This window comes from Bacillus sp. bc15 (assembly GCF_900142585.1).
Lineage (GTDB): Bacteria > Bacillota > Bacilli > Bacillales > Bacillaceae_G > Bacillus_A > Bacillus_A cereus.
Genome location: NZ_FRBJ01000015.1, coordinates 1 through 57,671, shown reverse-complemented (window position 1 = coordinate 57,671; position 57,671 = coordinate 1). Strand labels below are relative to the sequence as shown.

The following is a 57,671-nucleotide window of genomic DNA, read 5'->3' as shown; positions in this document are numbered from 1 at the left end:
GCATCACTAGCTAAGACTGCGAGAGCGGAAGTGTTAGTTTCAACAACGCAAAAACGACCAAAGTTTCATCCGGCAACTTACATAGGTAAAGGGAAATTAGAAGAGCTTACAATGCTAACTGAAGAATTAGAGCCGGATGTTATTATATTTAATAATGAATTAACGCCGAGTCAAATTCGGAATTTATCCTCAGTATTAGATGCGAGAGTAATTGATCGAACGCAACTAATACTAGATATTTTTGCGCAACGTGCGAAGTCGAGGGAAGGTAAGCTTCAAGTAGAATTAGCTCAGTTGCAATATACAATGCCACGTCTTATGGGGCAAGGGTTGTCCTTATCACGTCTTGGTGGTGGTATTGGAACGAGAGGACCGGGTGAGACGAAACTTGAGACGGATCGTCGTCATATTCGATCGCGTATTGATGAAATAAAGAAACAACTTGCAGTTGTTGTGGAACACCGAAAAAGATATCGTGAGAGAAGAAAAGACAATAAAGTATTTCAAATTTCATTAATAGGCTATACAAATGCAGGGAAATCGACACTGTTTAATAGATTAACGGAAGCTAATACGTTTGAAGAAAACCTTCTGTTTGCAACACTAGACCCAACGACGAGGAAGATGCCCTTACCTTCTGGTTATACAGTATTACTAACTGATACTGTTGGTTTTATACAAGATTTACCCACTTCATTAATTGCTGCTTTTCGTTCAACACTGGAAGAAGCGGGGGAAGCAGATATTATTTTACATGTAGTTGATTCTGCGGATCCTAACTACATAGGGCATGAAAAAACAGTAAAACGATTATTATCAGAACTTGAAATTAATCATATTCCTATTATTACGTTATATAATAAAAAAGATGAATTACATCAAAACTTTATTCCGTTTCCGAAAAGTGATTTCTTAATGACTAGTGCTTTTGAAGAAAGTGATTTATTGCGTATAAAAGAAGCGATAGAAATGAAAATGAAGAAAGAAATGGATCGTTATCGAGTAGAAATCCCTCCGAGTGAAGGTAAGTTATTAACGCTTTTAAAGACAGAAACGCTATTAGCAAAGATGGAGTTTCTGGAAGATAAATTTGTATATGATTGTGCAGGGTATATTTTTACTCATTCATCGCTTAATGTGCAATTAAAGAGATTTTTAGTGGAAGAAGGAGAAAATAAAAATGTTTGATCGTTTGAAAAATGGAGAAAAAATTGCTCCAATCGTAAAAGAAGTAGAGAATCAGATTACAGAAGTACATAAACGTGCGGATGAAGTAATTGAAAGTAATCAGTTTCGTGTATTAGAAAGTTTTCGTAAACATAAAATTAGTGACTCGCATTTTATCCCGACGACAGGTTATGGTTATGATGATATTGGCCGTGATACGTTAGAAAAAGTGTATGCTGATGTATTTGGGGCGGAAGCTGGACTTGTTCGTCCGCAAATTATTTCAGGTACTCACGCTATTTCTACAGCGTTATTCGGTATTTTACGTCCAGGAGATGAGTTATTGTACATTACTGGGAAACCGTATGATACGTTAGAGGAAATCGTTGGTGTGCGTGGGAAAGGTGTAGGTTCATTTAAAGAATATAATATTGGTTACAATGCAGTTCCGCTAACTGAAGGTGGGCTTGTTGATTTTGAAGCTGTTGCAGCAGCGATTCATAGTAATACGAAAATGATCGGTATTCAGCGCTCAAAAGGTTATGCTACTCGTCCATCGTTTACTATTTCTCAAATTAAAGAGATGATCGCGTTTGTTAAAGAAATTAAACCTGATGTTGTTGTGTTTGTAGATAATTGTTATGGGGAGTTTATTGAAGAGCAAGAGCCGTGTCATGTTGGTGCAGATTTAATGGCGGGTTCGCTTATTAAAAACCCAGGCGGGGGAATTGTAAAAACTGGTGGTTACATTGTCGGTAAAGAACAGTATGTTGAAGCGTGTGCATATCGTTTAACATCTCCGGGAATTGGTGCGGAAGCTGGAGCGTCTTTATACAGTCTGCAAGAAATGTATCAAGGGTTCTTCTTAGCGCCACATGTTGCAGGACAAGCGCTGAAAGGTGCAATTTTTACAGCTGCGTTTTTAGAAAAGTTAGGAATGAACACGTCACCAGCGTGGAATGCACCAAGAACAGACTTAATTCAATCTGTTCAATTTGATGATAAAGACCGTATGGTTGCCTTCTGCCAAGCGATTCAATATGCATCTCCAATTAATTCGCATTTTACTCCGTATGCAAACTATATGCCAGGTTATGAAGATGATGTAATTATGGCGGCGGGAACATTTATTCAAGGTGCAAGTATTGAATTGTCTGCTGATGGTCCGATTAGACCACCGTATGTTGCATATGTGCAAGGTGGATTAACGTATTCGCATGTTAAAATTGCGATTTGTTCTGCGATTGATGAATTGATTGAAAAGAATTTATTAACAATTTCTTAAAGGGGAGCTGTCGATATCGGCAGCTTTTTTCGTATAAAAGTAACGATTTCTGCGATTAGAAAAAAGAATGAAAAAATTCATAAAAAATCATGTAAGAAAAGCTAACATCTATTGACACTAAACATAACATGTTATAAAATGAGAAGCAGTTAAGGCGAAGGAGGAACTGAAAAATGAAAGAAGATAGACGTTCTGCCCCGCTGTTTCCAATTGGTATTGTTATGGATTTAACACAATTGTCTGCACGTCAAATTCGCTACTATGAAGAGCATAATCTTGTTTCTCCAACCCGTACAAAGGGGAATCGTAGATTATTTTCATTTAACGATGTAGATAAGTTGTTAGAGATTAAAGATTTGTTAGATCAAGGCTTGAATATGGCTGGTATTAAGCAAGTGTTACTAATGAAAGAAAATCAAACAGAAGCAGTGAAAGTAAAAGAAGAAACGAAAGAAATTTCAAAAACTGAGCTTCGCAAAATACTTCGAGATGAATTACAACATACAGGTAGATTCAATCGAACTTCATTGCGACAAGGTGACATTTCAAGATTTTTTCACTAAAGATAACTGATTCTGAAGGCGATTAGAGGGACTAAGGAGGAATTTATAATGTCTAGATACACAAAAGAAGATATTTTCCGTTTGGCGAAAGAAGAGAATGTAAAGTATATCCGTTTACAATTTACGGACCTTTTAGGGGTAATTAAAAACGTAGAGATTCCAGTGAGACAATTAACGAAAGCTCTTGATAACAAAATGATGTTTGATGGATCTTCGATTGAAGGTTTCGTACGTATTGAAGAATCTGATATGTATTTATATCCTGATTTAGACACTTGGGTAATTTTCCCTTGGACAGCTGAAAAAGGTAAAGTAGCTCGACTAATCTGTGATATTTACAATGCAGATGGCACTCCATTTGATGGAGACCCACGTAACAACTTAAAACGTGTGTTAAAAGAAATGGAAGCTTTAGGATTTTCAGACTTCAATCTTGGACCAGAGCCAGAATTCTTCCTATTTAAGGTTGATGAAAAAGGAAATCCAACATTAGAATTAAACGATAACGGTGGATACTTCGACCTTGCGCCGATGGATCTAGGGGAAAACTGTCGTCGTGATATCGTTCTTGAACTTGAAGAAATGGGATTTGAAATTGAAGCATCTCACCATGAGGTTGCTCCAGGGCAGCATGAAATTGACTTTAAATATGCAAATGCAATTCGCTCATGTGATGACATTCAAACATTCAAACTTGTTGTAAAAACAATTGCTCGTAAACATGGTTTACACGCAACATTTATGCCGAAACCACTATACGGTGTGAACGGTTCAGGTATGCACTGTAACTTATCATTATTTAAAAATGGTGAGAACGTATTCTTTGATGCAAACGGTGACTTACAACTAAGTGATGATGCTCGTCACTTCATCGCAGGTATTTTAAAACATGCACCAGCATTTACAGCGATAGCAAATCCAACTGTAAACTCATATAAACGTCTAGTACCTGGATATGAAGCGCCTTGTTACGTAGCATGGTCTGCACAAAACCGTAGCCCGTTAGTACGTATCCCTGCATCTCGTGGTATTAGTACACGCGTAGAAGTACGTAGTGTTGACCCAGCTGCAAACCCATATTTAGTAATGGCTACATTATTAGCTGCAGGTCTTGATGGAATTAAAAACAAATTAACTCCACCAGCTGCAGTAGACCGTAACATCTATGTAATGACAAAAGAAGAGCGCGAAGAAGCAGGTATCGTTGACTTACCAGCAACATTAGCGCAAGCGTTAGTTACATTACAATCTAATGAAGTAGTATGCGGTGCACTAGGAGAACACTTACTTGAGCACTTCATCGAAGCGAAAGAGATTGAGTGGGATATCTTTAGAACACAAGTTCACCAATGGGAACGCGATCAATATATGTCTCTTTACTAAGAGGCTTGAACCCTTGATACAACTCGTATCAAGGGTTTTTTAATTCCCTATTATTACAATTTTATATGGTTGCAAAATGAAAAACAGCCACATAAAAGCCAATAATTAATAACAAGTAGTGATATCATAGAAAAACATTATCAGATAAATGTAAGTTTTATATAATTTGTGAAATGAAAAAGCCTTGATACTACGGTATCAGGGCTTTTTTAGTGAAGTTATTGGATATGTTAACTACTAGATAATGGATTGTTTTTGGTTATTTTGAATCATGTTACTAAGAAAATCTTTTCAAAAGAATTGATCTTATCTTTTTTAATCACTTGTGCTAAAACTTAATAATTCTTTACTGCCTTGTACAACGCGAGCGATGATTTTTATGTCCTCATCTGCAAGGCTATAAGTTTGTGGCTTGTGAATCAGATTATTACTCAATGATATTAACGTAATGATGCTCAGTTATAACACAGTCTTATTCAGAATTTCGTTAGTTCATTTTCTAAATTTAAGGAATAAATATAGCTTAGTACCTTGCAATAAACAATACTAAGTGGTATATTATGGATAAATCAGGTACCGTGTATTGAACAGTACTAAGATAGGGAAGGAGGATGGCACTTGAACGTTCAGTTTAAAAAAGGTGTGCTTGAACTTTGTGTATTAGCACTTGTAAAACGTAAAGATAGTTACGGTTATGAACTTGTTCAGCAAATCTCTAATAAATTTTTAATATCGGAAGGATCAGTATACCCTTTATTACGTCGTTTGACGAAAGAAGGGTATTTTCAAACGTATTTAAAGGAATCTACGGAAGGGCCACCTCGTAAATATTATCAATTAACAGAGCGAGGGGAGACGCAATTTCATTTGTTAGTAACAGAATGGCGTGATTTTGCGAAAGGGGTACAAGAAATTATTGAAGGGGTGGAATGGGATGAGTAAAGAAGGGTTTCTTAAAGAATTATCAAGTTATCTTAGAAAGTTACCAGAGGAAGAGAGGCAAGATATTTTATTGGATTATGAAGAGCACTTTCAGTTTGGACTAGAAGAGGGGAAAACTGAATCAGAAATAATTCAGGGCCTTGGTTCTCCGAAAGTAATCGCAAAAGAGTTACTTGCGATGTATCGCTTCGATGAAATGAAAAAAAATCCATCGACTTCAAATGTGACAAGAGCTGTTATGGCAGCGATTGGACTTAGTTTGTTTAATTTTATTATTGTGTTAGGCCCGTTAGTCGCAATTGTTGCTTTTATATTTTCTTTTTGGATTGGTGGTATTGCTAGTGTAGTAACACCATTTTTCGTTATTGGAAAAGTATTTATGGGTACTTTTATATGGTTGGATCTTTTCGTTAGTATAACGTTTGTTGGAGTAGGTTTATTGTTATGTATTATCGCTTTTTATAGTACAAAGTGGTTTAAGAGATTGTGTGTACGATATGTAATATGGAACTTCAAAATGATAAAAGGAGAGTAAATGATGAAAAAACTATTTTTAATCGCTATCGCTTGTATCATTATTGGAGTAATAGGAATTTCCCAAACATATGAAAAAGCAGTACAAACTGCTGAAAAAGGCGATAAAGAAGATGTAATTAAAAACGAAACATTAAAAAATATAGAAGTTAAGTTAGATGCCGGAGATATTGTTATCCAAAAATCTCCTGATTCTTCTTTTTATGTAAAGCAATCAGGAGATGTACGTAAACAAGAGATTCGTATTGCAGAAGATGGTGACACATTAAAAATTATTGGGGAAAGAGAAAAAGGTGCTTCATTTGATTTTTCTTTTTATGATTTTAGGTTTCAAACGTCTAAATTGACTCTCCTTGTGCCCGAACGCTCTTATCAAGATGTAAAAGTAAATTCATCTGCTGGACAAATCGAAATGAGTGATGTGAAAAGTGATAGCGTAAGTGTTAGAACACTTGCTGGAGAAGTAGAGTTGAAACAAGTAACGGCTAAGAATGTGGAAGGATCGACAAAAGCTGGTGAGGTGGAACTTTAAGAAGGTATTAGGGAAAGTGACCGCAAAAACAAAAAGTGGGGAAATAAATATTCAAGATCATGATTCCAAGTATAATCTAGAAGCAAGTTCAACTGAGGGAGACATAGATATTACTTTATCGGAAAAACCACAAGATGCGGTAATTACTGGGCAAAGTGCTGCCGGAGATGTAACAATTTTTAATGAAGAAAATAATAACGTAACAATTGGCAATGGTAGTAAAAAGATTAGCGGTAAAACGGCTGCGGGAGATGTGACGATTGAAACTCGTTAATAAGAAATAGAATGTATGGAAATCTATCAAAATACAAAAAAGAAGATAATTACCGTATATAAATAAGGTAATTATCTTCTTTTTATTATTTTTAATGTAAATCACGATATACGCCAATTACTTTCCCGATAACTGACACTTGTTTTAAAATGATAGGTTCTAATGAAGAGTTTTCTGGTTGTAGACGGAAATGGTCTTTTTCTTTATAGAAACGTTTAACAGTTGCTTCGTTATCTTCTGTTAAAGCGACTACAATTTCACCATTATATGCAGACTGTTGTTGGCGAACAACAACTAAATCTCCATCGAAAATACCAGCTTCAATCATACTATCTCCAGAAATACGTAACATGAACACTTGGTCTGCTCCAGCAACAATACTAGCTGGAAGTGGGAAATGTTCCTCTACGCTTTCAACCGCTGTAATTGGTAAACCGGCAGTAACTTTTCCGACAATTGGAACTTGAATAACAGATTGTGTTTCCGTATCCATTCGGTCTTCACCTAAAATTTCAATGGCACGTGGTTTTGTTGGATCGCGTCGAATGTATCCTTTTTCTTCTAATCGTGATAAATGTCCGTGCACTGTAGAACTAGAAGCGAGGCCGACTGCTTGACCAATTTCACGTACGGAAGGTGGATATCCTTTTTCTTGTACTTTTAGCTTAATAAAGTCGAGAATGTCTTGCTGGCGTTTCGTTAACTTTTCCATGTTTTCTAACACCTCGTTTTCTTTCATTTTTCTTATTAATAAGTATAACATGTGAAAAAACATTCTACAAACATAAGTTCGAACAAATGGCGGATTTATGTTACACTATAGGGAAATAATAGGGAGAAAGAGGGGTTCAAAATGAATGCAATTATTTATGCACGTGTGAGTACAACGAAAGAAGCGCAAGAAACATCATTATTACGTCAAAAAGATGAATTATTGCATTTAGCTGAGCGCTATCAAATGAATGTTACTAAGGTGATTGAAGAGCAGGCTAGTGGATATACAATTGAACGTGACGGTATATTAGAGGTGCTGGATACAATTCGAGACGAACAAATTGATGTGTTACTTATACAAGATGAAACGCGCCTTGGTAGAGGAAATGCGAAGATCGCATTAATGCATTGTTTACATAAAGAAGGCATAAAAGTATATACGCATACACATAATGGTGAATTACAATTGTCGGATTCTGATTCGATGGTATTAGATATTATTGGTATTGTTGAAGAATATCAAAGAAAGATTCATAATTTGAAAATTAAACGAGGTATGCAACGTGCAGTAGAAAAAGGTTATCGTCCAGAAAATAATTTAAAAAATCGTCATTTAAGTGTAGGAAGAGAGAAAAAAGAAGTGCCAATTGAGGAAATTGTACGTTTGCGAAAAAGTGAACTCACGTTTGAAGAAATTGCAGCAACATTACGTGGATTTGGTCATAATGTTTCAAAGGCGACTGTACATCGTAGATATGTAGAGTATACGAAGCAATTGCTTGATAAAGAAGAGTAACTATTGTATGATAATAATCAGTTTTGATTAGAAGGGGGATTCGAGATGATTAATCACGAACTCGTTGAACGCATTAACTTCTTAGCGAAAAAAGCAAAAGCTGAAGGTTTAACTGAAGAAGAGCAACGTGAGCGTCAATCGCTACGTGAACAATATTTAAAAGGATTTCGTCAAAATATGTTAAACGAACTTAAAGGAATTAAAGTTGTTAACGAAGAAGGTACAGATGTTACACCGACGAAATTAAAAGCTTTAAAAAAGCAAGATAATGCAAAATTAAATTAAAAGATGGGCGAAGCCCATCTTTTTTTATTTGTAAAAATCGTTATTTAATAACTTTCCAGTTGTTATTAACGGTTGCTTCTATCGTTTTATGTTCCAATATATAATTAGCGATAAGTTCAGACATATCTGTGGGTATATCTTTTACTACCGGTTTGTTTTGAAACATAAAGAAATTTCCCCCGCCACTTGCACGATAATTATTCATTACAACTTCATATTCTTCATTCATATTAAGAGGAGCACTGTTATGCTGTAAAGATTCTACTCTTTCACCAATTGGTTTTGAAATGTTTAATACATATGAAATCCCTTCCCACATATCATAATTATAATGTTGTGGTTTTGGTTCTATGTAGGTAGGACTTACGATGATGGATCCATCTGTTTTTAATGTGAAATAAGAAGCAGAGAGTTCAAGAGCGGCTTTTATATCAGCTCCAGTTATTCTAATTACTTTTAATGTGTTTGGATAAATATAATTAGAAACGATGTCACGCATTGTTACATGTTCCGGGAAACCTGGAGATGTATTATGGAACAAACTTGTACAAGAAATTGATACCTTAGCTATATCCATCTGTATTTTATTTATGAATTCGATAAAAGGATGATCGTGCAAACGAGTTTGCATAGCATCTGAAATTTGCATGTCCCCCTGAATGATTCCAATAGGTTGATCAAGCCACTTTTGTGTTTTCTCTTCGTAATCGGCTACCAATGAAAGTACATCTTGGTCCGCTTCAATTCCTTGTACAGATAATAATTCAGAAGAGCTCTCTTTTTTTACCCATTTACGTTTCGTTTTTTCGAATGTTACTTTTACTTTGCCGACTGAGTGTCCATTGCATCCGGTCTGTAAAATTGTTACACCGTTAGCCATTGTGTGAGAAATTTCTCGGTGTTGATGACCTGTTAGTAAAAGATCTATGCCTTCAATTTCATGGCACATTGCATATCCTTGGTTTTCACCTGTTAACACGTCAGTAGGTTCCCCGGTTTGTAAATCTTTTTCAAATCCACCGTGATAGGCTACGACTAATAAATCGGGTTTCTCATGTTCGCGAATATAAGAAACCCATTTTTTTGTAGTCTTTAATGCATCTTCAAATAGTAAATCTTTAATGTGATGGGCCTGTTCCCAATTTGGGATGTAATGTGTTGTTACCCCTAAAATAGCGATTTTTATATTGGATTCAATCTGTTTGATTAAATAAGGTTTTCCGAAATAGGGTTTGTTTATGTTTTTATCTAATATGTTTGCTGATAGGTACGGGAAGTTCGCAGTAGTCACAGCATTATTTAATATATTCATCCCGTAATTAAATTCATGATTGCCGATAATTGCAGCGTCATATTGTAAGTAATTCGCTAATAAGGACATTGGATTTTTTTTGTTTTTTTCGTATGTAACGTAATGATAAGTAAATGGTGTTCCTTGAATAAAGTCGCCATTATCAATTAAAAGAACGTTTGTATTTTGGGAACGTTCTTTTTTTATAAGAGTAGAAATTTTAGCTAAACCAAGTTCTGCTGGGGAGTTATCTTGGTAGTGAATAGGATAAACAGTGCCATGTATATCGCTTGTTAATAAGATGTTTAAAGTTACAGTTTGATTTTGTTCCAATATGACTCACCTTTTCTATTGTTATCTTCCAATTAATCATATCAAATATGTGAAGTGAATTTTGATGTGAATGTATAGAATGTGTAAAGATTCTGTAAATACCCAATTGTGTATCAAAATATGTGATATATTTCTTCATGTTTACGGAAGGTTATTTTATAACAAGAAAAATGGAGGCATTAATATGTTGAAAAAAGTTTTTGCAATGAGTACAACAGTTGTACTAGCGGCCGGATTATTAAGTGGCTGCGGGACGAAAGAGTCCAGTGCAAGTAAAAATGAAGATACGAAAAAAGGTTATGTACCAAAGACCTTAAATGTTCAATTTGTTCCTTCTCAAAATGCGGATACGTTAGAGGCAAAGGCAAAACCATTGGAAAAGCTATTAAGCGATAAATTAAATATTCCGGTAAAAGTTAGTATTTCAACTAACTACAATACAATTGTAGAAGCGATGGCATCTAAACAAGTAGATGTAGGATTTTTACCGCCAACAGCGTACGTATTAGCACATGAAAAGAAGGCTGCAAATGTAATTTTGCAAGCACAACGTTTTGGAGTAGAGGATGAAACAGGAGCTCCTACAAAAGATTTAGTAGATTATTATAAATCTGAGTTTGTTGTTAAAAAAGACTCTAATATAAATAGTGTAAAAGATTTAAAAGGTAAAAAAATTGGTTATCAAGATGTAACATCATCAGCAGGATATGTATGGCCTGCAGCTGTTCTATTAAAAGAGGGAATTGATCCGCTAAAGGATGTGAAACCTGTTACATTAAAAGGGCATGATCAGTCACTTATTGCTCTTTTAAATGGTGATGTAGATGCAGCTGTTGTATTCCAAGATGCTCGTAATATTGTAAAAAAGGATTATCCGAATATATTTGATCAAACGAAAATAGTGAAATTTACTGAGAAAATTCCGAACGATACAATTTCTGTACGCTCGGATTTAGATGCAGAGTGGAGCAAGAAATTACAAGATGCTTTCATTGAAATTGGAAAAAATGAGGAAGGCCGTAAAATCATTAAAGAAGTATATTCTCATGAAGGATATATTAAATCTGATGATAGTAAATTTGATATTGTTCGTGAATATGGAAAGACAGTGAAGACGCAATAATACATAGTGAAATGGCGGCTAGCTGGAAGGTGTGAGATTTCAGTTAGTTTGCCGTTTTTTAGTTATTGATAATACATTGAAAGTAGGTAAGATGTGTGATAGAGTTTCGAAATGTTTCCAAAATGTATCCGAATGGCACAAGGGGATTGAATAATATAAATTTAAAGATTCAAAAAGGTGAGTTTATTGTAATGGTCGGATTATCCGGAGCTGGAAAATCTACACTTCTCAGATCCGTAAATCGTCTTCATGAGATTACCGAAGGAGAAATCATTATTGAAGGTGAGTCTATTACTTCTGCGAAAGGAAAAGGATTAAGGCGTATGCGCCGGGATATCGGTATGATCTTCCAAAGTTTTAACCTTGTAAAGCGATCAACAGTATTAAAAAATGTATTAGCTGGTCGTGTTGGATATCATTCTACATTACGTACAACGTTAGGTTTGTTTCCGAAAGAAGATGTGGAGCTCGCATTTCAAGCATTAAAAAGAGTGAATATTTTAGAAAAAGCATATGCGCGTGCTGATGAATTATCAGGAGGACAACAGCAACGTGTATCGATAGCTAGAGCATTGGCGCAAGAAGCAAAAATCATATTGGCAGATGAGCCTGTTGCATCGTTAGATCCACTTACGACAAAGCAAGTGCTAGATGATTTGAAAAAAATTAATGAAGATTTTGGAATCACGACAATTGTAAATTTACATTCTATTGATTTGGCTAGACAATATGCGACACGCATTATCGGATTACATGCAGGAGAAATTGTTTTTGACGGTTTAGTAGAAGAAGCAACGGATGAAAAATTTGCTGAAATTTATGGGGACGTTGCTCAGAAAAGCGAATTATTAGAGGTGGCAGTAAAATGAATGACGTGACGATATATTCAAATGAAATACCGAAGCCGCCGAGTAAATTGAAACATATGTTAACGTTTATTTTAGTTATTTTAATGCTGTGGAGTAGTAGTGTACAAGTAGATGCATCATTTTCAAAATTGGTAGACGGTTTTCCAAATATCGTAGATCTATTGAAAGAAATGGTGCCACCTGATTGGAGTTATTTTCAAGTTATTACAACAGCGATGTTAGATACAATACGTATGGCGATTATTGGGACGACCTTAGGAGCGATTTTAGCTATTCCACTTGCATTGTTTGCAGCAAGTAATGTGTTTACTAACACATTTTTATACAGTCTAGCTCGAATGATTTTAAATTTTATACGAACAATACCAGATTTATTATTGGCGGCTATTTTCGTAGCGATTTTTGGAATTGGGCCACTTCCAGGTATTTTGGCTCTTACTTTTTTTTCAATTGGACTTGTAGCGAAATTGTTGTATGAATCAATTGAATCAATTGACCCTGGCCCACTAGAAGCGATGACAGCTGTAGGGGCTACTAAGGTACAATGGATTGTTTATGGAGTCATTCCACAAGTAAAAGCACACTTTGTTTCCTATGTACTATATACATTTGAGGTGAATGTACGTGCAGCGGCTGTTCTAGGTTTAGTAGGAGCAGGTGGTATTGGACTATATTATGATCGTACACTTGGATTTTTACAATATCAACAAACTGCTTCTATAATTATCTATACCCTTATTGTTGTTTTGTTAATTGACTACATTAGTACATTGTTGCGGGAGAAACTATAATGAATAGAACGACGATGATTGTGCCAAAACCGAAGAAACCGAGTATATATCGCTGGATTATTTTAATAGCACTTACAGTTGTATATGTATGGGCCTTTTCAGGAGTACCATTAGAAGGGATAAAGGACACAGCAGGTGAAATCACGAAAGCAATTATGACAGGGATATTAAATCCAGACTGGTCGTATGTATCTTTGCCAGATGGTGAAGATTTATTGCATGGATTAATTGATACGTTGGCAATTGCGATATTAGGTACATTTATTTCTGCATTTTTATCTGTTCCGTTTGCCTTCTGGGCGGCAACGAATATGAGTAGTGGAAAATTAACTTCAGGATCTGGGAAATTTGTACTTAGTTTTGTTCGTACGTTTCCTGAATTAGTTATGGCTCTTTTATTTATAAAAGCTGTTGGTCCAGGCTCTTTTGCAGGAGTATTAGCTTTAGGATTACATTCTATTGGAATGTTAGGGAAACTATATTCAGAAGGAATTGAAAACATAGATAAAGGACCGACGGAAGCGTTGCTAGCAACAGGAGCAAACCGTTTTCAAATACTTTGGTATGCAGTGTTACCACAAGTGTTACCAGATTTTCTATCGTATACGTTATACAGATTTGAAATTAATGTACGATCCGCTGCGATTTTAGGGGTTATTGGAGCAGGAGGGATTGGTACCCCTTTAATTTTTGCGCTGAGTTCACGGAATTGGTCTCGTGTTGGGATTATTTTATTAGGTATTATTTTAATGGTAATTATAATTGATTTGATTTCAAGTTCGATTCGGAAACGGATTGTTTAACTTATTTGAAAAGCATCGAAGTTAGATGCTTTTTTATGTTTTTAAAAACGTATTTAAAAAAGTAAGTATAGAAGAAATTTGTATAAATATACAGATAATTCTCTTTCTTTTTAAAATAAAAATAATGAAAAAGTATGTCATATTGAATGCCCATACATTCCCGGAAACATTGATTTTTTTATAAAAAATCAAAAAAATATCAACATATTTGTCGATACATGTTGTATAATCTTGCGTGGGAAGCTATCATATAAATGTATAAAACGTTTACTAATATAAGCGAAGGGAAGAATAGCATGTCACATTCAATCGAACAACTTTCTATCAACACGATTCGCACATTATCCATCGATGCGATTGAAAAAGCAAACTCTGGTCACCCAGGAATGCCAATGGGTGCAGCACCAATGGCTTATACATTATGGACTCAATTTATGAAACACAATCCAAATAACCCAACGTGGTTTAACCGTGATCGTTTCGTATTATCTGCAGGTCATGGTTCAATGTTATTATACAGCCTACTTCACCTATCTGGTTATGATGTAACAATGGATGACTTAAAGAACTTCCGTCAATGGGGAAGCAAAACTCCAGGACATCCTGAGTACGGTCATACAGCTGGTGTAGATGCAACGACTGGTCCACTTGGACAAGGTATTGCAACTGCTGTAGGTATGGCAATGGCTGAAAGACATTTAGCTGCTAAATATAACCGTGATGCGTATAATGTAGTAGATCATTATACATACGCTATTTGTGGTGATGGAGATTTAATGGAAGGCGTTTCTGCTGAAGCATCTTCATTAGCTGCTCATTTACAATTAGGTCGCCTTGTTGTGCTTTATGATTCAAACGATATTTCATTAGATGGCGATTTAAATCGTTCATTCTCTGAAAGTGTAGAAGATCGTTACAAAGCATACGGATGGCAAGTAATCCGTGTTGAGGATGGAAACGATATTGAAGCAATCGCGAAAGCAATTGAAGAAGCGAAAGCTGACGAAAAACGCCCAACGCTAATTGAAGTAAGAACGACAATTGGTTTCGGTTCTCCAAACAAATCAGGAAAATCAGCTTCACATGGTTCTCCACTTGGTGTAGAAGAAACAAAATTAACGAAAGAAGCATATGCTTGGACTGCTGAGCAAGATTTCCACGTAGCAGAAGAGGTATACGACAACTTCCGTAAAACAGTACAAGATGTTGGTGAAACTACGCAAGCAGAGTGGAACACTATGCTAGGTGAATATGCACAAGCATACCCAGAATTAGCAAACGAATTCCAAGCAGCAATGAACGGTCAACTTCCAGAAGGTTGGGAGCAAAACTTACCAACTTATGAATTAGGATCAAAAGCAGCAACTCGTAATTCTTCTGGTGCTGTAATTAATGCAATTGCAGAGTCTGTACCATCATTCTTCGGTGGATCTGCTGACCTTGCTGGTTCTAACAAAACATACATGAATAACGAAAAAGACTTTACAAGAGATGATTACAGCGGTAAAAACATTTGGTACGGTGTACGTGAGTTCGCAATGGGTGCAGCAATGAACGGTATTGCATTACATGGCGGTTTAAAAACTTACGGTGGTACGTTCTTCGTATTCTCTGATTACTTACGTCCAGCAATTCGCCTTGCAGCATTAATGCAATTGCCAGTAACGTATGTATTCACACATGACAGTATCGCTGTTGGTGAAGATGGTCCAACACATGAACCAGTCGAGCAATTAGCAGCGCTTCGTGCAATGCCGAACGTTTCTGTTATCCGTCCAGCTGATGGTAACGAATCTGTTGCAGCTTGGAGACTGGCTTTAGAATCTACAAACAAACCAACTGCTTTAGTATTAACTCGTCAAGACCTTCCAACATTAGAAGGTGCAAAAGATGATACGTATGAAAAAGTAGCAAAAGGTGCATATGTAGTTTCTTCAAGCAAGAAAGAAACGGCTGATGTTATCTTACTTGCAACTGGATCTGAAGTAAGCCTAGCTGTTGAAGCTCAAAAAGCATTAGCAGCAGACGGTGTTGACGCAGCTGTTGTCAGCATGCCATCTATGGATCGTTTTGAAGCTCAAACTGCAGAGTACAAAGAATCTGTATTACCAAAAGCAGTAACAAAACGTTTCGCAATCGAAATGGGTGCTACATTCGGATGGCACCGTTACGTAGGTCTTGAAGGAGATGTGTTAGGTATCGATACATTCGGTGCTTCTGCTCCTGGTGAGAAGATTATGGAAGAGTATGGATTTACTGTAGAGAACGTTGTTCGTAAAGTAAAAGAAATGCTTTAATGATTTCAGAAAAATCTCTCCGGCATGGAGAGATTTTTCTATGTAAATGAGTTTTTTCGACAGAAAAAGTTTTTTATCTCTCCGCAGTCAGACAATCATTGCAAATTTTCTTATATATAATGAAGAGAAAAGGTTGTCCAGATTGGGAGGGGAAAAATGAAAACGTATGAATTGTATTTAATTCAAGAGGATATTGCGAAATCTTATTTTGGTCGTGAATATTTGTTTTTTGATTTATTTGCTCGATTTTCAGAATCTGGGTCCCTTTCGGAGAAAAAAGTGTTATATAAACAAATGATGTATATAACAAAACCATTGCAAGTAATGAAAATTCATCATAAATTAGAACAAGCTTTGCGCGTTCTTGGTAAATATGATAGAACACATCATACACATACACTTTATACGGGAGCGGAGTACGGTGAAATAATGGTGAAACCGCACTATATTCGCATGAATACCTCTGGAAATGTCTCTATGGAAACGACTTTCTTTGAGGTGTTAAGAAAGTGTGAATTAACATTTTTAGCTATGGATTATGAAAATACAAAGTACGGATGGCTGAATCCTCTAAAACAAGTACGAACATATGTGTAAAAAATGTCGAATTGTATCTTGTCTTATTGAAAAGGTTTTAGTACACTGTAAGGTAGACAACATGAAGGAGGAAAATATATGCCAATTTGGTTAGGTATTCTAGTGGGCGTAGTAGCACTAGTAGCAGGCGTGGCGTTAGGATTTTTCATTGCCCGCAAATACATGATGAATTACTTACAAAAAAATCCACCAATTAACGAACAAATGTTAAAAATGATGATGATGCAAATGGGACAAAAACCTTCCCAAAAGAAAATCAATCAAATGATGAGCGCAATGAACAAGCAACAAATGAAATAAGCGCTAAAAGACACTCGCTAAGAGTGTCTTTCTTTTTGTTAGTTACAGTTTTTAAAACTTTTAAAAATTCTGTATTTTTGATAAACTGAAAACATCGCTCATTTTAAGGGAGGAGGAAAAAAATGAAAGTGTTTATGAATTTAGCGTGGTTTTTTAAACAAGAAAAACGAGCATACATAACCGGAATTATTTTATTATTTGGCGTTGCACTTTTAGAACTTGTAGCACCAAAAGTAATTGGAATCGTTGTAGATGAAATTAATGATGGAACATTGACGACCAATAAGTTACTAAATTGGGTTGTACTATTAGTAATTGTAGGTATTACGATGTACATATTACGTTACATATGGCGTATTATGATTTTCGGGTCTTCGTTAAAATTAGCTCGCCAATTACGAAAAAATTTATATGAACATTTTACAAAGATGAGTCCATCTTTCTATCAGTCAAATCGAACAGGTGATTTAATGGCACATGCGACCAATGATATTCAAGCGATCCAGCAAACTGCTGGAGCGGGTGTTTTAACGCTTGTTGATTCATTAGCTGTTGGGGGATGTGTACTCGTAGCGATGGGTTTTACAATTAGTTGGAAGTTAACATTGTTAAGTTTAATTCCGATGCCGATTGTAGCCATTTCGACAAATTATTATGGAACGTTATTACATAAAAGGTTTCATAAAGCACAGCAATCGTTTTCGGAAATTAATGATAAAGTGCAAGAGAGTATGAGTGGAATGAAAGTGATTCGATCGCTTGGGCAAGAGAAAGAAGATTTGCAGGCGTTTCGAAAAAAATCAGAAGATGTTGTGCATAAAAATGTGTTAGTTGCACGTATTGATTCGTTATTTGATCCGACAATCGCTCTTATCGTTGGATTTTCTTTTTTAATTGCAGTATGTTACGGATCGGTATTAGTTGTAAGAGGTGAATTAACAGTAGGTGATCTCGTTACATTTACGACATATTTAGGTACCCTCGTTTGGCCAATGTTAGCGTTTGGATGGTTGTTCAATATTATGGAGCGTGGGCGTGCTTCATATGACCGTGTAGAAAAAATTCTTTCACAAAAATCAGATGTAGTAAATAGAGAAAATGCTGTACATACGATAGCGAGCGGTAATGTTTCGTTTGCTGTTGATTCATTTTCGTATAAGAAAAATGAACTGTTACATTTAAACGATATTCACTTTGATTTGAAGAAGGGCGAAACACTAGGAGTTGTAGGACGTACAGGTGCAGGGAAAACGACTTTATTAAAATGTTTAATCCGTGAGTATGATCATTTTAATGGTGAATTAAAAGTTGGGGAGCGAGATATTCGAGATTTAACACTTCATGGTGTCCGTTCTGCTATTTCATATGTGCCGCAAGATCATTTTTTATTTTCAGCAAGTATTGGTGAGAATATTGCCTTTGGAAAGGCGGATGCTACATATAATGAAATTACCGAAGCTGCGGATATTGCTTGTATTCATAATGATATCCTCCAATTTTCAGAAGGATATGAAACAGTAGTAGGGGAAAGAGGCGTTTCGTTATCTGGTGGTCAAAAACAGCGAATCTCTATTGCTCGTGCTTTATTAACAAATGCTGAAATTTTAATTTTGGATGATTGTTTATCAGCGGTAGATGCAAAAACAGAAGAGACAATTTTAAGTGCCTTAAAGAGGGAAAGAGCAGGGAAAACGACGATTATTACTGCACACCGATTAAGTGCAATTCAGCATGCCAATCTTATTCTTGTTGTTGATGAAGGTAGAATTGTACAAAGAGGTACACATGAGGAATTAATGAAGGAAAACGGCTGGTATAAAGAAATGTATGAAAGTCAGCAATTAGAAGCTTTAGTTGAGAAAGGAGGCGTATGATGGTAGAGAAGAAGCGAAGTGATTTAAGTAGATTGCTTTCTTATATGAAGCCATATAAAGGGTTGCTATCTTTAGCATTTATCTTTTTAGTTGGTGCGACAGTAACGGAAATGATGGGGCCTTTTTTAATTAAACAATTCCTCGATGAACACCTAGTACCGCGGGATTTTGAACGATCAGCACTCGTTACTTTATTTGTAATTTACATAGTTGCTCATTTATTAAAAGTATTATTTACGTATTTAAATCTATTGTACTTTCAGAACATTGCTTTTAAGATTGTTCAAGATATGCGAGTTGAAGTATATGAACATGTTCAAAAGCTATCATTAAGTTTCTTTGATCGTACGCCAATTGGTACGCTCGTATCTCGTATAACGAATGATACGGAAGCGATTAAAGATTTTTATGTCAGTGTATTATCAACATTTGTGAAAAATGTAGTCTTTTTAGTAGGTATTTTAATAGCGATGTTTTTATTAGATGTAAAATTAGCGTTATTTTCTCTCGTATTAATTCCGATAATGTTCGCGATTATGGTATTATATCGCCGGAAAAGTGCAGCTTTTTATTTAGAAGTACGTAATCAACTAAGCGTGTTAAATGCAAAATTGAACGAGTCCATACAAGGAATGAATATTGTTCAAGTGTTCAGACAAGAAAAACGTATGAGAAAAGAGTTTGAAGAAGTGAATAATAAACATTATAGTGCAGGGCGACGTACATTGAAGTTAGACGCATTACTTTTACGACCAGCTACGGATTTAGTACATATTGTAGCTATTGCTTTAGTACTAGGTTTATTTGGGATTGATGCTTTAAAGAGCCCTGTTGAAGTAGGCGTTTTATATGCTTTTGTTAACTATATACATCGTTTCTTCCAACCTGTAAATGAGATGATGATGAAATTGTCCTTTTTCCAACAGGCACTTGTTTCGTCATCACGTGTATTTCATTTAATGGACGAGAAAGATTTAGCACCGGTTCAAAAAGGCAATGAGAATCCTCAAGTTGTGGATGGAGATATTGAATTTAAAAATGTTACTTTTTCGTATGATGGAAAGCGTGACGTTTTAAAAAATGTATCATTTCACGTGAAACAAGGGCAAACGGTTGCTTTTGTTGGGCATACTGGTAGCGGAAAAAGTACGATTATGAATTTGTTAATGCGATTTTATAATCTTAAGTCAGGAAATATTGTAATAGACGGTGTAGATTTAGAAAAATTTGAAGAACGAGAAATTAGAAAGAAAATAGGACTCGTATTGCAAGATGCATTTTTATTTGCTGGAAATGTAAAGCAAAATATTCGTATGTATAATGAAGAAATTACGGATGAAGAAGTAAAAGAAGCTGCTCGATTTGTGCAAGCGAATACGTTTATTGAAAAGTTACCAGAGCAGTATGAAACAGAAGTAGTAGAAAGAGGTGCAGCATTTTCAAGCGGTCAACGACAATTAATTGCTTTTGCTAGAACGATAGCAACGAATCCGAAAGTATTAGTATTAGATGAAGCAACAGCTAATATCGATACAGAAACAGAAGAGGCTATTCAAACAGCGTTGCAACAAATGCGAAAAGGTAGAACGACGATAGCCATTGCGCATAGGTTATCTACAATTCAAGATGCAGATCAAATTTTTGTGATGCATGATGGAGAGATAGTAGAAAGAGGAACACATCAAGAATTACTAAGTGAGCAAGGTTTGTATTATAATATGTACTTGTTACAAAATAAAGGGAGTTTGCAAAAGGCCTTGTAAATACAAGGTCTTTTTTATTTTGTATACAAAATATATTTACTCTTTGTTTCTATAGCATAAATGTCGTGTCCTCTTATGAAACTTGTACATATTGTATGTATACGAAGTAAAAAAATTGATAGGAGATTTTATATGCAAAACAGATCGAGTTCAAATGTTACGTTTATTGATGTGTCTCATTGGGAAGGGAATATTGATTGGAATGCAGTGAAGGCATCTGGAATTCCAGCAGCGTATGCAAAAGCGACAGAAGGTGTAAATTACATTGATCCTACTTTTACTAAAAATGTACAAGCAGCCCGAAGTGCGAATGTATTAATTGGTGCATACCATTTTGCACGTCCAGAACAAAATGATGCAATTTCAGAGGCGAAATATTTTGTGAGTATATTACAAAGTAACCAGACAGACTTAATGCCAGTTCTGGATTTAGAATCACCAAAAGATCCGAGTAATAGTAATTTAACTGGTAGCGCTATATCGAATTGGGCAAGAAGCTTCATAAATTATGTGAAACAGGCTACTGGAAAAGATGTAATGTTATATACAGGAGTTTGGTATATTAATGAGTTCGGAATTAGCGGATTAAGTGATATTCCACTTTGGATTGCTAAATACTCGAGTACACCGCCTGCTGATGCTGGTGGATGGACAGCGTGGACAGCATGGCAGTACACAGATTCTGGACAAATTTCAGGTGTAGGAAATTGTGATGTATCAGCTGCAGTTTCACTAGAAGCTTTACAAGGGAATGGAGCAAGTGGTGGAGGGAATGTTTCTCCGCCTAATAATGCAACTCCAGTGTACGGGGTTGCTATAATTAATGGAGATAATGTGAATTTGAGAAGTGGACCATCTTTGCAGTCTAGTATAATTCGCCAATTGAATCGTGGCGAAACATATGAAGTTTGGGGAGAACAAGATGGATGGCTTTGTTTAGGGACAAATCAGTGGGTATATAATGATCCGAGTTATATTCAGTATAAACATTATGTGGCGACTATTACTGGTGATAATGTAAATTTACGTGACGCTCCATCATTAAAAGGAAATGTTATAAGACAGTTACATCATGGTGAATCGTATCGAGTATGGAGTAAGCAAGATGGATGGCTTTGCTTAGGGACAAATCAATGGATATACTACGATCCAAGTTATATTCAGTATGGTGTACAATAGAGTGAAAATAAAAGGTGCCCCGTCAGAGGTGCCTTTTATCCCGCATTAACTGGCGGTAAGACCCCCACCTCAAAATTCAGCGGAAGCAAAGAAGTTAGGGGGGATCAATTGCCAGTAAACGCCCGATTGGTTCAACTAATAATCAGTGGGGAAGGAACAAAACCCCCACTGATTAAAGTTTCACTTTATTAAAAATATACAACTTTTACAAAGTCTATATCGAAACCATAGTATACTATAGTAGATATATTTTAAAAAATAATAGAAAATGAAATAAAGGGGTAAAAATATGAATTATGTGCTAATAGGTGCGGTTTTAATATTATTAGCTGTAGTATTTGTGCTGTTTTATAAAAATAAACAGTTAGAATCAGAGAGTCAGCAAGTAGAATTTGAAAAGAAACAAGCAATTGAAACGTATGAAAACGAAATTGCAGCTACGGTGATAGAGCATAAAGAACAACAAAATAATTTAAAAAATATGGAACAGAAAAAATACAATGATTTACAAGTAAGTGCAAATAGAGAAATTGAAAATATGCGTATGATGAAAAATCAATTAGCTATGCAACATAGTAAAGAACGTAGTGAAATACAAAATAAACATAATAACGAAATACATATGTTTCAAAAATTAATTGCAAATTTACGAGAATATACTAAAAACGGCGCTGAAATGAATACGTATGAAACATTACATTATATGAAGCGAGGATTCATAGAGCAAGGCATCATATTAGATGCTGAAATTGAAATCATGCCGAATGTTTTTATTAAAAATAATAGTGAAATAAACGATAATCGAATCCATCATCTCATCTTGTGCAAAACTGGTATTTATCTACTTGAGACGAAAGAATGGGAAGAGAAATTAATTCATGGTTTAACGAAAGAAAATGCTGGTATATATTCATTTATGATTGATGAAATGGGTAAGTATCAACAAGAAGTTGAAAAAGAAGAGACGTTTGAATATATAGTAGGTAAAGATTCGTCAACTATGCAAGTGAAAAATGAAGGAAATCCAGTATATAAGGCGAAGAAACTATCTCAAATTTTATACAATTGTTTGAAAGAAATGCAGGCTAATAGTATAAAAGAAAAGGTAAAACCAGTTGTATATTTTTATAATGAAAATGGAAAAGAAATAATAGATCTTTCTAGTGAGGAAACACCTAGATTAAAAGATCGGGAGCAAATTGTAACGTTCTTCAGAAATGAAATCTTAGCAGGGAAAGTAGTATATACAGTGCAAGAATTAGAACAGATTCGAGAAATGATTAGCCGGATGAATTATATAGTGAGTTAAAAGGGGAGATCTTTCTGAACGCTATGCTACGTGGCATTTTGTATGTCTATTTTTGTTTGTATATAGTAATGTACATTGTATTTATATTCGTCATTGATATGGTCCATATACCCTTAAGTGTAAGGAGCATTTTTGTAGTATTCATACCATTTGTTTTATTAGTCATGATTCAAAGGGCTATTTTATATGTTTCTAAAAATCGTAATGAAGAAAAGAAGCAAATGTTGGGGGTTTTAATAGTAGCACTCATACCATTAATAGTGTGCACTGTACAACTAAGTGTAAATGAATATACATCAAAGTTTAATCAAAATAGATGGTTAAATCATGCAGATAAGCGGGTACATATGGTAGATGATCTATTACAAAAATATAAATTAATAGGGAAATCAAATGAAGAAATTATCCAATTGTTAGGAGTTCCAACGGAAACGAGAAGTGGGGAAGAAGGAGTTACCACTTTGTATTATCTTGGGACTGAACGTGGCTTTATTCCAATAGATAGCGAACAGCTTGTTTTACAATTTGATAGAGATGGAAAAGTCATGTAATATACGGTGCATAAAGATTAAAGAAACGTAGAGGGAAGCTATATGTTATAGCTTCTTTTTTATTTTTCAATATGTCACGGAAGGGGGAGAAGGTTTTTGAGTGGAATAAGGAATGAAAGCGGAGGTGATGCATATATATAGATGCATTGGGTGATTATTAGTCCGATTGGTGAGGGGTAATAATTAATAAGTACGGACAAAAACCCCACTCATTAAAGTTTCACTTTATCATATTGTATAAATGAAAAGGAGGTAAGACGGTGAAAGCAATCCCGACTGATGTCCTGAGTAAAGAATTGATGGAAAGAGAAGGAGTTATCTCTATTACAGTAAAGGAATTTGAAAAGATAGAAGTAGCTGGAGTGGTGGTCGCTGGTCCAGCAGTTATTTTGATTAATCAAGATTAAGTACATATCATTGAAATAAAAAGCATCCATCTAGGATGCTTTTTATTTGTATGTAAGGATAAATATGATGGATAATTGTGTTACTGGAGGGAAAGTCTGTGGCAATAATTATAACAATGTTAGTAATGGGTATTTTATTAGGATTTGTTGGAGCTGGAGGAGCTGGGTTTATTATCGCGATACTCACTTTAGTATTCCAAATTCCTATTCATGTTGCTCTTGCAACATCTTTAACTGCAATGGCATTTACGACATTATCAGGTGTTGTAAGTCATTACCGTGAAGGCAATGTTGCACTTATTATAGGCGGGATTGTTGGGGGATTTGGCGCAATTGGCTCTTATATTGGTTCTAAATTTGGTTCACTTATACCAGCACATCTTCTTCATTGGTTTACAGCTGGGATGTTATTTTTATCGGCAATTTTTATGTTTATTAAATTAATTATGTTCCAAAACAAAGAAAAGTCGTCTTTATATAAACATAAAGAGTTTTCTGTGAACTACTTGTTGAAATGTGTATGCCTTGGATTAGTTACTGGAATGATGGCTGGTTCATTTGGGATTGGTTCTGCACCGTTTATTCAACTTGGATTAATGGTTCTATTGGGACTTACAATTCAGCAATCTGTAGGGACAACAATGCTTGTTATATTACCGATTGCAATTGGAGGCGGGATAGGATATAGTTCGGAAGGATATTTAGATTATATATTGTTATTACAAGTATTGATTGGGACCATGTTAGGGGCATACATTGGCGCGAAGTTTACAAATTATGCACCGCGAACGCTTTTGAGGTTTTCGATGATTATGACACCGGTTTTAGCTGGTTGTATGCTATTGATGGAATAAAGTGAAATTATAATCAGTAGGGGGTTACTGCTTACAAATAGCGGGATAAAATTAATATAGCAAACTATTAATATATTTTACGAATGAATTATATAGGTAATTCATATTTCCCATATAAAAGGATTTGTTTTAATATTATGAGTGTAAAGTTCGAGTATTCGAAGTACTACTTGAATTATATCCCTATCCCTTTTCTAAAAATGCGAACAAGTTTTGCCCTATTCTATTCAATAGTTAATTGCATAGAAATATATTGTTCGATGACCATTATGGAACGTACATAATGGGAAAATCCCGATCCTTAAAGAGGATGCCCCTAATCTTCATGTGAAAATATGATCGGATATGAAAGCTGACCAATTTATGGTCAGCTTTCTTTTTGTTCGAAATTTATTTCTTCTTTAATTTCTGTTTGCAATAATACAGTTTTTCCGAAGCGACGTTTGCATTCCGCGCGCACTTTTTCAAGGGCTAGTAGCTGAGTAGTGGCGGGAACTGTGACAATAGCTTGGCGAGGTTTTCGATTTTCTTCACAAAAGACACATTCCACAACATAATTAGAAATCATATTTTCATCCTTCCAGTTTTAATTTCTAAGAAGGGATTGTCTATGAAGTTGATGTAACTTTTCGTCATTGTTTTATTATTTTCCTCTTTTTTTCAAGGGGAAAATAATAAAGAAGGCGAATTTTAGTAGGGGAGGGATGTTTATGGAGAGATGGATAGGTAGTGCAGCGGTATGTGTAAATGAAAGAAATGAAGTTTTAATGGTACTGCAGGGCAAAGAGGGAGAAGAAAAAAGGTGGTCTGTCCCAAGTGGAGGACTTGAAAAGGGAGAGACACTAGAAGAATGTTGTATCAGGGAAGTTTGGGAAGAAACAGGTTACAATGTGGAAGTTGTAAATAAAATATATGAAAAAGAGGGTATTACATACGGTGTTCCAGTGTATGTCCATTATTATTTTGTTAAACAAATAGGCGGTAATATGAAAATCCAAGACCCTGATGAGTTAATACATGAAATTGCTTGGAAAGGGATACATGAAGTTGAACAATTGTGTTTAGCTTTTCCAGAGGATTATGAATTGCTGTGCCAATATATAGATAAAGAAGCAAGTATGTAAATACTTGCTTCTTTAATGTATCCAAGACAAGAAAAGCGGAACGATAACTAAACTAGCGCCTGCTGTTAAAAGCATAGATAAACTTGCAATTGTTCCTTCCACAGGACCGATTTCGAATGCTTTTGATGTACCGGTTCCATTTGCGCTTGTTCCTAACATAATACCTTTTGCGATTGCTGTTTTAATACGGCAAATACGTATGAGAGAAGGGCCGAGCAATGCTCCTGTTAAGGCAGTTAAAACGACAAATACAGCAGTTAATTGTGACATACCACCAATCATTTCTGAAATAGCCATTGCGATTGGTGTTGTTACGATATGTGGCGCTAAACTATGTTCTAGTGATGAATCAATTTGAAAATAATTTGCTAGTAGTGCTGAAGTAATGACTGATAAAAACGAACCGACAATGACATTAAGTAAGATAGCCATTCCATGTTTCTTTAATAAATCAAAGTATTTATAGATTGGCCATGCAAAAGCAACTGTTGCGGGTTTTAATAATTCAGTTAACCAGTGACCACCAGATTCATATGTTTCATAAGGTGTATCTAATCCGAGCAATAAAGCAATTAAAATAATGGGACAGACGAGAAGAGGAGAAAGTAGACTCCAATTCCAACGTTGATACATTTTTTTTGATAGCCAATATGTGAATAGTGTTAATAGTAAACAAAGAAATCCGATCATTGCGTTGATCCTTTCCGCTTTAGTAGCAATTCTGTTAAAAGTCCTGTAACTAAGGTAACGCAAAGAGTGCTAATCATAATAATTAAAATGAGATCGATTCCATATTGTGTTAGTGTATCTCTGTAACGTATGACAGCGACTGCAGAAGGGATGAAAAATAAAATAAGTTCTTTTAATAAAAAATCTGCTCCGTCCTGTATCCATTCTTTTTTAACTAGGTTAAATTTTAATGAAATTAATAATAAAAAAATACCGATTATACTTCCTGGAACTGGGAGGTGTGCCTGTTTTGCAATCCATTCACCTGTCCAAGCGAAACAAAATAGTAATAAAATTTGTCCGCTTAACTTCCACCATTTCATACAGTAACCACCTCTTTCTTTTTTTACATAAAAATTGTAAAAAAGAATTAACAATTTCTACTATACGTTCATTCAAAATATTTGTCTAATATATAAATTATATGTTATTAATATATTAGACATATTAATCGAAAGTGAAAAGGGTGTCCAAAAATGGAATTACGGCATTTGCAATATTTTGTTGTTGTGGCAGAAGAGTTACACTTTGGACGGGCGGCTGCTCGTTTACAAATGACACAACCACCACTTAGTCAACAAATACAGCAATTAGAAAAAGAAATGGGAGTTACATTATTTTCAAGAACGAAAAGAAAGGTTGAACTAACAGAAGCAGGAGAAATGTTTTTAAAAGAAGTAAAAAAGGCGTTTGAACAAATTGAAAAAGCAGTAGAAGTTGCACAAAGTGCGCAAAGGGGAGAAGTAGGATCACTTTCAATTGGTTTTGTAGGTGCGGCGATATATGATATTTTACCATCAATTGTTAGGGAATATAGAAAAAAATTTCCGAGAGTGTCTGTTGCATTACATGAATTGTCAACACCAGATCAAGTTCATGCACTTCATGATAACCGTATCGATATTGGCTTTTTACGTCCACCAATTCCAACACAATTATTAGAATTAGAGCCAATTCAAAGGTTATCTTGCACCTTATGTTTACCAAAGGCACATCCACTTGCAGAGAAAGATGAAATACATATAGAAGATTTACGAGATGAGCCGTTTGTATTTATTACGAGACCAGTATGGCCAGCTTTGTATGATACAATTTTATCTCTTTGCAGAGAAGTTGGATTTAGTCCGCGTATTGTACAAGAAGCAACAGAGTATCAAACAGTTATGGGGCTTGTAGCAGCAGGGATTGGAATTACAGTAATACCCGTGTCGGCAAATAAGTTATATAAAACAGAAGTTGTATATAAAGAGTTATATGATTCTAATTTTGTTGCAGAAATGTCAGTGGCTTACAAAAAAATGAATAGTAATCCAGAGCTACTAGAGTTTTTAAAAATTGCAAGAGAGAAGAAAAGAATAGAAGTAGAAGATGAGCAATAGTAGTAACAGAATATGGATTTAATTCAAATTCATAAAAGTACACCTTATTAAACAATAAAGCGGAAATGCAACTTAAGTTGCATTTCCGCTTTATTGTTCTTTTTTTAGCTCGATACTAAATAGATAAACGTGTTCATTTTCTTTTAAGAGTAGATCAATACCTGTTTCTTCATCAATGGTAGGAACGCTTACAGTTTCTTTACTGGTTTGGATTACAGCAGCTAAAGTTGTTTTTTGATTGTATTTTAAATTTTTTATAGATTGGATTGTAGTAGTTGCAGAGCTATTTACGCTTGGTGGCGCTTCTTCAGGAACAAGTGTTGAACCACCTTCAATATTCAGATACCACTGCCTTTTTTCTTGTATATCTTTATCGAATTGGAAATGTGGTGGTAAAAAAGAAAGCTTTACTTTCTTTTTTGAAAAATGTGAGGTAGCTATATTAGCAATTTCTTTTGTTTTTTTACCATTGTTATAATAATCAATTGTAGCATTTATTTCATCTTTATCATTTTTAAGAGTAACGTTATAAAACATGCTATTTCCTTCTTGAAAAGGAGTCATTTGTAAAATAGAAGCTTGCTCTTTTGTTAATTTGTATGGCTCAACAATGGCAACTTCATTGTTTTTTATTTGGCTACAACTTGTGAGTAATAATAAACACAAGATTGATAGTAATTTTATACGCATGCAATCTCCTCCTTTTTACAATTATATTTTAAATGTGATTTTTTATCATTTCGTTTTCTAGGACTAAAGACTTAGAAGAAATTCCGATTGTAGTGCGATGTTTAAAATGTCATATTTTTATACACTAGTAGTATAGAATGCGTATGTAATAAGGTAGGGGAAGAATTTTATGTCTTTATGTCGGTTAGCGAGAAAAAATATTAGAACATTTGCTACCAAAAGGATGAAGCAATTTATGTGGATTGCTATGAGTACTATGATTTTGTTTTTTATGATATCGTTACAATTTAATGAAGGAGCTATTTTGAAAGTAGGGGATGCATTTGTATTTCAAATGTATTTTTACACACTGTTTATTGTACTAATTTTCATATGTATTTTTACTACATATAAAATGATGTACTCCCTTTTGCTAGTGAGGAGAGAGGAGTTTACATCTTATGTAGCAGAAAATATAAAAAGAAAAGAAGTACTATGTTTATTATGTCAGGAGCAATTATTCATTTATGGAGCAGCGTTTGTTTTTGGATTAGTTAATGGGATGTTATTTTTAAAATTATTTACGGTTATCTTTATGAAAATCGCAGGGATACAAGGAGTAAATAGTGCGCCAATTACAATATATGCAGTTGTAATTATTAGTGTAATTATGATGACTGTCGTTTTAATATCGATGATGCAATGTTATCGATTTGTTCGAAGTTTAAAAGATGAAAATTCGTTGCGGTTTAAAGAAAGGGCATGAGAAATCATGCTTTTTTCTATTTTACACGTAAAAATAATCATGTTACAGTGAAAAGACCTGACAAAGAATGGGAAGGAAAGGTTGTATAGAATGACAAATGAACAATCAATTGTAAAAGTCGATCGGTTAACGAAGCGAATCGGCTCAAAGACACTTGTACAAAATATTAGTTTTGAAGTGAAAAAAGGCGAGGTTGTCGGTTTACTCGGACCAAACGGTGCTGGAAAAACGACTTTAATGAGAATGATGGTTGGTATGATCCGTATGACAGAAGGTGAAGTATGGATTGATGGTCAATCTGTGAAACAGCAATTTGAAAAAACCGCTGCGAAAATTGGGGCGGTAATTGAGACACCCGAATTTTATCCTTTTTTGAGCGGGTATGAAAATTTAACATATTTCGGACGAATGAATGGTAATGTGACCGAAGAGCGTATCGATGAAGTAGTGAAATTGTTAGGAATGGGACAAGTAATTAATCGTAAAGTAAAGGCATATTCACTCGGCATGAGACAACGTTTAGGAATCGCTCAGGCGCTTATTCACGATCCGGATGTGTTGGTACTAGATGAACCGACGAATGGATTAGACCCTAGTGGAATACATGAAATGAGAATGTATATAAAAAAAATTGCACATGAACAAGGAAAAGCTGTACTTGTATCAAGTCACTTACTTTCAGAAGTTGAATTAATGTGTGACAGAGTTATCATTATTCAGCACGGGGAATATGTGGCTACGCAAAATATTCAGCATAGTCAAAGTGAAGAGATGGAGACGATCCGTATACGTGTAGATGATGCGAATAAAGCAGCGGAAATGTTAGGGCATGATGTTTTAGTAAAGGATAATGAATTAATTATTAACGTAAAAGATGAAGAAATCCCAAATGTTATTCGTACATTGCTTGAGAAAAATATTCAAGTGTATCGTGTATATGAAGAAAGAAAAACGTTAGAAGAGCAATTTTTAGAATTAACAGGGGGAAAAGATATTGTTTAATTTAGTATATAACGAACTGTATAAAATATTTAAGCGGAAGCGAACGATTATTCCATTTGCGGTTATTGCAGTATTAATAATCGGATTAGGGTGGGTTACGGTAAAGTATTTTGAACCGGAAACAAAAGGATGGAAAGTAGATTATACAGAACGTACTGTAGAAATTGAGAAAAAGCTTGGCATGAAAAAAGAGGCTATTTTAGCAGAAAAATCAGGGGATGAGCTTGTAAAAGAATACCAGCTTAAGATGAAGCATTTAGATACGGATACAGCACCGGCAAGCAGTTCTCCACTTTCTTTCATGAGAGATACAGGTTTTATCGTATTTCCAATTTTGCTCCCATTTATCCTCGTGTATGCAAGTACAATTTTTGCGAATGAATATAGCTGGGGAACATATAAATTTTTAACAATCCGTCCGGCGAGTCGATTTAAAATTTTAACAGCAAAGTTTTTAGCAATCGTTATATTTGCAGCTTTATTGTTTATATTTAATATGATTTTCTCCGCTTTATGTGGACTTGTTATTTATAAATTCCAACAGCCTGCATGGAGTGAGTTTATTTTCCAAGATGGAAATATAATAAAACAAAATATTTTTGTGGAAGCAAGTAAATATTATGTTTTATCGTGGTTACCAACGGTTGTGTATGCATCGTTTGCATTTATGATTTCTGTGTTAACGAGATCTAGTGGAGGTGCAATTGGTATTTCACTATTCCTTGCTTTATCAGGCAATATTGCGTTATTAGCAGCCACTAGATATAACTGGGCGAAATATTTATTGCCAGCAAACACAGATTTATATAGTATTTCAAAGAATGGAAGTTTTATTGATGGAGTAACATTCCCGTTTGCATCATGTATGTTACTACTTTATTTGTTCGTATTTTTATGTATTTCATATACTGTGTTTTTAAAACGTGATTTAACTTAATAAGAAAAGCCGTTCAGGGTGCTGAGATGCACTTCGAACGGCTTTTTTTATGAGAATTGTTTAAGTGCTCTTTCGGCTAGTAAAGCAAAGTATTCGGCACTTATAGGCAGTGCCTCTTCATTAATTGTAAAAGCAGGATGATGCCATTCATGTGTACCGCTCGTTCCCATAAAGACGAATGAACCTGGTATTTCCTGTTGGTAAAATGAAAAATCTTCTCCAGCCATTGACGGACTAGGCGAGATGATATTAAGGTTCATCTTTGTGGCAACTTGAGTAGATAAGTCTGTAAGAGCTTTATCGTTGTGAACAGCAGGAGGACCTGAAAAAAAACGGAATTCCGTTTTTACACCTAATGCATCAGATACACCTTTAATAATACGCTCCATGAGTGCTGGGATCTTTTCACGTGTTTCAGCTTGGAACGTGCGAATCGTTCCTTCTAACGTAGCTTTTTCAGGAATCACGTTCCACGTATTTCCTGCATGAATATTTGTAACACTAACAACCGCATTATGAGATGAACTTATATTTCGGCTTACAATTGTTTGCAGTGCCATCACAAGTTGAGAGGATGCGACAATAGGATCTACGCCAGCATCTGGTACAGCCGCGTGTGTACCAACTCCGTGAATTTCAATTTCAAATCGATCAACTCCGGCCATCAGTGGACCATTTTTAATGCCAATTGTACCTACTGGTAAATCAGGTTTATTATGCATGCCGAAAATCGCTTGCACATTACGTAAATGTCCAGCATCAATAACTTTGCAAGCGCCATTACTACTTTCTTCAGCTGGTTGGAATATGAAGCGAATCGTTCCATTTAGGGAAGATTCTCTTTCTTTTAATAAGAAAGCAGTACCTAAAATAGCAGCTGTATGAAAATCGTGTCCACAAGCATGCATTTTCCCTCGTACTTTAGATGCATAGGACAAATGTGTTTCTTCTTGAATAGGAAGGGCATCAATATCAGCACGAACTGCTACAATTGGCCCGTTTTTATTACCAGACACTTCAGCGATAATTCCTGTTTCTAAATTGGAATCAATGATAGTAATGTTTTTCTCTTCTAACCAATTTTTTATTGCTTTTGTTGTTTCGAACTCTTCATATGATAGTTCTGGATACTCATGTAAATGTCGACGGATGGAAATAAGTTTTTCTTTTAGTTGATTTGAAATAGATACCATGTAGTATGCCTTCTTTCTTCAGCAAAATATTTACCATAAGTATACAACAATAAAAGAGAGGATTCTCAAATGAAAATCCTCTCTCGTTTATCCCATAAAAGCCCGATTGGTTCAACTAATTAAAGTTTCACTTTATGCTACGACTTTTTTATGCGTAGGATGTTTACGATAACGTCCACGCATTGCGTATGCAATTTGCGGGATTGCAATCCCAATTAATATAAGTGATACACCGAACCATTGTGAAGATAGTACAGCCTCTTTTAAAACGAATACGGACATAATTGTTGTAACTGGTAGTTCCGCTGCACCAAGAATAGTCGCTAAGCCAGAACCGATTTTTGGAATCCCGATTGTAAAGGCAATAGATGGAATGACGATACTAAATGTTCCTAATCCTAAACCGTATTTCCAAAGACCTTGAGAAATGGCACCATTAAAAATAAATGTTGGTGGGAATACAATCATGACTAAAGTTAAAGCACCAGTCATTAAGAGAACACCGCGCGGTAATGAAGGTACTTCAACGGCAACTTTTCCGCTCACGAAAATGTATGTTGCGAATGTAACAGCAGATAATAAACCTAAAATGATTCCAGTCGTATCGAAAGCACCTGCTGATTGTTCTAGTAAACCACTGGATAAAAATGTCCCTACAAGTAAGAAAATAACAGAAATAACTTTTTCTCTTGAAGGTAAAGTTTTTGTTGCGACTGCTTCAATGATAATTCCGACCCAAACGAATTGGAATAAAAGAATAATTGCAATAGAAGCTGGTACAGTTTTTAATGAAGCATAATAAAAAATTCCGGTAAAACTTGCAGATGTTCCTGCAACGAATAAAAGTAATGCTTGCTTTAAAGGAACGCGATGTCTAGAAAATAGAAGTGTAATAGCAAGCAAAATAATCCAACCGAACAAATATTGGCTGCCAATTACCTCTCCAAGTGAAAATCCTTCTGCATATGCAAGCTTAACAAAAATAGCTAAAATTCCATAACTACACGCTCCTAATAAAACTAAAAGAGAATAACGAAGCATGAAAAATTCCTCCCATCTATATGAAGTTGTTCCGTATCGAAAATATATAACTAGAGGGAAGTATACAAAATTAGAAATAAAGGGTCAAATGAAAGAAAAGTATGACATTTTATAGAATAATAATAAAAGTATGATATTTATGCATAATCTTGAAATTATTAATAGTAGAAGTATTATAAAATCAACTTTGTATTGTATAGAGACAGCATTTGAAAAAAATAATTTTTAAACAAATATGTAAATAGGCGTACTAGTAGCGTGCTAATTATTTGAGAAACTATGTTACCTTTGTTATGTTAATAACAATTAAAGGAGTTTCATAATGCATTTGAGTTTTTTCTATATAATAGAAGGAAATGAAAACGTTTTATTAGAAACTGTGAGAAAATATGTTTTTTCTTATTGCCACGTTGTAAAAGTGATTTCACGAATTGTTCATAGTATTTTTATGTGTTTTTGTTACAATATTTAGGGAGAGGAGTGGAATGATGCAAGATATTAGTATTTTTTTAGCGTTTGGCGCCGGGTTCTTATCATTTATTTCCCCATGTTGCTTACCGCTTTATCCGGCATTTTTATCGTACATAACAGGTATGTCGGTTTCTGAATTGAAAGAAGAAAATGCAATGCTTCGCAAAAGAAGTATGATACATACAGCGTTTTTCTTACTTGGATTTTCAATTATATTTATTGCAATTGGATTTGGTACAAGTTTTATTGGAGGAATCTTTACTGACTATAAAGATTTAATCAGACAGTTAGGTGGTATCTTTATCATCGTGTTCGGTTTAATTATTGTCGGAGTGTTTAAGCCGAAATTTTTAATGCAAGACCGTAAATTTACATTTAAAAATCGTCCAAGTGGCTATTTTGGATCAGTACTAATTGGATTAGCTTTTGCAGCAGGGTGGACGCCATGTACCGGACCAATTCTAGTGTCCGTAATTGGATTAGCAGCAACAAATCCAGAATCAGCAATGATATACATGATTGCTTACATACTTGGATTTGCAATCCCGTTTTTCGTACTGTCATTCTTTATTACGAAAATGTCTTGGATTAAAAGAAATAGTATGGCCTTCATGAAAGTCGGAGGATACATTATGATTGTTATGGGTGTCTTCCTATACTTTAACTGGATGACGAAAATTATCGTATATTTCTCAAGTTTATTTGGTGGTTTTACCGGTTTTTAGTATTATTCTGCGAAAATGTTGGAAATACTAACGGAAAAGCATATAATGAAAGTATATTTTGCATATAGCCACAAAAAAGGATGAGAAAATATGAACATAGTTGTTTTATCCAGTATCGTTGCTGTTTGTATGGCTGTCGGTGCGATGTTTATTCGTTTAAAAGCAGCTAAGAAACCTGCAACATTGAAAAAAATTATACTTCCACCATTTTTTATGAGTACGGGCGCATTGATGTATGTTTTTCCTGAATTTCGATTAACTCCAGCAGAAATGTTAGAAGCAATTGGTGTCGGTTTGATTTTCTCTATTTTTCTTATTAAAACATCTAAGTTTGAAATTAGAGGACAAGAGATTTATTTGAAGCGTTCAAAAGCCTTTGTTTTTATATTAATTGGATTACTTGTAGTGCGGATTGTATTTAAAACATACTTAAGCCAATCTCTTGATTTAGGACAACTTAGTGGCATGTTCTACTTACTTGCGTTTGCGATGATTGTGTCATGGAGAATTGCAATGTACCGTTCCTTTACGAAATTACAGAAGGAAATGGAAAAAGAAGATGGTTTTTATAATGAAAAAGATATGAAGCTAACTTAAAAACTGTATATGTACCAAATAAAAAGACAGCGTTAAAGGCGCTGTCTTTTTTATCGAAAATAATATGGAGTTACTTTGCGAGTAAAGATTGATAGTTAGAATAATCAATCTTTTTTTCTTGTAGTTTTTTAATTAAAAATTTATGATCACGCTTTGGTGTGGCAATGATATATCCTTTAATAATTAAGTCTTGTGTAATTTGAGAGGCGTTTTCTTGTAATGCAAGTTCCCCGATTTTTCCAGCAATCTTTGATTTTGCAACATCGCGAAATAGTTCTGGAACAGGGCTTACAAGCTCTTCTAACAATTGTTTTTGTTCGTCAGCCCATAAATGTCTCGTTTTATTTATGTAGTGTTCTTCCCAATCCAAAATGGACATGCCGTCTTCTTTTGGTAATCGTTTTAAAAATTTTCTGAACATAAAGTATCCACCGATAGACATAAGCCCTAATAAAATAACCGTCCATAATACAATGAACCAACTGAACCATCCTTCGAGCAAGCATATCCCCCCTTAATGATAGCGGTTTTCTTTTATTCATATTATATACAGTGAGATTCATAGAAAGCAAGAACGCTTGGTCATTTTGACCAAGCGTTATAGTTTAAACGAAGTATAGTTGTTCAACACATAAATTATTATTATCGTCTTCAACATACTCAATAATAAGTGTGCCAACTTTACGATCTTTATCTTCAGTTGTGAAAATAGAGTAAGAAGTAAAACGTGTTTTTGATAGGCCGCTTATATGTGTAGGTAAAGAAATGTAGTCGTTATCGCGGAAGAATTCCATCAGTTCAATATCCTCAAATTCTTTTCGGTCAACTTGTTTGTTTGTATAGCGGCGTTGAAGTTGTTTTAAAGACTCATTCCAAGAAATTGCTTTTGTGTCGTATACCATTGTTCTATCTCCTTACTGTATGTAATCATTAAGAACATACGTTCTAATCTAGTATACTCTTTTTATTCGAAAAGGGAAAGCAAAAAATAATGTAAGCTTGGATTTCCAAGCTTACATTATTGATGCGTCCGTCATAATCTCTATTTTTTATTATAAGTTAGATAGGAATAAGAAACAAGATGATATATATAATGTTGAGAGTTTTAAAAATTCTGTATATTATAGGTGTACTAAAGTGTAAGGGAATGAGAGGTATGGTATACGTAATTTCACTGCAAGGGCCGATGGCTAGCGGAAAAACAACATTGGCTAAAAGGTTAGAGAGATGTGGGCTTTCGGTTATATATGAAAATCCTTATCCAATTGTAGAAAAGCGAAAGCAATTAAATTTGGATATGAATTCAAAAGAAGGGTTTATCATAAATCAAAAAATGTTTATCGAAGCAAAAATTAAGGAGTTTCAAAATGTGAAAGGTTCAGTCGTAATTTTTGATCGCGGACCAGAAGACATTGAGTTTTTTACACTCTTTTATCCAACGATTATAGGGGAAGAGTGGGATATAGAAGCTGAATTGAAAGGTGAATTATATAAATTAAGAGAATGTCGTTCAGATGCCATTTTTTATTTAGATGTGACGAAAAAGAATGTATATGATAGAAAAAATAACGATAGGACAAGAAAACGAAGTACATTTGAGGAGCAATTTAAATTAGTAGAAACGGAAAAAGATTGGTATAAACAATTTCCTGTAACTTATTTGGATACGAATAGATTAACAGTGGACGATCTAGAGGTATATTTTATGTACTGGTTAAAGGAGAGAGGACTATGAAAAAAATACTTTTATTTGTATACCCAACATTTGCAGAGTTTGAAATAACAGTAGCAACGGCATTGCTGAAAACGAAGTATGAAATCATAACAGCGGGCTTAACAAAAGAATTGATTATAAGTGAAACTGGGTTGCAAGTGCAGCCACATATAGAAGTAAGTAAAGTACGTGTAGATGAGTATGAGGGGATACTTATTCCAGGTGGAGAAGAAGTACAGTTGGAAGATGCAAAATCTCTTTTTTCAATCATTCGTCAATTTCATGAACAAGAAAAATTAGTGGCGGCAATTTGCGCTGGACCGTATGCGCTAGCAAAAGCGGGCTTATTTAAGGGGATTTCTTATACTGCGACTATAGATTATCAAAAGTTCGATTGTTTTCCAATAGAAAATTTCGTGTATAAAGAAGTTGTGCAACACTCAAATATCATTACAGCACAAGGGCATGCATTTGTACCATTCGGAATAGCAATTGCCTCTTATTTTGGAGTGGCAGACGAACATAATACCAATTTTTATGGTGGTAAAGGCAATGTAGTAATGGAGAAACTTTTACGAGAAAACGTGTAAAAGCTAGCAAATGCTAGCTTTTTTCTTTTTGACATCGATAAATTGCTAACGTTTTCGGATCGCGCCATATACCGTTATGAAGTGATAATTCATTTTCTACTTCTTCTTTTAGCCATTCCTTCATTTCCGCGTGAAGATATGTATTATCAGGTATATTTAGCGACGGAAACATGCTAGAAATATAGTTTACTATTGGAGTAGCATGATGAAAAACGAGCGCATTATGAATAACTGTTTCTTCAACAGTTGGAAAAACGGATTGTAATATCTCTTTACCGTTTTCTAAACAAAATGGAGTGACTGATGATGTTGTTTTCGGTAAATCAAATGCGTCTAACATGCGGTTACACATTTCAACTATACGAGGTAGTGTAACGCTAGAATTTGTTGTAGCTAAAAGTGAGCCGCCGGGACGAATTACTTTATGGAATCCTTGAATTGTTTTTTCAACATCTTTCATGTGATATAACATATGTCTTGCGATTATTAGGTCATAATAATTTGTTTCGAAAGGGAGTTTACTAGCATCCCCTCGTTTCCATTCTATTAAGTTATTTGTCTTAGCAGCCTCAGCAAGCATAGCTTCGGATTGATCCAATCCGGTTAATGGGCCTTTATGACCATTTGTTTGTAAAAGGGAAAGGAATTTTCCACTAGCACATCCAACCTCTAATATGTTTTCTTCCCCTTGAAGTTGTAAATGTTTAATGACAATCGTATCTAAATCTACGTGTTTTTCTTCGTAATGTGTATGTGTGTCGATGCGTGTTTGTAAATGGTTGCTAACGTTATATTGACGTTTTACATCATTCATTTTTTCACATTCCACCTTCGTGCAAAATTGCTGAATCGCATGTGTTAATACGTCGGTTTTCTTTAAACCTTCGTAATGGAGTGCAGTTTCAAACCTTGCAAGTAATTTTTCTTCAATTCGAAAATGAATATCTTTTCGCTTCGTCATTGAAATCTCGCCCCTTTGCATCTGTTAGTGAGACTATAGCATGCTTGGAAAAATTGTGTAAATAATTTGTGTGCACAAATGGAGGGGATGAAAAAATTGTTTGAATGTGAGTTTAAACTATTGACGATTTAACCGTTTTCATATATTCTTAAATTAAGTAATATTCAAATAATTCAAAAGAAATGAGAGAGTCACATGCTTCTTCAAGGAACACATCGAATTGGTCGTATGGCCATGCTGTTGGCACTTGCGGATGAAAATGAAAGTCCTGTATTATCCATTCCAAAAGGTTGGAAGTATTGTACGGGGAAAGTGGGTTCGATGAATTCGCAAAAGGTTGTCGCAGCAATGGAAACAGCGGCTAAGAGCAACCAAGTTATTGAAACAGACGTTTACAGAGAAACACATGCACTTTATCATGCAATTATGGAAGCTTTGTACGGAGTGACGAGAGGTCAAATTCAGTTAGCAGACGTTCTTCGTACAGTAGGACTTCGGTTTGCGATTGTGCGCGGTACACCATACGACGGAAAAAAAGAAGGCGAATGGGTTGCTGTTGCGCTTTATGGAACGATTGGTGCACCTGTAAAAGGATCTGAGCATGAGGCGATTGGTTTAGGAATTAATCACATATGATTTGCCCATAGTCTATTAGTTAGAAGGGGGCCTTACTTTTTTAGGACAGAAGTCTGTCTTAAAAAGATAAGGTCCCCTTTTGCCTTTTTAAGGAGGAAAAATGATGATTACGTTAACAGGACATACATTGACAGTTGAAGAAATGAAGAGGTTATTACTTGAAGGAGAAGGTGTAACAGCTTGTCCAACTAGTATGCAAAAGGTAGCAGAATGCCGCGAAGTAGTTGAGAAAATCGTAGAAGACGGAAAAGTCGTTTACGGTATTACAACTGGATTTGGAAAATTTAGTGATGTGCTTATCCAAAAAGATGATGTAAAGGCACTTCAGCATAATTTAATTCAGTCACATGCATGTGGGATAGGCGATCCATTCCCAGAAGAAGTATCACGCGGTATGTTAATTTTACGAGCGAACACGATGCTTAAAGGAGTATCTGGTGTTAGACCGCTCGTTGTAAATATGCTTCTTGAGTTTGTAAACCGTAAGATTCACCCAGTCGTTCCGCAACAAGGTTCACTTGGTGCGAGTGGAGATTTGGCACCTTTATCTCATCTTGCGCTCGTATTATTAGGCGAAGGTGAAGTGTTCTATAAGGGGAAACGCGTTCATGCAATGGTTGCTCTTACAGAAGAAGGGCTTGAGCCAATTGAACTTGAAGCGAAAGAAGGTCTTGCATTAATTAATGGTACGCAGGCGATGACAGCGCAAGGAGTTCTTTCTTATATAGAAGCAGAAGCAACGGCGTATCAAGCTGAACTAATTGCTTCGATGACAATTGAAGGGTTACAAGGCATTATTGATGCATTTGATGAAAATGTTCATAAAGCACGTGGTTATAAAGAGCAAGTGGATGTAGCAAGCAGAATTCGTGACATTCTTCATGATAGTAAGTTAACAACAAAACAAGGAGAACTACGTGTACAGGATGCCTATTCACTTCGTTGTATCCCGCAAGTACACGGTGCTTCTTGGCAAGTTTTGAATTATGTGAAAGAAAAATTAGAAATTGAAATGAATGCCGCAACAGATAATCCGCTAATCTTTGATGGCGGGGAAAAAGTAATTTCAGGTGGTAACTTCCACGGTCAACCGATTGCGTTTGCGATGGACTTCTTAAAAGTAGGAATGGCGGAACTTGCAAATATTTCGGAGCGCCGTATTGAGCGCTTAGTAAACCCGCAATTAAATGATTTACCACCATTTTTAAGTCCAGAACCAGGACTACAGTCTGGTGTGATGATTATGCAGTATGCAGCAGCATCACTTGTTTCTGAAAATAAAACATTAGCACATCCAGCGAGTGTAGATTCAATCCCGTCGTCAGCTAACCAAGAAGATCACGTAAGTATGGGAACAATTGCTTCACGCCATGCACATCAAATTATTCAAAATGCAAGACGTGTTCTTTCAATTGAGATGATTTGTGCGATGCAAGCGGCAGAATATCGCGGGATTGAAAACATGAGTACAGTGACGAAGAGCTTCTACCATCAAGGGCGTCAGCAAGTACCATCTATTACAAATGATCGCATCTTCTCAACGGATATTGAAAATATTGCACATTGGTTAAAAACGAATTATTCGATAAAAGAAAGATTGGATGTAAACGCAGCACTATAAAACGAGAAAAGGGAGAGATTGAAATGGAAAAAGTAAAACAAACAATTCGTGCGCCAAGAGGTACTGAGTTACAAACGAAAGGGTGGGTTCAAGAGGCTGCACTTCGTATGCTAATGAACAATTTAGATCCTGAAGTTGCTGAAAAACCAGAAGAATTAGTTGTATATGGTGGAATTGGCCGTGCAGCTCGTAACTGGGAAAGCTATCAGGCGATTGTAGATTCATTAAAAACGTTGGAAAGTGATGAAACGTTACTTGTTCAATCAGGAAAACCAGTTGCAATTTTCAAATCACATGAAGATGCGCCTCGCGTACTGTTAGCGAACTCAAACTTAGTACCAAAATGGGCGAACTGGGATCACTTCCGTGAACTAGAGAAAAAAGGTCTTATGATGTACGGACAAATGACAGCAGGTAGCTGGATTTACATTGGAACACAAGGAATTTTACAAGGAACATATGAAACATTTGGCGAAGCAGCTCGTCAACATTTCGATGGTTCATTAAAAGGTACATTAACACTTACTGCTGGTTTAGGTGGTATGGGTGGTGCACAACCTCTTGCTGTAACGATGAATGGCGGTGTTGTAATTGCGATTGATGTAGATAAGCGTAGTATCGATCGTCGTATTGAAAAGAGATATTGTGATAAGTATACAGAATCATTAGAAGAAGCATTGGCTATTGCAAACGAGTATAAAGAGAAGAAAGAGCCTATTTCAATTGGATTATTAGGTAATGCAGCAGAAATTTTACCTGAGTTAGTAAATCGTAATATTATCCCTGACTTAGTTACGGATCAAACTTCAGCTCATGATCCATTAAACGGTTATATTCCAGTAGGTTATACGTTAGAAGAAGCAGCGAAACTTCGTGAAGAAGATCCAGAACGTTACGTACAATTATCAAAAGAAAGTATGACAAAACATGTAGAAGCAATGCTTGCAATGCAAGAAAAAGGCGCAATTACATTTGATTATGGAAATAACATTCGCCAAGTTGCTTTCGATGAAGGTTTGAAAAATGCTTTCGATTTCCCAGGATTTGTTCCAGCATTTATCCGTCCATTATTCTGTGAAGGAAAAGGACCGTTCCGCTGGGTAGCACTTTCTGGTGATCCAGAAGATATTTATAAAACAGACGAAGTAATTTTACGCGAGTTCGCTGATAATGAGCATTTATGTAACTGGATTCGTATGGCTCGTCAGCAAGTTGAATTCCAAGGTCTTCCATCACGTATTTGTTGGTTAGGTTACGGTGAGCGCGCGAAATTTGGTCGCATTATTAATGAAATGGTGGCAAATGGTGAATTATCAGCACCAATCGTAATCGGTCGTGACCATTTAGATTGCGGATCAGTAGCATCTCCAAACCGTGAAACAGAAGCGATGAAAGATGGTAGTGATGCAGTAGCAGACTGGCCAATTTTAAATGCATTAATTAACAGTGTAAACGGTGCAAGCTGGGTATCTGTTCACCACGGTGGCGGCGTTGGTATGGGTTATTCACTTCACGCTGGAATGGTTATCGTTGCAGATGGAACAGAAGCAGCAGCAAAACGTATTGAGCGCGTATTAACTTCTGACCCTGGTATGGGTGTTGTTCGTCACGTGGATGCTGGATATGACTTAGCTGTGGAAACTGCGAAAGAAAAAGGCGTTAACATTCCAATGATGAAATAAGGAGGAGAAAACATGCTGGACACTTTACTAATAAATATTGGTCAATTACTAACAATGGATCAAGAAGATGGCTTGTTAAGACGGGAAGCGATGAACACGCTTCCTGTTATCGAAAACGGTGCGGTTGGAATTGAAAACGATGTAATTACTTTCGTTGGAACAGCGGAAGAAGCGAAAGGATTACAAGCGAAAGAAGTTATTGATTGCGGCGGGAAAATGGTTTCTCCTGGTCTTGTTGACCCGCATACTCATCTTGTATTTGGTGGATCTCGTGAAAATGAAATCGCACTAAAATTACAAGGAGTTCCGTACTTAGAAATTTTAGAACAAGGCGGAGGCATTCTTTCGACTGTAAATGCAACGAAACAAGCATCGAAAGAAGAACTTGTTCAAAAAGCGAAATTCCATTTAGACCGTATGTTATCTTTCGGAGTTACAACTGTAGAAGCGAAGAGTGGTTACGGATTAGATGATGAGACGGAATGGAAACAATTAGAGGCAACTGCACAATTACAAAAAGAGCATCCGATCGATTTAGTTTCCACATTTTTAGGTGCTCATGCAGTTCCGAAAGAATATAAAGGTAGATCGAAAGAATTTTTACAATGGATGTTAGACCTACTACCAGAAATGAAAGAGAAGCAATTAGCGGAATTCGTTGATATTTTCTGTGAAACAGGTGTGTTCTCTGTCGAAGAGTCAAAAGAGTTTTTATTAAAAGCGAAAGAGCTTGGCTTTGATGTGAAAATTCATGCAGATGAAATCGACCCTCTTGGTGGTGCGGAAGCAGCGGCAGAAATCGGTGCAGCATCAGCAGACCATTTAGTTGGCGCTTCTGATAAAGGAATTGAAATGCTTGCAAACTCTAATACAGTAGCCACTTTATTACCAGGAACAACTTTCTATTTAAATAAAGAAAGTTTTGCTCGCGGTCGTAAAATGATTGATGAAGGTGTTGCAGTTGCGTTAGCTACAGACTTTAACCCAGGTAGCTGTCCAACTGAAAATATTCAGCTTATTATGAGCATTGCGATGCTAAAACTGAAAATGACACCAGAAGAAGTTTGGAATGCTGTAACGGTTAACTCATCATATGCCATTAACCGTGGTGATGTAGCTGGGAAAATTAGAGTTGGTCGTAAGGCAGATTTAGTTTTATGGGATGCTTACAATTATGCTTACGTACCGTATCATTACGGCGTAAGTCATGTGAATACAGTATGGAAGAATGGTAATATTGCATATACAAGAGGTGAACAATCGTGGAGCACGGCCACTATTTAAAGAAAAATGCAAAGTTTATTGATCGTGAAGTGACAAAATGGAGTGAGATGATTAAAGATTGGGAGGAAGGCGTAGAAATATTCGGTGCTGCTTTAATTGGAGCACCCCTTTCTAAACCATCTATTAGTCATTCAGGAGCAAGTTTTGCTCCAAAAACAATTCGTGCGATGTTAGATGCATACAGCACATATGCAATTACAGAAGAACACGATATGAAAGAAAGTGTCTTATATGATTGCGGCGATATTACGATGCATGTGACGGATATAAAAGAAAGTCATAACCGAATTGCGAAAACAGTTGGTCATGTAACGAAAGTAAATCCGAACATGATACCAATCGTTCTTGGTGGTGACCACTCGATTAGTTTTCCGAGTATAACAGGCTTTGCAAACAGTAAAGGAAAGGTCGGGATTATTCAATTTGATGCTCATCATGATTTACGTAATTTAGATGATGGAGGCCCGTCAAATGGTACACCATTCCGTAGTTTACTAGAAAATGATGTCATTACAGGGAAACAACTTGTTCAAATTGGAATTCGTAATTTTTCTAACGCACGTACCTACCATGAATATGCAATAGAGCATGGCGTAACAGTGTATACAATGAAAGACGTACGAGAGCGAGAAATAAAAGATATTATCACGGAAAGTATTGAAGTGTTAAGAAAACAAGGTGTGACTTCTATTTATATTTCTCTTGATATGGATGTACTAGACCAAGCGTTTGCACCAGGTTGTCCAGCAATTGGGCCAGGTGGAATGGATAGTACGACTTTACTAGATGCGATTGAATTCCTTGGTAAAGAACCGCTCGTTCAAGGGATGGATATAGTAGAGATTGATCCAACTCTTGATTTCAGGGATATGACGAGTAGAGTAGCAGCGCAAGTGATTATGAGTTTTCTTTTAGCGAGGGAAATAGTTAGTAAGCAGGTTAGTATATAGACGGAAAAGTAGATCTTTATCTATGCCTTATCAAAAACACATTACTACTCAAATGTAGTAATGTGTTTTTATGTTAAAAGAGAATGAATGTGGGTGCAACCGTTAATAAAATTGCGGGTTTTTATAGTGTGTTATGTAAATTTAATTTCTTGCTTTTGAAGTATTGACGCGTAAAATGATTTTATGATAAAATAAAAATTTTGCTAAAAAACTAAAAGTGTGTTAAGCTTGAGAAGGTTACCATATATGGAGGTGGATTATTTGTTTCAAATTGGCGATAACATTGTTTATCCAATGCAGGGAGCAGGTATAATTAAAGCCATAGAAGAGAAGGAAGTCTCAGGAGAAAAACAACAGTATTATGTTATAAAAATGTCGGCTAGTAATATGGAACTAATGATTCCAGCAGGGAGAATATTGAATTCGAATATACGACCAGTGACGGATATAACCGCATTAGCACACATAATGGATATTTTTCAACATGGGGAATCAGATAGATTACTTACGTGGAAACAAAGGTATAAATTGAACACTGATAAAATAAAGACGGGTAAAATGCAAGAAGGTGCTGAAGTTGTGCGCGATTTAATGCGTATACAGAAAGAAAAAGCACTTAATGCAAGCGAAAAGAAGATGTTAGATAACGCATATGAATTTTTGATTAGTGAACTGGGATTAATTGAAGGTATCACAGAAAATCAGATAAAAAGCTTTTGTTAAGGTTCATTACAAATAATGTATTATATCCCAAAAAAGATCTTGAATTTTTTGGGAACATAATTATAGAAAATTTATCATTTCAAAGACATTCAACTCTTTCAAACCACTTTTAGAGCATTACCTCTATTGTTATTATTACAATCAAATCCATTTTTATTTTTTAATTTCATTTATGAATGTTCGAAGTTTAATTGAATACTTCGATAAAATAGTTACTTGATTTTTGCAATCCTGATTCACACTGGCACGGACGAGGAGCCGTAAGGATGAAAGAGAGGTAGGGCTTTCATTGTTTTAGGTATATAAGGTATTATTTTTAGAAGAATACTGAACCATATTCACTTCTATTGATAAGGTATTTTTTATATTAAAGAGATAAACGAATTGACAGACATATATGGTCAACAAAAAAGGTTTCCTTCTAAGGAAACCTTTTTAATATTATTTATAGTATTTTATTTTTTTGATATTCGAATTTTTTATTGTAAAGTCGTAAAAATTGACGTTACTATCTAAAAGTAAGTATGATGCGATTATAGTAAGATTTTTTAGGGGGAAGAAAAATGACAAGTTCAAGTAATAAAGCAGCGAGTATTTATGAAGGAACAAATGTAAACGCTGGTGGATCTTTTGAAAACGTTGAAGAAACAAAGTTGTTTGATCCAATTCAAATTGGAGCTTGGTCTCTTCGTAATCGTATAGCGATGGCACCGATGACAAGATGCTTTGCAGATAATGAAACTGGAGTAGTTGGTGCTGATGTAGTGGAGTACTACAGAAAACGTGCTGCGGATGGAATTGGACTAATTATTACAGAAGGAATTGTCATTAGTCCGAGAGCAAAAGGGAACCCAGGAGTACCAGGTATTTATACACAAGAACAAATCGATTCTTGGAAACCTGTTACAGAGGCAGTACATAAAGAAGGCGGGACGATTATTGCTCAAATATGGCATGTTGGGCGTATGAGTCATCATGAAATAATTGGTGGTCAAATGCCACAAGCACCGTCGGCTATCGCTGCAGAGGGAAATGTTCCACGCTTTCGTAAACCGTTTGATACGCCAGAAGCAATGACGTTAGAAGAAATACAAGAAGTGATCGGTCAATACGCACAAGCTGCGAAAAATGCGATCGAAGCTGGATTTGATGGAGTAGAAATTCACGGTGCACACGGATATTTAATCGATCAATTTACGTATGAGTTTGCGAATAAGAGAACAGATAAATATGGCGGTAATTTAAAACAAAGGTTAACGTTTATGAAAGAAGTAACGGCGGCTGTAATAGAAGCTGTTGGAGCTAATAAAACACTTCTTCGCTTCTCTGCTTTCAAAGGCGATAATCCTACTTATATGTGGGAAAACCCTGAGCTTGCAATTGAAACGTTCGTAAATATGTTCAAAGAAGTTGGATTAACGATGATCCATCCCTCAACGATGAATTATACGCAAGAGATTGCTGACGGAAAGAATTTTCATCAACTAGTAAGAAAATATTGGGATGGTACGATTGTTGGGGTTGGTAATTTAAATCCGAAAGAGGCCGAAGAAGCGTTGCAAGAAGGAACAATTGATGTAGTGGCATTCGGCAGACCGTTAATTGCTAATCCAGACTTTGTTCATCGAATTAAACATGCTGAAAGTTTAGTTGAATATGACGCGAAAGAGCATCTTGCTACGTTAGTATGAATAAAGATAAAAGGAGAGCACACCGAGTGTTCTCCTTTTATTATGGGATTTCATAGGGGGAAGCGGGATGAGTGAAACGCTACTCGTTATTATTAGTATATTACTATTTTTAATGTTGCTTTTAATCATCTTTTTTATCATTACATTTTTTATAAAAAAACGAACACATCATTCTATTTTAAAGTTACATCCGTACTTAGGAAGAATGCGCTACTTACTGGAAAAGATAGGGCCTGAATTTCGACAATATTGGTTTGATCATGATACGGATGGAAAGCCTTTCTCACGTTATGATTTTCAAAGTGTTATGTTTTTAGCGAAATATCGCTCTGAAATACTTGGTTTTGGATCAAAACGAGATTTTGAAGCTTCTGGCTATTATATTGCTAATACATTATTTCCGATATTAACTGAGGAATTAAGTGTGAATCTTTCGCAAGAGCGGGAAGGTAAAAAGTACATGATTCATAAAGAAGGGTTATTTTCAAGAAGAGAAAAATTGACAGCGGATACAACGAATCTTTGGCTGTACGAAGAAGATGATGCAATTATAGTCGGTGAAAACCGTAAATATCCGTGGAAACTACATGGCATGTTTGGAGCATCTGCGACTTCTTACGGCGCGATTGGAGAAAATTATATTTTAGCGAGTGGTTTTGGAGCGAAAATGGCAGGCGGATCGTGGATTAATACTGGTGAAGGTGGCGTTATTCCAGAACATTTACATACAGGAGCGAATATCGTTGCGCAAATTGGTCCAGGGTTATTTGGGTACCGTGATGAGGACGGTAATTTTTCAATGGGAAAATTCATGGAGAAAGCGAAAGAAAGTAATATTAGAGCATTCGAATTGAAATTTGGGCAAGGTGCTAAAATACGTGGTGGTCATCTAGAGGGACAAAAAGTAAATGAGAAAATTGCTTTTGTTCGCAACGTCCGAAAGGGAGAGACGATTAATTCACCGAATCGATTTTCATTTTTAAAGAATGCAGTGGATACACTTTGTTTTATTCAACAGCTGCAAGAAAGCGGCGGTAAACCAGTTGGAATGAAAATTGTAATTGGTCAGCAGGAGCCTTTGGAAGATTTAATAAAAACAATGAAAGAACTAAATATTTACCCAGATTTTATTACAATAGACGGTTCAGAAGGCGGATCAGGGGCAACGTATAAATCGATGGCAGATTGTATGGGACTGCCGCTTATTCCAGCATTACTTACATTTATCGATACAGCAAATTATTATGGTGTCCGTAACAAGTTTAAAGTATTTGCATCGGGTAAATTAATCACACCAGATAAAGTGGCGATTGCTTTAGCGATTGGAGCGGATGCTGTAAGTTCAGCCCGCGGATTTATGATGGCAAGCGGCTGTATTATGGCCCTTCAATGTAATTCTGGCCAATGTCCATCTGGTGTAGCCACGACGAATCCGCATTATCAAAAAGCGTTAGATCCGTATGAGAAGAAGTGGCGAGTCATGAATTATATTATTAGTATGAGATATAGTTTATTTTCATTAGCAGCGGCAGCGGGAGTGAAGAGCCCGCGCCATTTAACTAGAGAGCATATTGTGTTTAAAGACGAGGTGGGGAGAGTAGTTCCTCTTTCGGAATTGTTTCCTACTAGTAAATAGAAGATGAGCTATGCTTAAATAGAGTTAAAAGTCATACATTTGTATGGCTTTTTATTTTCTGAATATTATTACTCTAATTTCTTGAAAAATCATTGTAATCCACTGGGATAAAGGCGTTTATAAAGGTTTTCACATGTAATGAAAAGTGCTCGTTCACTTGAAAGAACAAAAAATGTTTGTTAAGGTAGGGAACCATAAGCGAAAACAAGAAAATAGAAAAAGTCATTTTTCGAAATTTTGAATGGCTTATGGAATAAGGGAGAGATTTGGTGAAGATTGAAATTATGGTTTCGCTTGCTATTTATATGGCAGGTATGTTGTATATCGGATATTGGTCTTATAAGAAGACATCCGATTTATCAGATTATATGTTAGGTGGAAGGGGACTCGGTCCAGCAGTTACAGCTTTATCAGCTGGTGCTTCTGACATGAGTGGTTGGATGCTAATGGGATTACCTGGTGCGATGTATGCAACAGGATTATCAAGTGTATGGATTGCGATAGGTTTATTAATAGGTGCTTATGCAAACTATTTAATCATTGCCCCACGTTTACGAACGTATACAGAAGTGGCAAATGATTCAATTACGATTCCAGACTTTTTAGAGAATCGGTTTAAAGATCGTACGAAAATACTTCGTTTTGTCTCCGCTATCGTCATTTTAGTATTTTTCACATTCTATGCGTCGGCTGGTTTAGTTTCAGGTGGACGTTTGTTTGAAAATTCTTTCAACCTAGATTATAAAATTGGTTTATTTGTAACAGTGGGTGTCGTTGTTGCGTATACACTATTCGGTGGCTTTCTAGCCGTAAGCTGGACGGACTTTGTACAAGGTTGTATTATGTTTATTGCGCTTGTACTAGTGCCAATTGTTGCTTTTACGGATGTCGGTGGTGTAACAGAAACATTTAATACGATTAAACAAGTCGATGCATCGCATTTAGATATGTTTAAAGGGACCACAATACTTGGCATTATTTCATTTTTAGCATGGGGACTTGGGTATTTTGGTCAACCGCATATTATTGTCCGTTTTATGGCAATTACCTCTATTAAAGATTTAAAGACTTCTCGTAGAATCGGTATCGGTTGGATGACGATTTCAATTATAGGTGCAATGCTTACTGGTCTAATTGGTATCGCTTATTATGCTAAAAATAATGCGACATTACAAGACCCAGAAATGGTCTTTGTAACATTCTCCAATATTTTATTCCATCCGTACATTACAGGATTTTTATTATCAGCTATTTTGGCTTCGATTATGAGTAGTATTTCCTCACAATTACTTGTTATTTCAAGTGCAGTAACGGAAGACTTCTATAAAACATTTTTCCGTCGTAATGCAAGTGACAAAGAACTTGTATTTATCGGTAGATTGTCAGTATTAGTAGTAGCTATGATCGCAGTTGTTTTAGCGTATCATCCAAGTGATACAATTTTAACACTTGTAGGTTATGCTTGGGCTGGATTTGGTTCAGCGTTCGGACCAGCCATTTTATTAAGTTTATATTGGAAAAGAACGAATAAATGGGGCGTTCTTGCAGGTATGATTGTTGGTGCAGTAGTTGTTATAGCATGGGTAAAAATTCCAAGTTTAAAAGCAATTATGTATGAAATGGTACCTGGATTTTTCTGTAGTTTATTAACTGTTATCGTTGTAAGTTTATTAACGAAAGAACCCGTTAAGGCAGTTCATCGTGAATTTAATGAGATGGAAGCAATATTGGAAGAAGAAACGAAATGATTAGCGAAGAGAGTAAACGAAACTGGCGTTTACTCTCTTTTTATTTAAAATGAAAATAAGGAACTTATTGACAACTAAAAGTAAGTAACTTATAATAAATTTGAGTTCAAGTTAATTTGTACTTTGAATAAAGATTTTAAATGGAGTAAATATTTTTTAAAAACTATCTCGAATTTGAGATGAATTGACAAGCTGGAAGTTAATGTGTATTTTTATAATCGATATCTCGAATTCGAGATAAAATTATAATGACGGATTTTACTTTGTAGCATGGACAAAATGAATAATGAATTTAAATGTAAAAGAATTTTTATAATGAAATAAAAAAGGAGTGGAAGAAATGGAAAAGAAAACAATGGGAATCCATCACATTACAGCGATTGTAGGGCATCCACAAGAAAATGTAGACTTTTATGCTGGTGTATTAGGGTTACGTTTAGTGAAACAAACAGTGAATTTTGATGATCCAGGTACGTACCACCTTTATTTTGGAAATGAAGGAGGAAAACCTGGAACAATTATTACGTTTTTCCCATGGGCAGGTGCTCGTCAAGGTATTATTGGGGATGGTCAAGTAGGAATTACGTCTTACGTTGTACCAAAGGGTGCAATGGAGTTTTGGGAAAATAGATTAGAAAAATTCGATGTTTCGTATACGAAAATGACTCGTTTTGGAGAGGAGTATTTAGAATTTGATGATCCGCATGGTTTGCATATAGAATTAGTTGAAAGAGAAGCAGGCGAATTAAATAATTGGAGTTTTGGAGAAGTTACACCAGAAGTAGCAATTAAAGGGTTTGGAGGTGCTGTTCTTTTATCTGCACAGCCTCAAAAAACAGCTGAATTGTTAGAACATATTATGGGTCTTGAGAAAATTGGAGAAGAGGGTGAATTTGTTCGATTCCGTTCTTCTGCTGATATTGGAAATATTATTGATTTGAAATTATCAACAATCGGTCGTGGCCAAATGGGCGTTGGTACAGTTCATCATATAGCTTGGAGAGCGATTGACGATGCTGATCAGCTAGACTGGAAAGAGCATGTGTCGCGTTTTGGATATCACGTAACTCCTGTACAAGATCGAAATTATTTTAACGCGATTTATTTTAGAGAACATGGTGAAATCTTATTTGAAATTGCAACAGATCCTCCTGGTTTCGCTCATGATGAATCGTTAGAGACGATGGGTGAGGAATTAAAGTTACCGGAACAATATGAACAACATAGAAAACAGATTGAACAAACGCTTTTACCATTTGAAGTGAGAAATTTAGATTAAAGTGATTAAAGGGGGAACAGGATTATGATGAAACATGTTTTTCAAAAAGGAAAAGATACGTCAAAACCAGTGTTGTTATTACTTCATGGCACAGGTGGTAATGAATTAGATTTACTACCACTTGCAGAAATAATTGATCCGGAAGCGTCGGTATTAAGCGTTAGGGGAAATGTGTTAGAGAATGGGATGCCGCGTTTCTTCCGCCGATTAGCAGAGGGCATTTTTGATGAAGAGGATTTAATTTTCCGTACGAAGGAATTAAATGAATTTTTAGATGAAGCGGCTAAAGAATATAAATTCGATAGAAATAACATTGTAGCTATCGGTTATTCGAATGGGGCAAATATCGCAGCAAGCTTATTATTCCATTACGAAAATGCATTAAAAGGTGCTGTGCTTCATCACCCAATGGTACCTAGAAGAGGAATGCAATTAGCAAATTTAGCAGGGAAATCTGTGTTTATTGCTGCTGGGACAAATGACCTAATTTGTTCATCAGCAGAGTCAGAGGAATTGAAGGTACTATTAGAAAATGCAAATGCGAATGTAACAATGCATTGGGAAAATCGAGGGCATCAATTAACGATGGGTGAAGTAGAAAAAGCAAAAGAGTGGTATGACAAAGCATTTTAAAAAAAGAAGCATCTGCTAACGGTTAGTAGATGCTTCTTTTTTATTTAAGACTGGATTGCGAGATGAGATGAAGAAAGTGGTAGCTCAATATCAACAATCGTACCTTTATTTAATTCGCTTGAAATGTGTAATCTACCATGATGTTCTTCAATTATTTTGTAACACATCATTAATCCTAGTCCTGTGCCTTTTTCTTTTAAACTATAAAAAGGTTCGCCTAGACGGGAGATACGATCTTCAGGAATGCCGCAACCTTCATCGATAATTCGTATTAAGATGAAATTATCCTCTAATGGTTTTGTTTGGATGAAAATATTTCCGCCATTTGGCATTGCTTCTATCGCATTTTTTAATATGTTTATAAACACTTGTTTTAATTGGTTACCGTCACATTGAATATCATATACGTAATCAAAATGATCCATGATGATATGAACGCTATGCATAATTGCAGTCGGTAAAATAAATGTAACTACCTCTTCAATTAAAGTTTGTATGTTACAAGTTTGGATAGATAATACTTGTGGCTTAGACATCGCCATAAATTGACTCGTGATGGATTCCATTTGTGAAATCTCACTTAACATAACATCGATATACCATTTCTGCTCCTCACTTATTTCAGGGAGGAGCAACGTTAGAAAACCTTTTAGAGAAGTGAGTGGATTTCGAATTTCATGGGCAATTCCAGCTGTCAGTTGTCCGACTACTGCGAGCTTCTCTGATTTTCGTAGTAACTTTTCAGTTTCTTTTAGCTCAGTAACATCTCTCCCCATCACGATAAGACCTTTGCGAGAACCATCAGGATGATAAAGCGGAACTTTTGATATACTTAAGATTAGATCGAAATCATCTCTATGTATAATAAATTCCTCGCCATGAAGAATTTGTCTTTGTTGCCATGCTAGTTCATCGATTTCTTCACAATGTAAAAAAGCTTCTCGGTATGCTTCATTATATTGAATGAGTTCGCTATCTTTTTTCCCGTGGTAAGGTACATGATGGAAATTGAAGCAAGAAAGTGCGTAATCATTTGCCTCAAGCCAGCGCCCTTCATGATCTTTAAATATAACAAACGCAGGCATGGAGTTTACTAATGTACGTAATCTCTTCTCACTTTCTTTTAGCATATTCTCAATTCTTTCTGATTTTTCAAGCGGCTTCATAATAGCATATACGCCAGTAAGACGATTTTGAGCAAAAATAGGAACTAGTTTTGTCACAACATCTAATAAGAATCCATTTTTATGATAAATAGATAAGATATACTCTTGTTGATTATCCGCTTCAGTATTCTTTATATTTTGTAATACTTGCTCAGAAATATGGGCTTCTAAAATAGAGGTAATATTTTTCTGTTCTAATTCTAAAGAAGTGTAACCTAATATTCTTTCGGCAGAAGGATTTATATGTAGAATAACTCCTTCTAAATTTAATGAAATAATACTATCAGGATTGTGTTCGAACAGAGATGCGTACATTTCTGTTAATGAACGATCTTGTATATGGTTTCGCAAACGTCTAGAAATGTTCGGATGACGTTTTTTTTGAGTTGGTGAATATTTTTTACGACTCATAATAGTTCCTCCGTACAAATAGCATCTAAAAAGATTTGTCTATTCATAACTATAATATAGATGTAATGTGTATTTCTATAAAAAATAGAAGTTATAGAATAAATTTTGTTTTTTTTATTTTTTGCAAGGTGAATGCAGGATGGTAATAAGGGGAGCTTATATTGTTTTATAAACCTTTTGTAAGTTACAGACGGCTGTTTTCCGTATAACATTAGGGTAGAGGAGGGGGAGAGAAAATGAAAAATTATATTCAAGGGATTGATCACGTGCAAGTAGCTGCACCTGTAGGGTGTGAAGAAGAGGCGCGTGATTTTTATGGGAATACGATTGGTATGGAAGAAATTCCAAAGCCAGAAGAGTTGAAAAAACGAGGTGGATGTTGGTTTAAATGCGGAAATCAAGAAATCCATATTGGTGTCGAGCGGAATTTTACACCGGCTAAAAAGGCTCATCCAGCTTTTTATGTGAATGAAATTAATGAATTTAAGCAAACACTTATAGAGCAAGGTGTTAAAGTGATTGATGATTATGCACGGCCAGATGTAATTCGATTTTACGTGTCAGATCCATTTGGAAACCGAATTGAATTTATGCAAAATAAAGACTAGGTGGATTCCCACCTAGTCTTTAACTTCTTCTGAAAAGTCCTAACACTTCTACAGTTTCTGTAATATTAACGAAAGCATTCGGGTCGATTTCAGAAATTGTTAGTTTCATACTTGCTAATTCTTCACGAGAAACGACGGTCATAAGTACACGCTTTTTCTCGCTTGAATAAGCACCTTCGCCATCAAGTAACGTTATTCCACGTACAACAGTTGAAAGAAGTTGTTTTTTCATTTTTTCTGCTTCATTTGTTACAATCATAAGTGTAACTTTACGATGTTTTGTATGAACAGCATCAATTACTTTACCAGTTACATAAATTGAAAGTAAGCTTGTAAGTGCAACATCCCAGGTGAAGAAGAATCCTGCGATTATTACAACGACTGCATTTAAAATAATAAGGAATCCGCCAAGTTTAATGTCTCGCTTGCGGGATAAAAGCATACCGATAATATCAAATCCACCAGTGGATCCATTACAGTTAAAAACAAGACCAATACCAGCTCCGGCGATGACACCTCCGAAGATAGAAGATAACAATGGGTCTGTTGCTACGACTTTTACTGGAACGTAGTATAATGCAACAGATAATACAACTACAGAGACAACTGTGTTAAAAATTACTTTTTTTCCAAGACCTATGTACCCTAAAATAAGGATAGGTAAGTTTAATACAAAGTTAATAATGCCTGTGTTTACAGGGGTTACAATCCCTAAAATAATAGCAATTCCGCCAATTCCACTACTTAAAATTTTGTGGGGGATAAGGAAAAGATTAAAGGCAACCGCAATAATAATAGAACCGATAATAACACCAAGGAATCTGACCATTTCTTTCCCGTCCTTCACTGAAAAATTCATATTATTTCAAGATTATATATGATATTGAAAGTTTTGGGTAAAAACAGTTTATTTAGGTAAATTAGATTAATCAAAAGAATTTGAGTATTTTATCATTTGAAAGGGGATACAGTTGTGAAGATAAAAACATATCAACAGAAAAGCCCGTTGAAGCAAGAATGTGAGGATTCTTATTTTTGTAATAAAGAAAAAAAGATTTATGGTGTATGTGATGGTGCAACACCACTTGTCCCGTTTCGTGATGAAAAGGGACATAATGGAGCATACATCGCTTCGCATTTATTTGCAAGTTATTTTACTGCATTACGAGAGAATCATAGTTTACAATTTGCAGTTGCCAAAGCAAATGAAGCATTGCAAAGCAAAATGTTAGAATATGAAGTAGACACGAGAAAAAAAGAGCATTTGTGGTGCACATGTATCGCGGCAGTCCAAATAGTTGGTGAGAAAATTGAATATGCGCAGCTTGGGGACTGTATGATTGTCGCAACTTTTCAAAATGGAACGATGCAAGTATTAACGAAAGACACAGTTGAAGGAATTAGTAAAAGAGCAAAAAAGAAGAGGGAAGAAGATCGTAAAAAAGGGTTATCTGTACCAGAAGAATATGTTTTTCAAGATGTTCGAGAACAGTTAAAATACAATCGTTATCTTGCAAATATGCCAAATGGTTATTCAGTTGCAAATGGAATGAAAGAAGCGATACATTATTTACAACATGGTGAATTACATACAGATGAAGTGAGTGGGATTTTTATTTGTTCAGACGGGTTATTTCACCCAGATTGGTCATTAGAACAAACTGTTGCATATATAAGAAAGAATAGTATAAACGAATATATAGCAATTATTGAAGAGCTAGAAGCGGAAAAGAGAATAAGGCCAGATGATAAAACGATTATTATGATTGATTTTTAAGAGGAGGCAGTTCAAATGGAAATTAAACGTGTCAATCTAACATTTCAAGATGAATTAGTTTCTTTAGAAAAAGTAAACAAACTGATTATTCACCATACAGCTGAAGATGGATGGGACGTGTATAAAACGCATGAATTTCATCAAACTGTAAGGGGGTGGAGCGGAATTGGTTACAACTATTTTATCGAAAAGGATGGAACTGTAGTGGAAGGACGAGGTTTACATATTGGAGCGCACGCGAAAGACCATAACCGCCATACAATTGGAATATGTATGACGGGAAATTTCGATAAATACGATCCAACTCCTGCACAAGTGAATGCATTATATTCTTTATGTAAACTGTTTATGAAGCAATTTGCTATAAAGAAAGAAAATATACTCGGTCATAGAGAGTTAGAAGGAGTTACAAAAAGCTGTCCTGGTAATCGTTTTTCTATGGTAGAGTTAAGGAAGATACTATCTTAAATATAGAGGAGTAACAACGATGATGAATATAAAAATACCAAATGATAAAAAAGAAGAACTTGTAGCACAAATTCAGCAATTTTTTATGGAAGAAGATTTAGATGAAATTGGACGTTTCCAAGCAGAGCGTTTAATAGAAGAAATGATTAAATTAGTTGGACCGTTTGCATATAATCAAGCAATTGGAGATGCAAGAAAGCTTGTAAGTGAGAAATTAACGAATATGGAAGAAGATTTATACGTGCTAGAAAAGAATGAAGGAAAATAAAAAAAGAGCCGATGGGCTCTTTTTTTATTTTTCAGGCTGTGGAGAAAGTCTTCTCCACAGCCTGTTTTTGTGTCTGAACCTCTTTTTATGTGTCAACACTGATAAAAAAGAGGAAAAGGAGAGAGTTTTTATGATGGGTGCTTTAAAAAATCATCGTGATGAACGTGTATCTGTTTCTGTAGAAGAGTTGGTTCCACAAGATCATTTCCTTCGTGCGATTGAAGCGACAATTAGTTTTGATTTTATTGAAGAGAAATTACGCCCTTATTACTGTGAAAACAATGGACGTCGGTCAATCCATCCTATCGTTTTATTTAAAATGATGTTTATTGGATATTTTTACGGTATTCGTTCGGAGCGTCAATTGGAAAAAGAG

61 protein-coding genes and 1 pseudogene (1 of these 62 running past the window's edge) are annotated in these 57,671 nt (G+C 35.5%); 49 read left to right on the top strand and 13 right to left on the bottom strand.

The genetic code is table 11. The features are described from left to right. The 7 genes and pseudogenes from hflX to BUA87_RS27360 all read left to right on the top strand — a co-directional run. Nucleotides 1–1,188, top strand: the 3' portion of a protein-coding gene (gene hflX, locus BUA87_RS27390) for a GTPase HflX (protein ID WP_000391412.1). 87 nt of this gene lie to the left of the window's left edge; 1,188 of the gene's 1,275 nt are visible here — the last part of the coding sequence; the start codon falls outside the window, past its left edge; the stop codon is at nucleotides 1,186–1,188. Continuing rightward, nucleotides 1,181–2,452 (top strand): methionine gamma-lyase family protein, encoded by a 1,272-nt coding sequence (locus tag BUA87_RS27385; protein ID WP_000460282.1) that lies wholly within the window; start codon nucleotides 1,181–1,183, stop codon nucleotides 2,450–2,452. Before hflX ends, BUA87_RS27385 begins: the two co-directional genes overlap by 8 nt. Before the next feature lie 173 nt (nucleotides 2,453–2,625). After that, nucleotides 2,626–3,015 (top strand): transcriptional repressor GlnR, encoded by a 390-nt coding sequence (gene glnR, locus BUA87_RS27380; protein ID WP_000656783.1) that lies wholly within the window; start codon nucleotides 2,626–2,628, stop codon nucleotides 3,013–3,015. Between the two features lie 48 nt (nucleotides 3,016–3,063). Continuing rightward, nucleotides 3,064–4,398 carry a type I glutamate--ammonia ligase gene (gene glnA / locus BUA87_RS27375; RefSeq protein WP_000092763.1) on the top strand — a complete coding sequence of 445 codons (1,335 nt, stop codon included), beginning with the start codon at nucleotides 3,064–3,066 and terminating at the stop codon, nucleotides 4,396–4,398. Between the two features lie 618 nt (nucleotides 4,399–5,016). Continuing rightward, nucleotides 5,017–5,340 (top strand): PadR family transcriptional regulator, encoded by a 324-nt coding sequence (locus tag BUA87_RS27370; protein ID WP_001102632.1) that lies wholly within the window; start codon nucleotides 5,017–5,019, stop codon nucleotides 5,338–5,340. Further along, the gene (locus tag BUA87_RS27365; RefSeq protein WP_000031386.1) at nucleotides 5,333–5,875 is read left to right on the top strand and encodes a DUF1700 domain-containing protein; all 543 of its coding nucleotides are present in this window, start codon (nucleotides 5,333–5,335) and stop codon (nucleotides 5,873–5,875) included. Before BUA87_RS27370 ends, BUA87_RS27365 begins: the two co-directional genes overlap by 8 nt. Continuing rightward, nucleotides 5,876–6,680: pseudogene (locus tag BUA87_RS27360) on the top strand (DUF4097 family beta strand repeat-containing protein). 91 nt (nucleotides 6,681–6,771) lie between these two features. Here BUA87_RS27360 and lexA read toward each other — a convergent pair. Beyond that, entirely contained in the window at nucleotides 6,772–7,392 is a 621-nt protein-coding gene (lexA, locus tag BUA87_RS27355; RefSeq protein ID WP_000413738.1) for a transcriptional repressor LexA, read from the bottom strand. A gap of 141 nt (nucleotides 7,393–7,533) precedes the next feature. Here lexA and BUA87_RS27350 point away from each other — a divergent pair, with 141 nt between their 5' ends. Next, complete coding sequence (locus BUA87_RS27350; protein WP_000991471.1) at nucleotides 7,534–8,190, top strand: YneB family resolvase-like protein; 657 nt, start codon at nucleotides 7,534–7,536, stop codon at nucleotides 8,188–8,190. Between the two features lie 45 nt (nucleotides 8,191–8,235). After that, nucleotides 8,236–8,475, top strand: a complete 240-nt coding sequence (locus BUA87_RS27345) for a DUF896 domain-containing protein (protein ID WP_000607015.1) — start codon at nucleotides 8,236–8,238, stop codon at nucleotides 8,473–8,475. 40 nt (nucleotides 8,476–8,515) lie between these two features. Here BUA87_RS27345 and BUA87_RS27340 read toward each other — a convergent pair whose 3' ends face one another. Beyond that, nucleotides 8,516–10,099 (bottom strand): bifunctional metallophosphatase/5'-nucleotidase, encoded by a 1,584-nt coding sequence (locus BUA87_RS27340; protein WP_000437461.1) that lies wholly within the window; start codon nucleotides 10,097–10,099, stop codon nucleotides 8,516–8,518. Between the two features lie 184 nt (nucleotides 10,100–10,283). Here BUA87_RS27340 and BUA87_RS27335 point away from each other — a divergent pair, with 184 nt between their 5' ends. The 14 genes from BUA87_RS27335 to BUA87_RS27270 all read left to right on the top strand — a co-directional run bounded on the left by BUA87_RS27335 (nucleotide 10,284) and on the right by BUA87_RS27270 (nucleotide 24,816). After that, nucleotides 10,284–11,222 (top strand): phosphate/phosphite/phosphonate ABC transporter substrate-binding protein, encoded by a 939-nt coding sequence (locus BUA87_RS27335; protein WP_000915063.1) that lies wholly within the window; start codon nucleotides 10,284–10,286, stop codon nucleotides 11,220–11,222. Nucleotides 11,223–11,317: 95 nt separating this feature from the next. Further along, nucleotides 11,318–12,091, top strand: a complete 774-nt coding sequence (gene phnC / locus BUA87_RS27330; RefSeq protein WP_000569234.1) for a phosphonate ABC transporter ATP-binding protein — start codon at nucleotides 11,318–11,320, stop codon at nucleotides 12,089–12,091. Beyond that, nucleotides 12,088–12,882, top strand: a complete 795-nt coding sequence (gene phnE, locus BUA87_RS27325) for a phosphonate ABC transporter, permease protein PhnE (protein WP_001000773.1) — start codon at nucleotides 12,088–12,090, stop codon at nucleotides 12,880–12,882. The genes phnC and phnE (BUA87_RS27325) overlap by 4 nt, the downstream gene beginning before the upstream one ends. Continuing rightward, a complete protein-coding gene (gene phnE / locus BUA87_RS27320) occupies nucleotides 12,882–13,685 on the top strand; it encodes a phosphonate ABC transporter, permease protein PhnE (RefSeq protein WP_001082388.1) in 804 nt (267 codons plus the stop codon). The genes phnE (BUA87_RS27325) and phnE (BUA87_RS27320) overlap by 1 nt, the downstream gene beginning before the upstream one ends. A 296-nt stretch (nucleotides 13,686–13,981) precedes the next feature. Beyond that, entirely contained in the window at nucleotides 13,982–15,982 is a 2,001-nt protein-coding gene (tkt, locus tag BUA87_RS27315; RefSeq protein WP_000019776.1) for a transketolase, read from the top strand. 156 nt (nucleotides 15,983–16,138) lie between these two features. Further along, complete coding sequence (sirA, locus tag BUA87_RS27310) at nucleotides 16,139–16,579, top strand: sporulation inhibitor of replication protein SirA (protein WP_000860652.1); 441 nt, start codon at nucleotides 16,139–16,141, stop codon at nucleotides 16,577–16,579. 78 nt (nucleotides 16,580–16,657) lie between these two features. Continuing rightward, nucleotides 16,658–16,879 carry a YneF family protein gene (locus BUA87_RS27305; protein WP_001123317.1) on the top strand — a complete coding sequence of 74 codons (222 nt, stop codon included), beginning with the start codon at nucleotides 16,658–16,660 and terminating at the stop codon, nucleotides 16,877–16,879. A gap of 122 nt (nucleotides 16,880–17,001) precedes the next feature. Beyond that, nucleotides 17,002–18,753 (top strand): ABC transporter ATP-binding protein, encoded by a 1,752-nt coding sequence (locus BUA87_RS27300; RefSeq protein WP_000862466.1) that lies wholly within the window; start codon nucleotides 17,002–17,004, stop codon nucleotides 18,751–18,753. After that, on the top strand, nucleotides 18,753–20,516 hold the full coding sequence (locus BUA87_RS27295; protein WP_000229518.1) for an ABC transporter ATP-binding protein: 1,764 nt from the start codon (nucleotides 18,753–18,755) through the stop codon (nucleotides 20,514–20,516). Before BUA87_RS27300 ends, BUA87_RS27295 begins: the two co-directional genes overlap by 1 nt. Before the next feature lie 132 nt (nucleotides 20,517–20,648). Then, entirely contained in the window at nucleotides 20,649–21,695 is a 1,047-nt protein-coding gene (locus BUA87_RS27290; protein ID WP_001181401.1) for a GH25 family lysozyme, read from the top strand. A gap of 289 nt (nucleotides 21,696–21,984) precedes the next feature. After that, complete coding sequence (locus tag BUA87_RS27280; protein ID WP_063548385.1) at nucleotides 21,985–23,004, top strand: NERD domain-containing protein; 1,020 nt, start codon at nucleotides 21,985–21,987, stop codon at nucleotides 23,002–23,004. A 23-nt stretch (nucleotides 23,005–23,027) separates the two neighbouring features. Further along, nucleotides 23,028–23,555 (top strand): hypothetical protein, encoded by a 528-nt coding sequence (locus tag BUA87_RS27275; protein WP_072941428.1) that lies wholly within the window; start codon nucleotides 23,028–23,030, stop codon nucleotides 23,553–23,555. Nucleotides 23,556–23,815: 260 nt separating this feature from the next. Further along, nucleotides 23,816–23,962, top strand: a complete 147-nt coding sequence (locus BUA87_RS30700; protein WP_000644411.1) for a BC1881 family protein — start codon at nucleotides 23,816–23,818, stop codon at nucleotides 23,960–23,962. 98 nt (nucleotides 23,963–24,060) lie between these two features. Beyond that, nucleotides 24,061–24,816 carry a sulfite exporter TauE/SafE family protein gene (locus BUA87_RS27270; RefSeq protein ID WP_000974667.1) on the top strand — a complete coding sequence of 252 codons (756 nt, stop codon included), beginning with the start codon at nucleotides 24,061–24,063 and terminating at the stop codon, nucleotides 24,814–24,816. A 367-nt stretch (nucleotides 24,817–25,183) separates the two neighbouring features. Here BUA87_RS27270 and BUA87_RS27265 read toward each other — a convergent pair whose 3' ends face one another. Further along, nucleotides 25,184–25,384, bottom strand: coding sequence for a DUF3903 domain-containing protein (locus tag BUA87_RS27265; RefSeq protein WP_065229210.1), 201 nt, complete (start codon nucleotides 25,382–25,384; stop codon nucleotides 25,184–25,186). A gap of 142 nt (nucleotides 25,385–25,526) precedes the next feature. On the opposite strand from BUA87_RS27265, the gene BUA87_RS27260 reads away from it, so the two are divergent. Further along, a complete protein-coding gene (locus BUA87_RS27260; protein ID WP_000442982.1) occupies nucleotides 25,527–25,940 on the top strand; it encodes an NUDIX hydrolase in 414 nt (137 codons plus the stop codon). 12 nt (nucleotides 25,941–25,952) lie between these two features. Here BUA87_RS27260 and BUA87_RS27255 read toward each other — a convergent pair whose 3' ends face one another. Together BUA87_RS27255 and BUA87_RS27250 are read right to left on the bottom strand one after the other, a co-directional pair. Then, the gene (locus BUA87_RS27255; RefSeq protein ID WP_000578965.1) at nucleotides 25,953–26,630 is read right to left on the bottom strand and encodes an LrgB family protein; all 678 of its coding nucleotides are present in this window, start codon (nucleotides 26,628–26,630) and stop codon (nucleotides 25,953–25,955) included. Next, nucleotides 26,627–26,992, bottom strand: coding sequence for a CidA/LrgA family holin-like protein (locus BUA87_RS27250; RefSeq protein WP_000872365.1), 366 nt, complete (start codon nucleotides 26,990–26,992; stop codon nucleotides 26,627–26,629). Before BUA87_RS27250 ends, BUA87_RS27255 begins: the two co-directional genes overlap by 4 nt. Before the next feature lie 153 nt (nucleotides 26,993–27,145). Here BUA87_RS27250 and alsR point away from each other — a divergent pair, with 153 nt between their 5' ends. Further along, entirely contained in the window at nucleotides 27,146–28,048 is a 903-nt protein-coding gene (gene alsR / locus BUA87_RS27245; protein ID WP_000423235.1) for an acetoin biosynthesis transcriptional regulator AlsR, read from the top strand. Nucleotides 28,049–28,138: 90 nt separating this feature from the next. Here the strand turns inward: alsR and BUA87_RS27240 are convergent, their stop codons facing one another. Then, nucleotides 28,139–28,738: a hypothetical protein gene (locus tag BUA87_RS27240; RefSeq protein ID WP_023522779.1), complete on the bottom strand. Its 600-nt coding sequence runs from the start codon at nucleotides 28,736–28,738 to the stop codon at nucleotides 28,139–28,141. Nucleotides 28,739–28,907: 169 nt separating this feature from the next. Here BUA87_RS27240 and BUA87_RS27235 point away from each other — a divergent pair, with 169 nt between their 5' ends. The 3 genes from BUA87_RS27235 (at nucleotide 28,908) to BUA87_RS27225 (ending at nucleotide 31,422) form a co-directional block, all read left to right on the top strand. Further along, nucleotides 28,908–29,483 carry an ABC transporter permease gene (locus BUA87_RS27235; protein ID WP_065229209.1) on the top strand — a complete coding sequence of 192 codons (576 nt, stop codon included), beginning with the start codon at nucleotides 28,908–28,910 and terminating at the stop codon, nucleotides 29,481–29,483. A 90-nt stretch (nucleotides 29,484–29,573) separates the two neighbouring features. Next, nucleotides 29,574–30,485, top strand: coding sequence for an ABC transporter ATP-binding protein (locus BUA87_RS27230; protein WP_000180626.1), 912 nt, complete (start codon nucleotides 29,574–29,576; stop codon nucleotides 30,483–30,485). Continuing rightward, complete coding sequence (locus BUA87_RS27225; protein ID WP_000482759.1) at nucleotides 30,478–31,422, top strand: ABC transporter permease; 945 nt, start codon at nucleotides 30,478–30,480, stop codon at nucleotides 31,420–31,422. The genes BUA87_RS27230 and BUA87_RS27225 overlap by 8 nt, the downstream gene beginning before the upstream one ends. Nucleotides 31,423–31,469: 47 nt before the next feature. Here the strand turns inward: BUA87_RS27225 and BUA87_RS27220 are convergent, their stop codons facing one another. Together BUA87_RS27220 and BUA87_RS27215 are read right to left on the bottom strand one after the other, a co-directional pair. Further along, entirely contained in the window at nucleotides 31,470–32,615 is a 1,146-nt protein-coding gene (locus BUA87_RS27220; RefSeq protein WP_065224084.1) for a M20 peptidase aminoacylase family protein, read from the bottom strand. A 132-nt stretch (nucleotides 32,616–32,747) separates the two neighbouring features. Beyond that, nucleotides 32,748–33,656, bottom strand: a complete 909-nt coding sequence (locus BUA87_RS27215; RefSeq protein WP_072941424.1) for an EamA family transporter — start codon at nucleotides 33,654–33,656, stop codon at nucleotides 32,748–32,750. A 322-nt stretch (nucleotides 33,657–33,978) separates the two neighbouring features. Here BUA87_RS27215 and BUA87_RS32185 point away from each other — a divergent pair, with 322 nt between their 5' ends. The 3 genes from BUA87_RS32185 to BUA87_RS27200 all read left to right on the top strand — a co-directional run bounded on the left by BUA87_RS32185 (nucleotide 33,979) and on the right by BUA87_RS27200 (nucleotide 35,449). Then, a complete protein-coding gene (locus tag BUA87_RS32185) occupies nucleotides 33,979–34,128 on the top strand; it encodes a hypothetical protein (RefSeq protein ID WP_002152557.1) in 150 nt (49 codons plus the stop codon). 16 nt (nucleotides 34,129–34,144) lie between these two features. Then, on the top strand, nucleotides 34,145–34,852 hold the full coding sequence (gene ccdA / locus BUA87_RS27205; RefSeq protein ID WP_001152676.1) for a cytochrome c-type biogenesis protein CcdA: 708 nt from the start codon (nucleotides 34,145–34,147) through the stop codon (nucleotides 34,850–34,852). A gap of 90 nt (nucleotides 34,853–34,942) precedes the next feature. Beyond that, nucleotides 34,943–35,449: a CcdC family protein gene (locus BUA87_RS27200; RefSeq protein WP_065229208.1), complete on the top strand. Its 507-nt coding sequence runs from the start codon at nucleotides 34,943–34,945 to the stop codon at nucleotides 35,447–35,449. 70 nt (nucleotides 35,450–35,519) lie between these two features. Here the strand turns inward: BUA87_RS27200 and BUA87_RS27195 are convergent, their stop codons facing one another. Further along, the gene (locus BUA87_RS27195) at nucleotides 35,520–35,951 is read right to left on the bottom strand and encodes a DUF2621 domain-containing protein (protein ID WP_000889371.1); all 432 of its coding nucleotides are present in this window, start codon (nucleotides 35,949–35,951) and stop codon (nucleotides 35,520–35,522) included. 103 nt (nucleotides 35,952–36,054) lie between these two features. After that, nucleotides 36,055–36,351 (bottom strand): hypothetical protein, encoded by a 297-nt coding sequence (locus BUA87_RS27190; RefSeq protein ID WP_000262400.1) that lies wholly within the window; start codon nucleotides 36,349–36,351, stop codon nucleotides 36,055–36,057. Nucleotides 36,352–36,596: 245 nt separating this feature from the next. On the opposite strand from BUA87_RS27190, the gene BUA87_RS27180 reads away from it, so the two are divergent. Together BUA87_RS27180 and BUA87_RS27175 are read left to right on the top strand one after the other, a co-directional pair. Continuing rightward, nucleotides 36,597–37,184, top strand: coding sequence for an AAA family ATPase (locus BUA87_RS27180; protein ID WP_072941421.1), 588 nt, complete (start codon nucleotides 36,597–36,599; stop codon nucleotides 37,182–37,184). Further along, complete coding sequence (locus BUA87_RS27175; RefSeq protein ID WP_071714697.1) at nucleotides 37,181–37,753, top strand: DJ-1/PfpI family protein; 573 nt, start codon at nucleotides 37,181–37,183, stop codon at nucleotides 37,751–37,753. Before BUA87_RS27180 ends, BUA87_RS27175 begins: the two co-directional genes overlap by 4 nt. Nucleotides 37,754–37,766: 13 nt before the next feature. Here the strand turns inward: BUA87_RS27175 and BUA87_RS27170 are convergent, their stop codons facing one another. Beyond that, on the bottom strand, nucleotides 37,767–38,714 hold the full coding sequence (locus tag BUA87_RS27170; RefSeq protein ID WP_071731652.1) for a class I SAM-dependent methyltransferase: 948 nt from the start codon (nucleotides 38,712–38,714) through the stop codon (nucleotides 37,767–37,769). Between the two features lie 195 nt (nucleotides 38,715–38,909). Here BUA87_RS27170 and hutP point away from each other — a divergent pair, with 195 nt between their 5' ends. From hutP to BUA87_RS27115, 11 genes are all read left to right on the top strand, one after another. After that, a complete protein-coding gene (gene hutP, locus BUA87_RS27165) occupies nucleotides 38,910–39,350 on the top strand; it encodes a hut operon transcriptional regulator HutP (protein WP_000926516.1) in 441 nt (146 codons plus the stop codon). 103 nt (nucleotides 39,351–39,453) lie between these two features. Continuing rightward, nucleotides 39,454–40,971 (top strand): histidine ammonia-lyase, encoded by a 1,518-nt coding sequence (gene hutH / locus BUA87_RS27160; protein ID WP_072941418.1) that lies wholly within the window; start codon nucleotides 39,454–39,456, stop codon nucleotides 40,969–40,971. A gap of 23 nt (nucleotides 40,972–40,994) precedes the next feature. After that, entirely contained in the window at nucleotides 40,995–42,653 is a 1,659-nt protein-coding gene (gene hutU / locus BUA87_RS27155; RefSeq protein ID WP_071731651.1) for a urocanate hydratase, read from the top strand. Nucleotides 42,654–42,665: 12 nt separating this feature from the next. Next, on the top strand, nucleotides 42,666–43,937 hold the full coding sequence (hutI, locus tag BUA87_RS27150; protein WP_071714694.1) for an imidazolonepropionase: 1,272 nt from the start codon (nucleotides 42,666–42,668) through the stop codon (nucleotides 43,935–43,937). After that, a complete protein-coding gene (hutG, locus tag BUA87_RS27145; protein ID WP_016512447.1) occupies nucleotides 43,916–44,887 on the top strand; it encodes a formimidoylglutamase in 972 nt (323 codons plus the stop codon). Before hutI ends, hutG begins: the two co-directional genes overlap by 22 nt. A 261-nt stretch (nucleotides 44,888–45,148) precedes the next feature. Continuing rightward, nucleotides 45,149–45,610 carry a CarD family transcriptional regulator gene (locus BUA87_RS27140; RefSeq protein ID WP_014482101.1) on the top strand — a complete coding sequence of 154 codons (462 nt, stop codon included), beginning with the start codon at nucleotides 45,149–45,151 and terminating at the stop codon, nucleotides 45,608–45,610. Nucleotides 45,611–46,173: 563 nt separating this feature from the next. Then, a complete protein-coding gene (locus BUA87_RS27135) occupies nucleotides 46,174–47,301 on the top strand; it encodes an alkene reductase (protein WP_000204598.1) in 1,128 nt (375 codons plus the stop codon). Nucleotides 47,302–47,368: 67 nt separating this feature from the next. Then, nucleotides 47,369–48,937, top strand: coding sequence for an FMN-binding glutamate synthase family protein (locus tag BUA87_RS27130; protein WP_071714693.1), 1,569 nt, complete (start codon nucleotides 47,369–47,371; stop codon nucleotides 48,935–48,937). A gap of 269 nt (nucleotides 48,938–49,206) precedes the next feature. After that, the gene (putP, locus tag BUA87_RS27125) at nucleotides 49,207–50,685 is read left to right on the top strand and encodes a sodium/proline symporter PutP (protein WP_000687592.1); all 1,479 of its coding nucleotides are present in this window, start codon (nucleotides 49,207–49,209) and stop codon (nucleotides 50,683–50,685) included. A gap of 340 nt (nucleotides 50,686–51,025) precedes the next feature. Continuing rightward, on the top strand, nucleotides 51,026–51,964 hold the full coding sequence (locus BUA87_RS27120; RefSeq protein ID WP_000412726.1) for a ring-cleaving dioxygenase: 939 nt from the start codon (nucleotides 51,026–51,028) through the stop codon (nucleotides 51,962–51,964). A 24-nt stretch (nucleotides 51,965–51,988) separates the two neighbouring features. Continuing rightward, entirely contained in the window at nucleotides 51,989–52,597 is a 609-nt protein-coding gene (locus tag BUA87_RS27115) for an alpha/beta hydrolase (RefSeq protein ID WP_071714691.1), read from the top strand. Between the two features lie 44 nt (nucleotides 52,598–52,641). Here BUA87_RS27115 and BUA87_RS27110 read toward each other — a convergent pair whose 3' ends face one another. Further along, nucleotides 52,642–54,174, bottom strand: a complete 1,533-nt coding sequence (locus BUA87_RS27110; RefSeq protein WP_061660270.1) for a BA3702 family sensor histidine kinase — start codon at nucleotides 54,172–54,174, stop codon at nucleotides 52,642–52,644. 236 nt (nucleotides 54,175–54,410) lie between these two features. Between BUA87_RS27110 and BUA87_RS27100 the strand changes: the two genes are divergently transcribed. After that, the gene (locus BUA87_RS27100; RefSeq protein WP_000800772.1) at nucleotides 54,411–54,782 is read left to right on the top strand and encodes a VOC family protein; all 372 of its coding nucleotides are present in this window, start codon (nucleotides 54,411–54,413) and stop codon (nucleotides 54,780–54,782) included. Nucleotides 54,783–54,801: 19 nt separating this feature from the next. Here BUA87_RS27100 and BUA87_RS27095 read toward each other — a convergent pair whose 3' ends face one another. Continuing rightward, on the bottom strand, nucleotides 54,802–55,611 hold the full coding sequence (locus BUA87_RS27095; protein WP_000251344.1) for a YitT family protein: 810 nt from the start codon (nucleotides 55,609–55,611) through the stop codon (nucleotides 54,802–54,804). Between the two features lie 126 nt (nucleotides 55,612–55,737). Here BUA87_RS27095 and BUA87_RS27090 point away from each other — a divergent pair, with 126 nt between their 5' ends. From BUA87_RS27090 to BUA87_RS27075, 4 genes are all read left to right on the top strand, one after another. Further along, nucleotides 55,738–56,559 carry a protein phosphatase 2C domain-containing protein gene (locus BUA87_RS27090; protein ID WP_002041632.1) on the top strand — a complete coding sequence of 274 codons (822 nt, stop codon included), beginning with the start codon at nucleotides 55,738–55,740 and terminating at the stop codon, nucleotides 56,557–56,559. Between the two features lie 15 nt (nucleotides 56,560–56,574). Then, on the top strand, nucleotides 56,575–57,027 hold the full coding sequence (locus BUA87_RS27085) for a peptidoglycan recognition protein family protein (RefSeq protein WP_000404003.1): 453 nt from the start codon (nucleotides 56,575–56,577) through the stop codon (nucleotides 57,025–57,027). 19 nt (nucleotides 57,028–57,046) lie between these two features. Continuing rightward, complete coding sequence (locus BUA87_RS27080; protein WP_000981066.1) at nucleotides 57,047–57,295, top strand: DUF2164 domain-containing protein; 249 nt, start codon at nucleotides 57,047–57,049, stop codon at nucleotides 57,293–57,295. A gap of 130 nt (nucleotides 57,296–57,425) precedes the next feature. After that, on the top strand, nucleotides 57,426–57,671 hold a 246-nt coding region (locus tag BUA87_RS27075; RefSeq protein WP_142953287.1), incomplete at its 3' end, for a transposase.

What these genes read in the sequence shown, in the direction of transcription:
- BUA87_RS27385 (WP_000460282.1), top strand. Translation starts at nt 1,181, where the DNA reads ATGTTTGATCGTTTGAAAAATGGAGAAAAAATTGCTCCAATCGTAAAA.
- glnR (WP_000656783.1), top strand. Translation starts at nt 2,626, where the DNA reads ATGAAAGAAGATAGACGTTCTGCCCCGCTGTTTCCAATTGGTATTGTT.
- glnA (WP_000092763.1), top strand. Translation starts at nt 3,064, where the DNA reads ATGTCTAGATACACAAAAGAAGATATTTTCCGTTTGGCGAAAGAAGAG.
- BUA87_RS27365 (WP_000031386.1), top strand. Translation starts at nt 5,333, where the DNA reads ATGAGTAAAGAAGGGTTTCTTAAAGAATTATCAAGTTATCTTAGAAAG.
- lexA (WP_000413738.1), bottom strand. Translation starts at nt 7,392, where the DNA reads ATGGAAAAGTTAACGAAACGCCAGCAAGACATTCTCGACTTTATTAAG.
- BUA87_RS27350 (WP_000991471.1), top strand. Translation starts at nt 7,534, where the DNA reads ATGAATGCAATTATTTATGCACGTGTGAGTACAACGAAAGAAGCGCAA.
- BUA87_RS27345 (WP_000607015.1), top strand. Translation starts at nt 8,236, where the DNA reads ATGATTAATCACGAACTCGTTGAACGCATTAACTTCTTAGCGAAAAAA.
- BUA87_RS27335 (WP_000915063.1), top strand. Translation starts at nt 10,284, where the DNA reads ATGTTGAAAAAAGTTTTTGCAATGAGTACAACAGTTGTACTAGCGGCC.
- phnE (WP_001000773.1), top strand. Translation starts at nt 12,088, where the DNA reads ATGAATGACGTGACGATATATTCAAATGAAATACCGAAGCCGCCGAGT.
- phnE (WP_001082388.1), top strand. Translation starts at nt 12,882, where the DNA reads ATGAATAGAACGACGATGATTGTGCCAAAACCGAAGAAACCGAGTATA.
- tkt (WP_000019776.1), top strand. Translation starts at nt 13,982, where the DNA reads ATGTCACATTCAATCGAACAACTTTCTATCAACACGATTCGCACATTA.
- sirA (WP_000860652.1), top strand. Translation starts at nt 16,139, where the DNA reads ATGAAAACGTATGAATTGTATTTAATTCAAGAGGATATTGCGAAATCT.
- BUA87_RS27305 (WP_001123317.1), top strand. Translation starts at nt 16,658, where the DNA reads ATGCCAATTTGGTTAGGTATTCTAGTGGGCGTAGTAGCACTAGTAGCA.
- BUA87_RS27300 (WP_000862466.1), top strand. Translation starts at nt 17,002, where the DNA reads ATGAAAGTGTTTATGAATTTAGCGTGGTTTTTTAAACAAGAAAAACGA.
- BUA87_RS27295 (WP_000229518.1), top strand. Translation starts at nt 18,753, where the DNA reads ATGGTAGAGAAGAAGCGAAGTGATTTAAGTAGATTGCTTTCTTATATG.
- BUA87_RS27290 (WP_001181401.1), top strand. Translation starts at nt 20,649, where the DNA reads ATGCAAAACAGATCGAGTTCAAATGTTACGTTTATTGATGTGTCTCAT.
- BUA87_RS27280 (WP_063548385.1), top strand. Translation starts at nt 21,985, where the DNA reads ATGAATTATGTGCTAATAGGTGCGGTTTTAATATTATTAGCTGTAGTA.
- BUA87_RS27275 (WP_072941428.1), top strand. Translation starts at nt 23,028, where the DNA reads ATGCTACGTGGCATTTTGTATGTCTATTTTTGTTTGTATATAGTAATG.
- BUA87_RS27265 (WP_065229210.1), bottom strand. Translation starts at nt 25,384, where the DNA reads ATGATTTCTAATTATGTTGTGGAATGTGTCTTTTGTGAAGAAAATCGA.
- BUA87_RS27260 (WP_000442982.1), top strand. Translation starts at nt 25,527, where the DNA reads ATGGAGAGATGGATAGGTAGTGCAGCGGTATGTGTAAATGAAAGAAAT.
- BUA87_RS27255 (WP_000578965.1), bottom strand. Translation starts at nt 26,630, where the DNA reads ATGATCGGATTTCTTTGTTTACTATTAACACTATTCACATATTGGCTA.
- BUA87_RS27250 (WP_000872365.1), bottom strand. Translation starts at nt 26,992, where the DNA reads ATGAAATGGTGGAAGTTAAGCGGACAAATTTTATTACTATTTTGTTTC.
- alsR (WP_000423235.1), top strand. Translation starts at nt 27,146, where the DNA reads ATGGAATTACGGCATTTGCAATATTTTGTTGTTGTGGCAGAAGAGTTA.
- BUA87_RS27240 (WP_023522779.1), bottom strand. Translation starts at nt 28,738, where the DNA reads ATGCGTATAAAATTACTATCAATCTTGTGTTTATTATTACTCACAAGT.
- BUA87_RS27235 (WP_065229209.1), top strand. Translation starts at nt 28,908, where the DNA reads ATGTCTTTATGTCGGTTAGCGAGAAAAAATATTAGAACATTTGCTACC.
- BUA87_RS27230 (WP_000180626.1), top strand. Translation starts at nt 29,574, where the DNA reads ATGACAAATGAACAATCAATTGTAAAAGTCGATCGGTTAACGAAGCGA.
- BUA87_RS27220 (WP_065224084.1), bottom strand. Translation starts at nt 32,615, where the DNA reads ATGGTATCTATTTCAAATCAACTAAAAGAAAAACTTATTTCCATCCGT.
- BUA87_RS27215 (WP_072941424.1), bottom strand. Translation starts at nt 33,656, where the DNA reads ATGCTTCGTTATTCTCTTTTAGTTTTATTAGGAGCGTGTAGTTATGGA.
- BUA87_RS32185 (WP_002152557.1), top strand. Translation starts at nt 33,979, where the DNA reads ATGCATTTGAGTTTTTTCTATATAATAGAAGGAAATGAAAACGTTTTA.
- ccdA (WP_001152676.1), top strand. Translation starts at nt 34,145, where the DNA reads ATGCAAGATATTAGTATTTTTTTAGCGTTTGGCGCCGGGTTCTTATCA.
- BUA87_RS27200 (WP_065229208.1), top strand. Translation starts at nt 34,943, where the DNA reads ATGAACATAGTTGTTTTATCCAGTATCGTTGCTGTTTGTATGGCTGTC.
- BUA87_RS27190 (WP_000262400.1), bottom strand. Translation starts at nt 36,351, where the DNA reads ATGGTATACGACACAAAAGCAATTTCTTGGAATGAGTCTTTAAAACAA.
- BUA87_RS27180 (WP_072941421.1), top strand. Translation starts at nt 36,597, where the DNA reads ATGAGAGGTATGGTATACGTAATTTCACTGCAAGGGCCGATGGCTAGC.
- BUA87_RS27175 (WP_071714697.1), top strand. Translation starts at nt 37,181, where the DNA reads ATGAAAAAAATACTTTTATTTGTATACCCAACATTTGCAGAGTTTGAA.
- BUA87_RS27170 (WP_071731652.1), bottom strand. Translation starts at nt 38,714, where the DNA reads ATGACGAAGCGAAAAGATATTCATTTTCGAATTGAAGAAAAATTACTT.
- hutP (WP_000926516.1), top strand. Translation starts at nt 38,910, where the DNA reads ATGCTTCTTCAAGGAACACATCGAATTGGTCGTATGGCCATGCTGTTG.
- hutH (WP_072941418.1), top strand. Translation starts at nt 39,454, where the DNA reads ATGATTACGTTAACAGGACATACATTGACAGTTGAAGAAATGAAGAGG.
- hutU (WP_071731651.1), top strand. Translation starts at nt 40,995, where the DNA reads ATGGAAAAAGTAAAACAAACAATTCGTGCGCCAAGAGGTACTGAGTTA.
- hutI (WP_071714694.1), top strand. Translation starts at nt 42,666, where the DNA reads ATGCTGGACACTTTACTAATAAATATTGGTCAATTACTAACAATGGAT.
- BUA87_RS27135 (WP_000204598.1), top strand. Translation starts at nt 46,174, where the DNA reads ATGACAAGTTCAAGTAATAAAGCAGCGAGTATTTATGAAGGAACAAAT.
- BUA87_RS27130 (WP_071714693.1), top strand. Translation starts at nt 47,369, where the DNA reads ATGAGTGAAACGCTACTCGTTATTATTAGTATATTACTATTTTTAATG.
- BUA87_RS27120 (WP_000412726.1), top strand. Translation starts at nt 51,026, where the DNA reads ATGGAAAAGAAAACAATGGGAATCCATCACATTACAGCGATTGTAGGG.
- BUA87_RS27115 (WP_071714691.1), top strand. Translation starts at nt 51,989, where the DNA reads ATGATGAAACATGTTTTTCAAAAAGGAAAAGATACGTCAAAACCAGTG.
- BUA87_RS27110 (WP_061660270.1), bottom strand. Translation starts at nt 54,174, where the DNA reads ATGAGTCGTAAAAAATATTCACCAACTCAAAAAAAACGTCATCCGAAC.
- BUA87_RS27100 (WP_000800772.1), top strand. Translation starts at nt 54,411, where the DNA reads ATGAAAAATTATATTCAAGGGATTGATCACGTGCAAGTAGCTGCACCT.
- BUA87_RS27095 (WP_000251344.1), bottom strand. Translation starts at nt 55,611, where the DNA reads ATGGTCAGATTCCTTGGTGTTATTATCGGTTCTATTATTATTGCGGTT.
- BUA87_RS27085 (WP_000404003.1), top strand. Translation starts at nt 56,575, where the DNA reads ATGGAAATTAAACGTGTCAATCTAACATTTCAAGATGAATTAGTTTCT.
- BUA87_RS27080 (WP_000981066.1), top strand. Translation starts at nt 57,047, where the DNA reads ATGATGAATATAAAAATACCAAATGATAAAAAAGAAGAACTTGTAGCA.